This is a genomic window from Megasphaera sp. ASD88 (assembly GCF_002287425.1).
Taxonomy (GTDB): Bacteria; Bacillota; Negativicutes; order Veillonellales; family Megasphaeraceae; genus Megasphaera; species Megasphaera stantonii.
Window position 1 is genome coordinate 1 of sequence record NZ_NQXW01000020.1, and the last position, 44,277, is coordinate 44,277.

The 44,277-nt window shown below is 54.2% G+C and carries 36 protein-coding genes, 1 tRNA gene and 2 pseudogenes; 14 read left to right on the forward strand and 25 right to left on the reverse strand.

Annotated features, from left to right (window positions below; translation table 11 throughout):
- Window positions 1-476: 476 nt before the first annotated feature.
- The 10 genes from CJ260_RS09645 to CJ260_RS09690 all read right to left on the reverse strand — a co-directional run bounded on the left by CJ260_RS09645 (window position 477) and on the right by CJ260_RS09690 (window position 11,385).
- Window positions 477-552, reverse strand: a tRNA-Ala gene (locus CJ260_RS09645).
- Between the two features lie 146 nt (window positions 553-698).
- Window positions 699-3,335 (reverse strand): autotransporter outer membrane beta-barrel domain-containing protein, encoded by a 2,637-nt coding sequence (locus CJ260_RS09650; protein ID WP_095630032.1) that lies wholly within the window; start codon window positions 3,333-3,335, stop codon window positions 699-701.
- A gap of 410 nt (window positions 3,336-3,745) precedes the next feature.
- Window positions 3,746-5,008, reverse strand: coding sequence for a HAMP domain-containing sensor histidine kinase (locus CJ260_RS09655; protein ID WP_095630033.1), 1,263 nt, complete (start codon window positions 5,006-5,008; stop codon window positions 3,746-3,748).
- Between the two features lie 25 nt (window positions 5,009-5,033).
- The gene (locus tag CJ260_RS09660) at window positions 5,034-5,717 is read right to left on the reverse strand and encodes a response regulator transcription factor (RefSeq protein WP_095630034.1); all 684 of its coding nucleotides are present in this window, start codon (window positions 5,715-5,717) and stop codon (window positions 5,034-5,036) included.
- 15 nt (window positions 5,718-5,732) lie between these two features.
- Complete coding sequence (locus tag CJ260_RS09665) at window positions 5,733-6,356, reverse strand: GTP pyrophosphokinase family protein (protein WP_095630035.1); 624 nt, start codon at window positions 6,354-6,356, stop codon at window positions 5,733-5,735.
- A gap of 150 nt (window positions 6,357-6,506) precedes the next feature.
- Window positions 6,507-7,445, reverse strand: coding sequence for a sugar kinase (locus CJ260_RS09670; RefSeq protein WP_233127950.1), 939 nt, complete (start codon window positions 7,443-7,445; stop codon window positions 6,507-6,509).
- A gap of 378 nt (window positions 7,446-7,823) precedes the next feature.
- Window positions 7,824-8,390 (reverse strand): GDSL-type esterase/lipase family protein, encoded by a 567-nt coding sequence (locus tag CJ260_RS09675; RefSeq protein ID WP_095630036.1) that lies wholly within the window; start codon window positions 8,388-8,390, stop codon window positions 7,824-7,826.
- A gap of 14 nt (window positions 8,391-8,404) precedes the next feature.
- Entirely contained in the window at window positions 8,405-9,877 is a 1,473-nt protein-coding gene (locus tag CJ260_RS09680) for a tryptophan transporter (RefSeq protein ID WP_095630037.1), read from the reverse strand.
- 12 nt (window positions 9,878-9,889) lie between these two features.
- Window positions 9,890-10,573 carry an energy-coupling factor transporter transmembrane protein EcfT gene (locus tag CJ260_RS09685; RefSeq protein WP_162860325.1) on the reverse strand — a complete coding sequence of 228 codons (684 nt, stop codon included), beginning with the start codon at window positions 10,571-10,573 and terminating at the stop codon, window positions 9,890-9,892.
- Window positions 10,573-11,385: an energy-coupling factor ABC transporter ATP-binding protein gene (locus CJ260_RS09690; RefSeq protein WP_095630038.1), complete on the reverse strand. Its 813-nt coding sequence runs from the start codon at window positions 11,383-11,385 to the stop codon at window positions 10,573-10,575. The genes CJ260_RS09685 and CJ260_RS09690 overlap by 1 nt, the downstream gene beginning before the upstream one ends.
- Before the next feature lie 473 nt (window positions 11,386-11,858).
- Between CJ260_RS09690 and CJ260_RS09695 the strand changes: the two genes are divergently transcribed.
- The 4 genes from CJ260_RS09695 (at window position 11,859) to CJ260_RS09710 (ending at window position 14,677) form a co-directional block, all read left to right on the forward strand.
- Complete coding sequence (locus CJ260_RS09695) at window positions 11,859-12,554, forward strand: AzlC family ABC transporter permease (protein WP_087477568.1); 696 nt, start codon at window positions 11,859-11,861, stop codon at window positions 12,552-12,554.
- Window positions 12,551-12,880, forward strand: coding sequence for a branched-chain amino acid transporter permease (locus CJ260_RS09700; RefSeq protein ID WP_198643558.1), 330 nt, complete (start codon window positions 12,551-12,553; stop codon window positions 12,878-12,880). Before CJ260_RS09695 ends, CJ260_RS09700 begins: the two co-directional genes overlap by 4 nt.
- A gap of 124 nt (window positions 12,881-13,004) precedes the next feature.
- Entirely contained in the window at window positions 13,005-13,673 is a 669-nt protein-coding gene (locus tag CJ260_RS09705; RefSeq protein WP_087477569.1) for a 3'-5' exonuclease, read from the forward strand.
- Between the two features lie 26 nt (window positions 13,674-13,699).
- Entirely contained in the window at window positions 13,700-14,677 is a 978-nt protein-coding gene (locus CJ260_RS09710) for an AEC family transporter (protein ID WP_087477570.1), read from the forward strand.
- Window positions 14,678-14,743: 66 nt separating this feature from the next.
- Here CJ260_RS09710 and CJ260_RS13375 read toward each other — a convergent pair whose 3' ends face one another.
- The 5 genes and pseudogenes from CJ260_RS13375 to CJ260_RS09730 all read right to left on the reverse strand — a co-directional run bounded on the left by CJ260_RS13375 (window position 14,744) and on the right by CJ260_RS09730 (window position 20,971).
- A complete protein-coding gene (locus tag CJ260_RS13375) occupies window positions 14,744-15,241 on the reverse strand; it encodes an acyl-CoA dehydrogenase family protein (RefSeq protein ID WP_304442057.1) in 498 nt (165 codons plus the stop codon).
- A gap of 9 nt (window positions 15,242-15,250) precedes the next feature.
- A pseudogene (locus CJ260_RS13380) lies at window positions 15,251-15,808 on the reverse strand (acyl-CoA dehydrogenase family protein); the annotation flags it as partial.
- Window positions 15,809-16,063: 255 nt separating this feature from the next.
- Window positions 16,064-17,419 carry an acetyl-CoA hydrolase/transferase family protein gene (locus CJ260_RS09720; RefSeq protein WP_233127951.1) on the reverse strand — a complete coding sequence of 452 codons (1,356 nt, stop codon included), beginning with the start codon at window positions 17,417-17,419 and terminating at the stop codon, window positions 16,064-16,066.
- 176 nt (window positions 17,420-17,595) lie between these two features.
- Window positions 17,596-19,671 carry an elongation factor G gene (gene fusA / locus CJ260_RS09725; protein ID WP_087477573.1) on the reverse strand — a complete coding sequence of 692 codons (2,076 nt, stop codon included), beginning with the start codon at window positions 19,669-19,671 and terminating at the stop codon, window positions 17,596-17,598.
- Between the two features lie 109 nt (window positions 19,672-19,780).
- Window positions 19,781-20,971 carry a M20 family metallopeptidase gene (locus CJ260_RS09730; RefSeq protein ID WP_095630040.1) on the reverse strand — a complete coding sequence of 397 codons (1,191 nt, stop codon included), beginning with the start codon at window positions 20,969-20,971 and terminating at the stop codon, window positions 19,781-19,783.
- Window positions 20,972-21,191: 220 nt separating this feature from the next.
- On the opposite strand from CJ260_RS09730, the gene CJ260_RS09735 reads away from it, so the two are divergent.
- The 3 genes from CJ260_RS09735 (at window position 21,192) to CJ260_RS09745 (ending at window position 23,939) form a co-directional block, all read left to right on the forward strand.
- Entirely contained in the window at window positions 21,192-22,559 is a 1,368-nt protein-coding gene (locus tag CJ260_RS09735; protein WP_095630041.1) for an aminopeptidase, read from the forward strand.
- 246 nt (window positions 22,560-22,805) lie between these two features.
- Window positions 22,806-23,186 (forward strand): hypothetical protein, encoded by a 381-nt coding sequence (locus CJ260_RS09740; protein WP_095630042.1) that lies wholly within the window; start codon window positions 22,806-22,808, stop codon window positions 23,184-23,186.
- Between the two features lie 342 nt (window positions 23,187-23,528).
- On the forward strand, window positions 23,529-23,939 hold the full coding sequence (locus CJ260_RS09745; RefSeq protein ID WP_233127954.1) for a manganese efflux pump MntP family protein: 411 nt from the start codon (window positions 23,529-23,531) through the stop codon (window positions 23,937-23,939).
- 110 nt (window positions 23,940-24,049) lie between these two features.
- On the opposite strand, the pseudogene pth reads toward CJ260_RS09745, so the two are convergent.
- The 5 genes and pseudogenes from pth to CJ260_RS09770 all read right to left on the reverse strand — a co-directional run.
- Window positions 24,050-24,613, reverse strand: a pseudogene (gene pth / locus CJ260_RS09750) (aminoacyl-tRNA hydrolase); the annotation flags it as partial.
- 16 nt (window positions 24,614-24,629) lie between these two features.
- Window positions 24,630-25,595: a ribose-phosphate pyrophosphokinase gene (locus CJ260_RS09755; RefSeq protein ID WP_095630043.1), complete on the reverse strand. Its 966-nt coding sequence runs from the start codon at window positions 25,593-25,595 to the stop codon at window positions 24,630-24,632.
- Between the two features lie 56 nt (window positions 25,596-25,651).
- On the reverse strand, window positions 25,652-27,025 hold the full coding sequence (gene glmU / locus CJ260_RS09760; RefSeq protein ID WP_087477580.1) for a bifunctional UDP-N-acetylglucosamine diphosphorylase/glucosamine-1-phosphate N-acetyltransferase GlmU: 1,374 nt from the start codon (window positions 27,023-27,025) through the stop codon (window positions 25,652-25,654).
- 180 nt (window positions 27,026-27,205) lie between these two features.
- The gene (locus tag CJ260_RS09765) at window positions 27,206-27,790 is read right to left on the reverse strand and encodes a peptidoglycan-binding protein (protein ID WP_232818806.1); all 585 of its coding nucleotides are present in this window, start codon (window positions 27,788-27,790) and stop codon (window positions 27,206-27,208) included.
- A gap of 217 nt (window positions 27,791-28,007) precedes the next feature.
- Window positions 28,008-29,579, reverse strand: a complete 1,572-nt coding sequence (locus CJ260_RS09770; RefSeq protein ID WP_095630044.1) for a ClC family H(+)/Cl(-) exchange transporter — start codon at window positions 29,577-29,579, stop codon at window positions 28,008-28,010.
- Window positions 29,580-29,825: 246 nt separating this feature from the next.
- On the opposite strand from CJ260_RS09770, the gene CJ260_RS09775 reads away from it, so the two are divergent.
- The 6 genes from CJ260_RS09775 (at window position 29,826) to CJ260_RS09800 (ending at window position 38,670) form a co-directional block, all read left to right on the forward strand.
- Window positions 29,826-31,082, forward strand: a complete 1,257-nt coding sequence (locus CJ260_RS09775; RefSeq protein WP_095630045.1) for an efflux RND transporter periplasmic adaptor subunit — start codon at window positions 29,826-29,828, stop codon at window positions 31,080-31,082.
- Entirely contained in the window at window positions 31,063-34,191 is a 3,129-nt protein-coding gene (locus CJ260_RS09780) for an efflux RND transporter permease subunit (RefSeq protein WP_233127952.1), read from the forward strand. The genes CJ260_RS09775 and CJ260_RS09780 overlap by 20 nt, the downstream gene beginning before the upstream one ends.
- Before the next feature lie 103 nt (window positions 34,192-34,294).
- On the forward strand, window positions 34,295-35,488 hold the full coding sequence (locus CJ260_RS09785) for a M20 family metallopeptidase (RefSeq protein ID WP_087477585.1): 1,194 nt from the start codon (window positions 34,295-34,297) through the stop codon (window positions 35,486-35,488).
- A gap of 143 nt (window positions 35,489-35,631) precedes the next feature.
- Window positions 35,632-36,606, forward strand: a complete 975-nt coding sequence (locus CJ260_RS09790) for an AEC family transporter (RefSeq protein WP_095630047.1) — start codon at window positions 35,632-35,634, stop codon at window positions 36,604-36,606.
- Window positions 36,607-36,894: 288 nt separating this feature from the next.
- The gene (locus CJ260_RS09795) at window positions 36,895-38,295 is read left to right on the forward strand and encodes an ammonium transporter (protein ID WP_095630048.1); all 1,401 of its coding nucleotides are present in this window, start codon (window positions 36,895-36,897) and stop codon (window positions 38,293-38,295) included.
- Window positions 38,296-38,307: 12 nt separating this feature from the next.
- Entirely contained in the window at window positions 38,308-38,670 is a 363-nt protein-coding gene (locus tag CJ260_RS09800; RefSeq protein WP_087477588.1) for a P-II family nitrogen regulator, read from the forward strand.
- Window positions 38,671-38,768: 98 nt separating this feature from the next.
- Here CJ260_RS09800 and CJ260_RS09805 read toward each other — a convergent pair whose 3' ends face one another.
- The 3 genes from CJ260_RS09805 to CJ260_RS09815 form a co-directional block, all read right to left on the reverse strand.
- Complete coding sequence (locus tag CJ260_RS09805; RefSeq protein ID WP_198643513.1) at window positions 38,769-39,443, reverse strand: YitT family protein; 675 nt, start codon at window positions 39,441-39,443, stop codon at window positions 38,769-38,771.
- A 97-nt stretch (window positions 39,444-39,540) separates the two neighbouring features.
- Entirely contained in the window at window positions 39,541-39,972 is a 432-nt protein-coding gene (locus tag CJ260_RS09810) for a MarR family winged helix-turn-helix transcriptional regulator (protein WP_095630049.1), read from the reverse strand.
- Window positions 39,973-40,117: 145 nt separating this feature from the next.
- On the reverse strand, window positions 40,118-40,810 hold the full coding sequence (locus tag CJ260_RS09815; RefSeq protein WP_087477590.1) for a TerC family protein: 693 nt from the start codon (window positions 40,808-40,810) through the stop codon (window positions 40,118-40,120).
- A 156-nt stretch (window positions 40,811-40,966) separates the two neighbouring features.
- Between CJ260_RS09815 and CJ260_RS09820 the strand changes: the two genes are divergently transcribed.
- Complete coding sequence (locus tag CJ260_RS09820) at window positions 40,967-41,854, forward strand: LysR family transcriptional regulator (RefSeq protein ID WP_095630050.1); 888 nt, start codon at window positions 40,967-40,969, stop codon at window positions 41,852-41,854.
- Window positions 41,855-41,921: 67 nt separating this feature from the next.
- On the opposite strand, the gene CJ260_RS09825 is transcribed toward CJ260_RS09820, so the two are convergent.
- Both CJ260_RS09825 and CJ260_RS09830 read right to left on the reverse strand, forming a co-directional pair.
- Window positions 41,922-43,157: a pyridoxal phosphate-dependent aminotransferase gene (locus CJ260_RS09825; protein WP_233127953.1), complete on the reverse strand. Its 1,236-nt coding sequence runs from the start codon at window positions 43,155-43,157 to the stop codon at window positions 41,922-41,924.
- Between the two features lie 227 nt (window positions 43,158-43,384).
- The gene (locus CJ260_RS09830) at window positions 43,385-44,119 is read right to left on the reverse strand and encodes an MgtC/SapB family protein (protein ID WP_095630051.1); all 735 of its coding nucleotides are present in this window, start codon (window positions 44,117-44,119) and stop codon (window positions 43,385-43,387) included.
- Window positions 44,120-44,277: the final 158 nt, after the last annotated feature.

Consider the following 44,277-nt stretch of genomic DNA (forward strand, 5'->3'; position numbering starts at 1 on the left):
TTGAAACAGTTGTTGAATAATGCTGCGTTTTCCTTCGGTCATAATGACCTTATGTACCGGTTTCTTTTCTCTTGCCATGATAGTAAGCCTCCTATGATTTAGATTGTATCATAGAAGACCTATACCTGGCAGTTATTTACAGAAAAAGCTTCACATAGTCAACGAAAAAGCACTTGACATTTCTTAGCAAGGCTGGATAGATACCGTTAACAGAGTAACCAGCACATAGCAAGGCACCCTGGGAAGTTGCCGCTTCCCAGGGTGTTTTTTACAGCACATTTTACTCATATCGTTGCCTATTTGTAGTATATCAGCACCAATGCAGGGAGTCAATACGTTGCCGTGAATCTTCTGTTTCATATTGATCGCTCCATACATCGAACTTCACAAAATGCCGCACATAAAACCATCCTATTCTTTCCCATATTGCAAAAGAGGTTTCACCGTTTTCAAAAACAGTGAAACCTCTTTTTTTCTGGTGGAGATAAGCGGGATCGAACCGCTGACCTCTTGAATGCCATTCAAGCGCTCTCCCAGCTGAGCTATACCCCCATGTGTTTGACAAGGAGTATTATAGCATAGTGAAACTTATTTTGCAAGGGATTTTTTCCTAATATGTTGAGTCCTTGCATACAATCAACCTGATAGCTCAGCCAGAAGTCAAAGAGGTGGGTTAGCCGCCTCAGAAATTTTTTTAATCAGACAAAGGCCCACCGCATGCCGACATTCCACTGCCACGGTGTTTCTACATCTCCGCCAAAGGTTTTCACTACGTCGGCATATAGATAGCTGCTGTCGTTCACTTTATAATTAAACCCGAGGCCAGCTTCCCACCACGTATCGCCAATATCCTGACTGTAGCTGTTGCTCAATCCCTTCAGGCTTAAATACGTGTCGGCGCTGCCGGCAAAGTCATGCAGCAAGCTGGCTTTAGCGTATACGCTGCCTTTTTTGTCAAAGGCTTTGCCCACTTCAAACCCTACGCGGCCTACAGCGCTTTCCAGGCTGTCCTGACGGACGTGAATCCCGTTATTCGTCGTAAAATCTTCTCCGCCGATGCGCATAAGGGTCATCTGAGCCTGCGGCGTAACGTACCAGCCGTCTTTGAGATCAATTTTCCGGCCATATTCGCCGCTGAGGCTCGTTCCCCACATGTCGTAGTCGCCGTGCGTATGGCCTGCTTCGGTGTAAATGTCAAAGTCGTTGCTCAGGCGTCCCTGTTTCAGCACGATATCGGCATAGTGTCCATTACGGCCCAGCCATGTGCCGTACAGGCTCAGGGAGGTGCTGCGGTTTTCGCCCGTGCCCTGGGCATACGTCGTTTCGCCGTCGTTATGGCTCACTGCCGCGCCGTAATACCAGTTTCCGCGAGCCCAGTCATATCCAAGCTGGAAGAAATTATACTGGTTTTCATACTGGCTGTCGTAGTTAAATTCGCCGCGGCTCATGCGAGCCCAGATTCCCTGTCCGCCGTCGCTCTCGCGCAGATCACCGAGACGCTGGCTCAAGGTGCTGTCTTCCTGCCGCCATGCGACGATAGCCGTTTCGGCAATGTGCTTCATGGCGTCCATGGTCTTCGTTACCCGGTTGCCGCCGGTAATGTTGGTCACGGAACCACGGTTATTGTTAGCAGTATCAAATACCAAATCAGCACTGGCTTCCGGCGTAATAAGCCCTTCTTTAATTACGACTTTACCGTTAAGGTTATCATTATCACCGTCGTAATATACTTTTCCTGCTAATACGTTCAAATTTTCCTCTGTCTTATCAATATCCAGAGTATTAATAGACTTATTAGCTATACCTACATTGATAAAAGAGCCTTTTTCTGCATCAGTAAAAATAACCGAGCTGGTATCTATATTTACTACACCTTCCTTGTCCGTATCGTCGGCTTTAAATAAAATATTCCCTGTTCCCGAATACTTGGTAATACTGACATCAGCCCAAAAAGGAGTATCCACATAAATATTACCCTGATTCATTGTAAGCTCATTGACTTCACTATATCCGGTAGCAACCCACCGAGCACCGTTTGCCAAATTTAAAGTGCCCTTTTCGTCTTCAATACTACCGGTTAAGACAGAATCAGCAGTATTAAGATTTAGATTAATTGCCCCATCTCCACCATTAATGACATCACCATTTATTACGACACTGTTCGCAGTACCCTGATTTACATTAATAACCGAATCATCATAAGCAGTAATTGCAGATACATAAGCATCATCATTATCAGCAGTCGCAGTTATGCTACCGCCAGCAAAATTGATTTTACTATTGTATACTCCATATATACCTATTGCTTTAACATTCTTACCATTTTTAGCACTACCTCCAATAGTTTGTGCCGTAACATCAGCTATTCCTACATTAATAATGCCACCATCAGCATACACACCTCTAGCTTCTAATTCATCTTTACCTTGAGCCACGGCAGTTATGTCACCACCAGCTTTATCTACTTGTCCATCAAAAGTAAAAACACCGTTAGCATATGCCGGTTGCCCTTCGTTGTTAATTGCATGCACGCTGATGTCCCCATAACCAGTATTAATTACTCCGCCCTCCTCTGCCGTAATACCATTTGCAATAATTTCAGCAATATTTTCATTACCGGTTGCCATTACTATAACAGCTACGTCACCGGTTTCAATTTCTGTATTTCCATATGCCGCAACGCCAGAAGCACTTACAAAATCTAATCCACTTAAATCTTCACTTACAGAATTTGCTGTAACCTGTATACTTCCATCGCCCATAATAATTTTATTATTAGTGCCTGTACCAAAACTATTAAGTCCATATGCCTCAACACCATATTTAGCATTTAACATTTGTACATTGATATCCGCATTACCAATATTGATTACATTATTATCAGAAGGCGAAGGTGAAGTCAGATATACACCACTTCCCATTGCATAAGCATTTAATTCTGAATCCTCTACAAGTACATTAATATTTCCTCCGGCACTTCTATCTATTTCCTTATTACCATTACCTTGCAAATATATACCATATGTTGGATTAGCATTCTCCTTATTCGTCACAGATATATCTAGTTTTTCATTGATTATTATTTTATTAGCACTGCTATTTTCAGTATAATCTAAACTTATACCACGACTTTCATCATTGATAATTAACTTTGCATCTGTACCAAAGTTATAAGTATAATTGCCATTCCCATCAGTACTTTTTATTTCAGCACCATAATTTTCATTACCACTACTAATACTTTCCGTATACTCCGCCGCCAAGGCCGTATTAGCCGACAACACGCTTCCAGCCAACAGACACAACAACACCTTATATTTCATTTCTTTTTTCATAGTCTTACCTCCTGATTACGCAAATTCGACTGTCAGATTTCATGCACCCTGCCTATTACGGAAACGCAAAAAAAGACAGCATACGGCCAGGCTGCCTTACCAGGTGTTCTATATCAGGGCATACGTATCCCGTTATCATTTGCTGTTCAGAAAGCATTACACGCTTATGTTCATACCCCCCCCCCGTAAATGGAGTTGCCCACAGGGAGCTTACTGGTTCACAGCCGTGCTGTCTCCAACGTTTGTTCACGATTCTTCACCTCCTGTTGCAGTATGATGTATTGTATATAGTTAAGCATACCATTAGTTTGGCAGCTTTACAACGGATTGCCATTGAAAATATTGCAAGAAAAAGGGGCTGAAAGGTGCAAAATATGCATACGTTTCAACCCTTTTCTTACATTTTAGTTTTATGAATTAAGCCGTACTGTAAAGGTAATTGCGCCGTCCTTGTACGCTACGCCGAGCTTTCCCTTCAAAAGCTGGGCCAGTTCCTCTGCCATGGACAGACCGATACCGTAGCCGGCTTTTTGGCTGTTGTGGGATTCGTCGCCGCGGTAAAAACGCTCGAAGAAGTGAGAGTAATCCATATTGGCTCCATCGGCGTAGGTATTGGAAATCGCCACGAGAGCGCCCTTCTGCTTTTTGGCCGTCGTCACCGAAACGGCTATGGCGCCGCCGTCGTCGCAATATTTTACGGCGTTGTCCATGAGGATATTGACGAGGGTATAGAGGCGCTTCGAGTCGGAGCGGACGACGACGCCCGGCGCTATCTCCGTGGAAATCGTCTTTCCCGCCTCCTGGGCCACCATCTGGAACGATTCGGCGACGGCCGCCGCAAGCTCCGATACGTTTACGTCTTCCATGACCAGTTCCTGCTTCTGCTCGTCCATCTTGGACAGCATGATGAGGTCGTTGATGAGCTTGGACAGGCGCTGGACCTGCTTTAAGATATTTTCCGTCCACTGGCTCTTGCCGCTGATGAGCTCCAAGGCTTCCGTATTGGCCGATATGATGGCAATAGGCGTCTTCAGCTCGTGGCCGGCGTTGGTAATAAACCGCTTTTGGTTTTCCATATTGCGGATAAAGGGCTTAATGGCCAGGTTGCACAGCGCGGCCAGGATAACGACGTACAGGATGATGCATCCCACGCCGAACCACAGGGAATAGCGCATAAAGGTCCTGACGGCGGCGACATCGCGGGTGCAGTCCATGATAACGATGAGGTAATCGCCATTAGGTTGGGGCGTAATCATGTATCCGTAGCTGGCCTTGTTCTTTTCAAAAAAGCCCTGCGGCTGGCCTTTTGCGACGGTCGTCCTGGCGTATTGTATCGCCTCTTCCTTCGTAAAGGCGGCGATGTTGGCGATATTGATGTCACGGGCATAGCCTTCGTCGTCGACTAAGATGCTGAAATACCGAAGCTGATAGGAAAAATCCGGCGTATTCTGGGACCAGTCGGTCTCGCCGAACCAGCTCGTTTCCTTCGGCGACGTATACAGGGGCACCTTGCCGCCGTTTTGCGAAATATACGACAAGATCGTCTCTACCTGCGCTTCCATGCGCATGTAGCTGATCGTATTGATAAGCCCCAGCGCGCCGGCTACGATGATGACGACGCCGACTGTCGCGACTAAAATAAACTTTCGCCGCAGCTTTTTGATCATGTCCATGAACGATGCACCGAACCTCTCCCGCTTACTCTCCTTCGTTTCTCGCAATCAGGGAAAAGGCCTTCCCCTTTTCCCCGGCAATCTGGATATCGGCCTGAATGGCTTCTAATTTTTCCCGCAGGTACGACACGTATATCCAGACGATTTCCTCCGTCACATCGTCTTCGTCCTTCCAGACGTGGGCGAAAATCGTCTCCGTCGGCAGCTCCTTGCCGGCGTTGAGCATAAAGAACTTCATGAGCCGCGTTTCCTTATTGCCCAGGCGGACGGAGCTTTTGCAGGATAATTCCTGTTCCTCTACGTCCAGCTCGACAGCGCCGGCTGAAAGGGCCGTCGGCGTAAAGGCCGAGCCGGAACGCCGCGTCATGGAGCGGATGCGGGCCAGCAGCTCGCCCATGGCGAAGGGCTTGGTCAGATAATCGTCAGCGCCGGCGTCGAGGCCCGTAATCCTGTCGTCTACTTCGGCCTTTGCCGTCAGCATGATGACCGGCGTCGTATCGCCGCTGCCGCGCAGCTCCTTCAGCGCGCTGACGCCGTCGAGCTTCGGCATCATGATGTCGAATATCATGCAGTCGTAGGCGCCGGAACGACCCTTTTCCACGGCAGACAAGCCGTCGTACACGGCGTCCACTTCATATCCCGAATGCTCCAGCACGGCGACCAGGGCCATGGACATGGCTTTTTCGTCTTCTGCCAGTAATAATTTCATTTCGTATACTCTCCTTTAATGGTCTGCGTGAATCAGATTCCGAATCGTCTGCATGGACAAGTCGCAGGCCGCCAGTTCGTCGGCGCAGCGCTTCAATTCCCGGACGATCATTTCGGGATTCTTAATATCGTGCTTGTATTTCATCTGGTGCTCCAAGCTGGCCCACGAATCCATGGCAATCGTCCGCAGCTGGATTTCGGCAAAGAAATGGCCCGGATTGTTGCCTTCCACGTCTTCATAGGGCGCTTCGATGTCGATAATCATGTGGTAGCTGCGGTAGCCGTTGGGCTTTACATTTTGGATGTAATCCTTTTCTTCTACGACGCAGACGCCCGGTATCGCCTTGATAGCTTCGATATTCCTGTAAATATCGTCGAGAAAGCAGCAGACGATGCGCAGGCCGATGGCGTCGCGAATGTCGTGCAGGGCGGAATAGGCCGTCTGCGGCAAGCCCTTGCGCAGGCATTTTTCCATCATGCTGTCCGGCGACTTGATGCGGTACAATAAATGCTCGTAAGCCGCTTCGCCGCTTTTTTCCTTGATGCCATCGCTGTAGGCCTGAATGCGTTCGACCAGCTCATCCATGACGCGCTGCAGAGACGGCCCGTAGGAACCATATATAGTCGATGTCCAATCCATGTGTTTCACCTGATTTCTATAAAAAGAATGTAGCACAGCTGTTTTTATATTATACCATAGGTCCGCCCAGTCCGTCCTGCCAAAAGAGAAAAGCGCATGGCCGCGCCGTATCGTACCGGCAGCGTCCATGCGCTCTGTATGCTGGTTGTATTATCGTTCCATAAAGGCCTTCAGCTGCTCCGGATAGGGCAGTCCTTCGTTGTCGCCGCGGCTCATGACCTGGATGGCGCCGATTGCCGTGCCTCGACGGACGGCTTCTTTCAAGGGCATGCCTTCCATGAGGGCCGTAATGACGCCGGCGGCAAAGCCGTCGCCTGCGCCGACCGTATCGACGACGGTTTCGACCTTAAAGCCAGGAACCATGTATTCCTCGTCTTTCGTCGAAACGAAGGCCCCGTCGCCGCCGCACTTTGTCACGACGGCTTTCGCGCCGTTCTGCAAATAAAATGCGTTGATTTCCTTCGGATCATCGCTGCCCATGAGGATCTTGCCTTCAGCTGTACCGGGCAGAACCATGTCGGCCTTAGCGGCCAGCCGGTTCAGCGTCTGCACCATGACGTCCTGGCTGGGCCAGAGCTGCGGGCGAAGGTTGGGGTCGAAGCTGATGAACAGTCCTGCTTCGCGGGCCTTATCGAACATGAGGTCGACAGCTTCCCGCGTCGAATCCGACAAAGCCGGCAAAATTCCCGTGACATGAAGGTGCGTATACTCGGAAAACTGAATTTTTTCCACGTCTTCGACAGACAAGGTCGACGCAGCGGAACCGGCGCGGAAATAGAAAATATCCGGGTCGCCTTCGCTGACGCGGCTTTTCAGCATAAAGCCCGTCTTTTTGTCGTCGCTCCACGTCACGAATTCGCTGCCGATGCCGTTGGCCGTCAGCACGTGAATAATGCGCTGTCCGAAGGGATCTCTCCCCAATTTCGTCATGTACGTAACGCGATGGCTCAGACGAGCCGCTCCTACGGCTACGTTGAATTCCGCTCCGGCAACGGCCAGGTCATAGCCGCTGACGCTGTCCAGAGAGCCTTCGCTCTGCGCGATGAGGAGCCCCATCGGTTCGCCCGCTAAAATTAATCCAGTCTTCATCACCTTCACACCTTTCGTCAATATAGAACAGGCCGCAACGCAATAGATATTTTATGAAAGCGCTACCGCAAACAAAGCAAAAAAATACTCTTGATTTCCTGATACGCTTCCCAGTGTGTTTCACACTAAAAAGCTGATGAACAAGCTCATTATATCTCATATTTATATCTTCTGCAATATATTTCACCATATAGTAAACGCATACATAGTACCGGTTTATTTACCCTAAGGCAACGATATTTGTGTTTTAATTGCGAAAGCGTTTACACGTGATATATTTCATCCAAAACAACACCTCAATGCCCTGCCGCATAGAATTATAAAAAAATACCGCATGTTCCCGTACATACGATTCGGAACATGCGGTATTTACATATATCAGCGGATTATCTGAATGGCCTGCCGCGCCATGACGGCGTAGCCTTCTTCATTGGGGTGAACGCCGTCGGCGTACAGGTTTGTCTGGCCTTCTTGTTCTGCCTGCAGCATTGCGCTGTAAAAGTCGACGGCAGCGAAATGGTATTGTTGGGCCAGCTGCAGCAGCCATTGGCGGTGGCTGCGCAGGGCTTCGTTGTGACGGGCTACGTCATGTCTTCCCTGCCATCCGAACAGGGCGCTTTCCTCCTTGGTCAGGATGGGCACGCCGACGTACACAGCTTTTTTCTCGCGCTGAAAGAGGCGGGCGACGGCTTCCAGGTTTTGTCTTATCTGGTCCGGCGAAATATCCATGAGGATATCGTTGGAGCCGCCCATAAAGAAGAAGGCGTCGAACGAGTCCAGCTTCATGCGCTGGGTCCGGTACAGCATGCCGCCCGTCGTATCGCCGCACAGGCCTTCGTTGCAGACGGAAATTCCCTTTTCCTTCGCCAGTCTTGTCGTCCAGCGGCAGTCGCAGGCGACGTCGTAACCGTAGGTCAGGCTGTCGCCCAAACATAACAACTTCATAGGCTCTTCCTTTCTCAGATCTTCATTTGCCGCAGCGAATCAACAGCCGCTTCCGTCGAAACCCAGGGAACGGGGAAGGTGCATCCCGCCTTTTCCAAATCGAGCTGGCAGGCGAATACCTGAGGAATGGCCGATTTATATACGTCGTGGTCGTACATATAGCGCAGCGTCGTTTCTACGTCGGCATCGCAGACGATTTTCCCTTCGTCGAGGAGCACCAGCCGGTTGGCGTACGGCAGGGCAGCTTCCAGAGAATGCTCGATGACCACGATAGTGTGGCCGTACTTGACGTTGAGTTCGTGGATGAGCTCATAAAAGGCGTGGGTGCCTTCCGGGTCGAGGGCCGACGTCGGTTCGTCGAACACGAGGATATCCGGGTTGGTCGCCAATACGCCGGCAATGACCAGCCGCTGGCGCTGGCCGCCGGACAAATTGCTGAGCGGACGATGGCGGTACGGCGTCATGCTGACCTTTTCCAGGGCTTCCGTAATGGCCGCTTCGATTTTTTCCGGCGCGACGCCTTTATTTTCCAGGCTGAAGGCGATTTCTTCTTCTACGGTCATGGCGACGAGCTGGCTGTCGTAATCGTCAAGCATCGCGCCGACGCGGCCGGCCAGATCGGAAATCGTCGTCTGGGTCGTAGCCTTGCCGTCGACGTATACCATGCCCTTCATGACGCCGCCGAAATAATGGGGAATGGCGCCGGTCATGGCCATGCACAGGGAGCTCTTGCCGCTGCCGCTCTCGCCGGTCACGACGAGGAAGTCGCCCTTGTGCAGCACCATGGAAACGTCGTCCAGGACGGGCTGCTTCCGCTTATTGTAGATGTATGTCAGATGCTCGATGGAAATGAGCCCCTCCTGAGAGGGCTTTAAGTCGTACATGCTGTGGTCTGAAGCCACTTCCTGCTCTTCCAGCGAATCGAGGATGCCCCGGGCCACGAACAGCCGCAGGGCCGGGAAATACATGACCGGCGTGACGACGGCGTTCAGCAGGCCGATAACCACGACCAGGGGCAGCATGCCGGCGAAGTAGACGCTGTTTGGCAGGCCCATGACAATCTTCAAAATGGTGACGAAGATACCGCCGCTCATACAGGTCGCGGCAAAGCCGGTCAGCACGGGAAGGCACGAGTGGCCTTTGATTTTTATAAACGACAGATTCTTTACGATAAACGTACAGGTCAGGGCGCCCATGGGCTCGCTGATGAGGTTGCCGTAGGGAAATCCCGATTTCGACGTCAGCACGTTGACTAGGGCGGCGACGAGGCCGATGCCCACGGCCTGCCGGTACGAGGGCTTGGTCAGGCAGATGGCGACGCAGTACGTGGCGATCGTCCAGTTCGGCGTAATGCCGCCGACGCTGGGCGATACGAGATGAAGTATCGTGCCGATGGCCAGCATGAGCGTCGTAATGGTAATCCAGCGGAACTGTCCGCCCTGGCGGTGGTGAAATTCCAACGCGGCAATATCTTCTACTTGTTTCATACCTGTTCCTCCTTATACCAATCCATGAAGCCGCATGTACACGACAACGCAACTGACCGCCGCCATGACGGCCATGACGGCGTAATCCCTTCCCTTAGGCCGGACGTTGCTCATAAAGCTGTGCTCGCTGCTGCCGAAGCCGCGCAGCTCCAGGCTTAAAGCCATCGTTTCCGACCGTCCCAGAGACTTGAGCATGAGCGGCTGGATGACGCTCATATAGTGGATCATCTTCTTGACGACGTTGCCCTTCGTAGATAGGCCGCGGCAGGCCTGAGCCTCCTGAACGGCCTTGCTTTCGGCGATAAAATCGGGGACAAAGCGCAGGGCCGCCGTAAACATAAAGGCGTATTCATAGGGAATTTTTACCTGCTTGACCAGAGCCGCCGTCAAATCCTGCAGCCGCGTCGTCGTCAGCAAGATGATGAATACGACGGTCATGGCCATCATGCGCAGGCCTGTGATATACGCCGATTCGAGGGAACCGCCGCCGACGAGCTGGACCAGCCCGAGAAAGACGGCGAAGACGGCCAGGCTGCATACGGCCTTGAGATTGCGGCTCAGGCTGCCGCACATCGCCAGCAGCAACAGCTCCGCCGCCACGAGGACGACGAGGGGGGCCGTCGTGTTGATGACTAAGGCCCAAAAGGAAAAGGCAAAGGTGCCAATTAATTTCGTAATCGGTACAAATCGCTTCATCATCGGTTCCCTCCTATACGCCGCAGCATTTCTTCCGTAAATTCCTTCATCGACCGGCAGTATTTCATGCCCGGCACGGCCATAGACAGGGCCACCGACTCGGGGCGGCTCAGGCCTAAATCGTACAGGTCTTCGCGCTGCGTAAACAGCTCCTGCGGCGTGCCGTCAAAGGCCTTCGTATGGTTGCCGATGACGATAACCCGCTGGCAGTATTGGGCGAATATATCCATGTCATGAGAAATGATGAGGATGGTCATGCCCTTTTTATTCAGGTCGGTCAGCAGCTCCATGAGCATTTTCTTATCGGCGCTGTCCTGCCCGCTCGTCGGTTCGTCCAAGATGATGCAGCTCGTGTGCATGGCAATGGCTGAGGCGATGGCTACGCGCTGCTTTTCGCCGCGGTTGAGGTTCGGCGGATAGGCCTTGGCCAAATGGGACAGGCCCGTCATGGTCAACGCCTCGGCGACGGCCGCTGCCGCCTCGTCCCGGCTCATGCCCAGCTGCTGCGGGCCGTAAGCTACTTCATCCTCAACGGTCGAACGGAACATCTGCCGTTCAGGCCGCTGAAATACGTAGCCGATGTAATGGCTGCGGGCCGACGCATCGTCGTCGTTGATGACCTTGCCGTCATGAAGGATTTCTCCCGATACGGGCTTTTCCAATCCCATGAGCAGGCGCGTCACCGTCGTCTTGCCGCAGCCGTTGCGGCCGCCCAGGCCGATGAACTCGCCCGGACCGATTCGTATATTAATATGTTCTAATACGGGCACGCCGTTTCCATAATTAAAACAGACATCCTTAAACTCCAGCATTCGGTCTCCTCCTATATATGCACAAAAAAAGCCTTTCATCCCCTTGTGTTCAGGGACGAAAAGCTTATGTTACTGTTTCCGCGGTGCCACCCAAATTGGCTGTCTCCAGCCCAGCTCTACATGTACGGCCTATGCGATACACGCTTCTTTGATATCGGTGGAAATACACCGGCAGGCCCTACTAGTCGCCGTTCAGGCCGCGTCTCCCGAATCCATTCCATAGGCTGATCTGGGCCGAACTCCCACTGCCATCGGCTCGCTGCTCCTGTCGCTACATATGTACTCGTTTCGTTCATAGACTTCATTTATAAAATTAATATAAGTATACCTGAAATTCGCCTCTTGTCAATACTAATACAGCTGCCGCAGAAAATCTGTCTTGGTTGACGATATAAAAAACGTTCGGTACTATATGAATAGATACCATATACATGCCCGCTCTCTGCCAGTGGTGTACTAAGGAGTTGATCTTCATGAAACGCAAGGCCTTTCAGGCTGCCCTGCCTTATACGCTGCCGATTTTCATAGGATTCCTGTTTATCGGACTCTCCTACGGCTTCCTTATGGCCAGCAAAGGCTTTTCCATCTTTTATCCAATCATCATGAGCATCGTCATCTTTGCCGGCGCGATGCAGTTTGTCGCAGTGTCGCTTCTGCTGTCAGCATTTCACCCGCTGTATGCTTTTCTGATGACTCTCATGGTCAATGCCCGCCATTTGTTTTACGGCATTTCTATGTTGGAAAAATACAAGGGCACGGGATGGAAAAAACCGTATCTTCTCTTTGGCCTCGGCGATGAAGCTTTCTCTATCAACTGCACCGTCGAACCGCCGGCCGGCGTAGACAAAAACTGGTTCCGATTCTTCGTCACCCTCCTGATTCACCTATATTGGATTGTCAGCACAGTTTTAGGGGCTGTACTGGGAGCATATATCCGCTTCGATACGACAGGCATTGATTTCGTCATGACCGCTTTATTCGTCGTCTTGTTCCTTGGACAGTGGGAACACAAAAGTGCGCGGCGCTCAGCCATAACCGGTATTGCCTGCACGCTGCTGGCGCTGGCAATATTCGGCAGCAGCCAATTCGTTATCCCGGCTATGATACTCATTACTGGAATTTTGTTGTGGAAAAAGAATGTATATCTGACTAAGGAGGACCCCTTATGATTATGACACCTTTTGAAATGCTGCTGACCATTGGCGCTATCGCCTTGGGGACAATGCTTACCAGGTTTCTTCCTTTCCTTATCTTTTCCAAAGGCAATCCGCCGGCCTTCATTTCCTATCTGGGCACGGTACTGCCTCCGGCAGCAGTTGGCCTGCTCGTCGTCTATTGCCTGAAGGACGCCGTGTTTACGTCCTATCATGCCCTGCCGGAACTCATCGCCATTGCGCTCATCGTTCTTCTTCATAAATGGCGGCACAGCATGTTTCTCAGCATCGGCGGTGGCACGGCTTTTTACATGTTCCTCGTCCAAGTCGTCTTTCGCTGACTCTATATGAATGCATAGAGACAGGCCATATTTTCTATAGGTTTTATGGCCTGTCTTGTGTTATAATGGGTGCTATGAATATTGCAGAAAGCAGTTTGAAAAGGTTAGAAAGGAGCTTTGATACATGAACGCAGTATTCGTAGACTTTGAAATGAACCCTATCGGACGGAGCCAGAAGGAAGCGCGCCGCATCTGCAAGGGAGAAATCATCGAAATAGGCGCCGTCAAGATCAACGAGGACGGCGAAGAAATAGGGTCGTATAAAGAATACGTCCGGCCGGAATACGCTACGGAAATGAACGCCACTTGTCAGGAGCTGACGGGTATCACCATGGAGATGCTCGCCGATGCGCCCCATTTCAGCCAGGCCTTCGCCCATTTCCTCAGCTGGTGCCGCGACTCGAACGGCAACGACTACGAAATGTACGCCTGGAGCGAAAACGACTGGCGGCAGCTGACCTGCGAAATGCGGCTGAAAAAGCTGGACATGGCCGACGAGGACATCCGCTGGATGCTCGACCACTGGCAGAACTTCCAGCAGATTTACTGCAACCTGCTGGGGCTGGACAACGTCATTTCCCTGGATAAGGCCGTCAGCACCCTGGGAGAAACCTTCGACGGCCAGATGCACGACGCCCTGTGGGACGCCCGCAATACGTCGAAGCTGTACGTCTTGTCCAAGAAGAAGGACGAGTTCCGCGACATCATGCAGCCGATTATCGACGCGACCAAACCGGCGGAACCGCTGACCTTCTCCCTGGCCGACGCCTTCCGCGCCGCCATCCGAAAATAATCATTGCAGAAAGAAAGGGATTTTACTTGAGCGAAGCAAGCTCCCGCATTCTCTATATTTTTCTCGACATCGTCCTGCCCCTGGCCGTGGGCTACGCCTTAAAGCAGCGGCGTCTCATGTCGCCGTCCCAGTGCAACTTTCTCATCCGCTTCAACATCATCTGCGTCATGTCCGTCCTGGCCCTGCTCAGCATGTGGGTCCTGCCGCTGAAGCCCGACCTGTTGTCGCTGCCTTTCTTCGCGTTTTTCAACGCCTTCTTTCCCCTGGCTATCATCTTCCTGCTCCACCGGCAGCGGCGGTTTACCGACAAGATAGATAAGGGCAGCTACCTCATTTCGGCGATGCCCTCCAACACGACGGCCCTGGGCGGCCTGTGCGGCTACCTGCTGTACGGCGAAGTCGCCTTTGCCTACTCGCAGATCATCGGCGCGTTCCAGGGGCTGGTCATGTTCTTCGTCCTCTTCCCCATGGGCTACTATTACCACAACAGCGGGCAGACGACGAATATCCCGGCCTTCTTTAAGGCCAACTGGAAAAACATCTTCATCAACTGGAACCAGTTGTCCATTCTCGCCATCATCGCCGGCATCGTGCTGTACGTCTCCGGCGTACCGAGGCCGGCCGTGCTGGGGCAGATCTTTCAGGGCCTGGTCCATGTCAACGCCTGGGCGGCTCTGCTTCCCATCGGCTACCTCATCGATTTTTCCCATCTCAAGGTATACTGCAAGCCGACCCTCGACCTCATCCCCATCAAGATGATCCTGACGCCGGCTGCGTCGTACGTGCTGGCCCTGCAGTTTACATCCGACCCGGTGCTGCTGGGCTCGCTGCTCATCATGATGGCCACGCCCTGCGCCATCAACGCCTTGGTGACGGCGCGGCTCTATGACTTGAACGTCAACCTGTCCATGGCCCCGTTCATCACGACGACGATTTTGTATATTCTCATCTTATACCCGGCATTTTACCTCCTCGTGTCTTTGGGGTATCTGCCATTTAAATAAAAAGCGTATCCGCGCCGATGGGCCGGATACGCTTTTTTGCTTATGACGATAACGAAATGACGCAGGTTACTTTTCTGCCAGCACGGCGCTGCCGATGACGACCCGCAGGATCTCATTAGTTCCTTCACCGATTTCCATGAGCTTATTGTCGCGCAGGAGACGTTCTACGTTGTATTCCTTGCTGTAGCCATTGCCGCCCAGGATCTGAATCGCGTCGAGGCAGATCTGCGTGGCGTGGGTAGAGGCCAGCAGCTTGGCTTCAGCCGCCAATTTCGAGCAGCGCGCTCCCGTGGCCTTTAAGGCCGCCGCGTCGTAGAGCATCAGGTTCATGGCGTCGATATACATGGACATATTCGCCAGCTTAAAAGAAACGCCCTGGAACTTGGCGATAGGCTTGCCAAAGGCCGTGCGCTGCAGGGAGTATTCCTTGGCAATCTGCATGGCGTGCTCGGCAATGCCCGTAGAAATAGCGGCGCAGCTGATGCGGCCGCCGTCCAGCCCTTCCATGGCGTAGACGAAGCCCTTGCCTTCTTCGCCGAGGAGGGCGTCGGCAGGCAGCTTCATGTCGTCAAAGGTAAGGCCGTGCGTGTCGGAGCTGCGCATGCCCATCTTGTCCTCTTCCTTATCGACGATCAACCCCGGCGTGCCGGCGTCAACTAGGAAGGCCGAGATGCCCTTGGCGCCCTTGTCCGGGTCGGTAATGGCCATGACGACATAGTAGTCGGCAATGCCGGCGTTGGTAATCCAGGCCTTGGAGCCCTTGACGACGTACGAGCCGTCGGCCTGCTTTTTAGCCCGGGTCCGCATGCCCGCCGCGTCAGAGCCCGAATCAGGTTCCGTCAGGGCAAAGGCAAATAATTTTCCGTCAGCGACGGCCGTCAGGTATTTCTCTTTCTGCTCGTCGCTGCCGTGGAGGCGAATCATATCGGCGCAGACCCAGCTGATTTCCATGGACATGGCAAATCCAGCGTCGGCCCGGGCCAATTCGTGCGTAATGACGGCGCATTCCACGTCGCCCAGTCCGGCGCCGCCATAGGCTTCGGGAACGGGCGTCGCGTGCAGTCCCGTGGCGATGTACTTCTTGTACAATTCCGGATTCCATCCCGTTTCGTCCATCTGCCGGCTCAACGGAGCGACTTCCTTTTAAGCAAAGGAGCGAACCAAATCCCGTACAGCCAATTGTTCTTCCGTAAAGTTGTATCCCATACCAAAACCTCCTTTTAGCAAATCAAGTATATATTTAATTATACCAAAATATTTCAAATAAAATCCACGATTTCCCCTTAACTTCGCGTCTGCCGTCAAAAAAAGCCCCCGCCGCGAGAGATGGAGAGTCCATAACTCGCAGCAGGAGCTTTTACGCTGTATAAAGGAGATGCTATCCTTTTACCGTTTGTTGCTGTAACGCCAAATCTTCATGTCGTCGGCTGCCTTAATCAGGTCTTCCCGGAAATCGGGATGAGCGATGCTGATCAGTTTTTCGGCACGTTCCCATGTAGACGAGCCCATGAGGTTGACCATGCCGTATTCCGTAGCTACCCAGTTAACCTGAGAGCGCGGGTCCGTGACGATTGTGCCGGGCAGGAGCGTCGGTTTGATGCGCGATTCGTCTTTGCCCGTCTTCTTATTGTGGAAGGTCGAGCGCAGGGCGATGATGCTCTTGCCGCCGCGGGAACGATATGCGCCGTCAGTGAAGTCCAGCTGTCCGCCGCTGCCGCTGATGTGATGCGTGCCCGACGATTCGGAGGAAATCTGGCCGAACAGGTCGATGTCCACGCAGTTGTTGATGGAAATGAAGTTGTCGAGCTGTGCGATGACGAAGGGATCGTTTACATAATCGACGGGATATGCGGCAAGGAACGGGTTGTCATCGATCCAGTCGTACATATCCTGCGAACCGAGGGCGAAGGCCCAGGAAGCCTTGTCGCGGTCTACGGCCTTCAATTTATTCGTCAGGCGACCTTCCTTATACATCAGGTAGAAGGCGTCGACAAGCATTTCCGTATGCATGCCCAGGTCCTTCAAGTCCGATTCAGCGATCATAGCGCCTACCGTATTCGGCAAGCCGCCGACGCCGAGCTGCAAGGTCGCGCCGTTCGGGATTTCTTTCACAATCATTTCAGCGATCTTCGTATCGATTTCGTCGCCCGTTTTAAAGGGAATGGTCGGCATGGGGATACTGCCGGCTTCGACGATGGCTGCTACGTCGGAAATATGGATTTGTTCACCGCGTCCGCCGAGCGCACGGGGCATCGCTTCGTTGACTTCTACGATGACCTTTTTTGCTTTTTTCGTAATGGCTTCGTTGGCGGAAATGTTCAGGCCGAAGTTAAAGAAGCCGTGTTTATCCATGGGAGCGACCGTAATCATCGCTACGTCTACGTCGAGGATATCGCGGTACATCGACGGTTCGTTGCGGTAGCACATGGGGATGAAGTTCATCAACCCCTGGGCACACATCTTGCGGTCATAGCCGCTCATATGCCAGTTCATAGCCGTGAAGGTTTCGCGGTTCGGGTCGACGGAAATAATTTCGCGCGGCGCAAAGGTAAAGGACATACGTACTTTGACGTCCTTCAATTCTTCCTTGCGGCCGGCCAGGGCCTTATCCAGCAAAATAGGCTGGGACGTAGCCATGCCGTAATCTACCCAATCGCCTGATTTAACGAGTTTTACTGCTTCTTCCGGCGTCGTCAGTTTCTGCCGGTACATATCTGTCCACTGGGACATTGTACTCACCATACCTTTCTAAGCGCTTGTTAATAAGTTCTGTATTTCACATAATAATTATAGAACGTTTAACGGTTTTATACAAGAAATTTTTTCAACTTTTCAATATATAAATCGCATAGCTTGGGTATCGAACTATTAGAAAGACCCTTGCGCACAGCTGCGCGCAAGGGCCCGTGAGGAGGGATTTATTCTTTTTTCGCTTCCTGCGCCTTGGCAATGATTTCGTCCATCAGCTTTTTAGGAACTTCTTCATAAGCGAAGAATTCCATGTTGAACGTACCTTTGCCCTGCGTCATGGAGCGAAGAACCGTGACGTAGCCTTTCATTTCCGACAGGGGAACCTGCGCCTTGACGACGATGATGCCCTTGCGGTTGCGGTGATGTTCCATCCCGAGGATGCGGCCGCGGCGGCTGCTGAAGTCGCCCATGATGTCGCCCATGTATTCTTCCGGAACGACGACGTCTACGTTGTAGACCGGTTCCAGCAGTACCGGATTGGCTTCGGGAACGCCTTTCTTCAGCGCCAGGGCTGCCGCTACCTTAAAGGCCATTTCCGACGAATCGACGGAGTGGTACGAGCCGTCTTTCAGAGTAACCTTGATGTTGATCATGGGATAGCCGGCGATGAGGCCCTTTTCCAGCGTTTCCTTTACGCCCTTTTCAACGGCCGGAATATATTGTTTTGGTACGGCGCCGCCGAAGATGTCGTCGACAAATTCGAAGGATTCGCCGTTCGTAAGGGGTTCGATATCCAAGATGACGTGGCCGTACTGTCCATGGCCGCCGCTCTGTTTCTTGTGCTTGCCTTCGGCCGTAGCCTTGCCCTTGATCGTTTCGCGATACGGAATATAGACATCCTGCAGCACGCCTTTAATGCCGTATTTCCGTTCCATCTTGGTCATGATATGGTCGAGGTGGACGTCGCCCATGCAGCGGACGATGAGCTGCTTGCCTTCTACGCTCTTTTCGACCTTGCAGGTCGGGTCTTCTTCACTGATGCGCAGCAGGGCGTTCATCAGCTTTTCTTCGTCGCCTTTCTTTTCCGGAACCATCGCTACCGTATGGAGCGGATTGGGGAAGCGGACTTGATCGTATACGACGGGCGATTCGGGCAGGGCGAAGGTATCGCCTGTGCGGGCGTACTGCAGCTTCGGCAATACGACGATATCGCCGGCGACGGCTTCCGTAACGGGAATCTGTTCCTTGCCGACCAGAGTAAAGAGCTTGCCTAATTTTTCATCCTTGTCCTGCGTAGCGTTGTACAGCTTGTCCCCTTCCTTGAGGGTGCCGGAGAAGACGCGGACGTAGCTCAGCTTGCCGGCGAAGGGATCGATGAGCGTCTTGAATACGAAGCCCGTAAAGGGTTTATTCGGATACACGACGACGGGTTCGCCCGTCTTCTTGTCTTCGCCCATCATGACCTTCTGCGAAGCAGCCGGCATGTAAGTAATAATGCGGCGAAGCAGTTCGGCCGTGCCGATATGGGAGTTGGCGCTGCCGCACATGACCGGGCAGACCCGGCCGGTCAGCATGCCCTGACGAAGGCCCTTGCGCAGTTCTTCCAGCGTAAGCTCTTCGCCTTCGAGGTATTTTTCCAGCAGTTCGTCGTCGCCTTCAGCGGCGGCTTCCATGCACATTTCCCGTACTTCGCGTGCTTTCGGCATATATTCGGGCGGAACCTTGATTTCTTCGCATTTCCCGTTTTTCCATTCCCAGGCTACCATCTTGCACACGTCGATGATGCCGCGGAAATCCTTGCCTTCGCCGATAGGAATCTGCAGGGGCATGATGGATTTGCCGAAGACGGCGCGCATCTTTTCCAGGCAGCCGAAGAAATCGGCGTGTTCCACGTCCATCTTATTGACATAGAACATGCGGGGCAGCTTCAATTCTACGCCGTAGTCCCAGGCCCGTTCCGTATCCATTTCTACGCCCGATTCGGCCGATACGACGAGCAAAATGCCGTCGCAGGCCCGCAGGGCGGCCCGTACTTCGCCGCAGAATTCCGAATAGCCCGGCGTGTCGATGAAGTTCATCTTGTAGCCTTCCCATTCGCAGGGAGCTATACCGAGCTGAATCGTAACGTTGCGCTTGATTTCTTCCGGTTCAAAGTCCATGATGTGCTTGTTGTCCTTGCCTACGCCGACGGCGTCGACGGCGCCGCAGGCCAGGAGCAACGATTCGACGACGGCCGTCTTGCCGGCGCCGTCATGGGAGAGCACAGCTACGTTGCGAATTTGTTCACTGGTATATTCTTTCATACATAAATCGCCTCCTATGAATCACGTTACTTATAGGATTCGTGACATAGAGGCGATTTTCCTTTTTTATATTATAATTTTTTCTAACTTATTTGCGAAATTCGCAAGACTATTTTTTCTCCATCGCCCGGCACACCAGAGACGCCATGAGTTCCGCGCCGATAGGCAGGCAGTCTTCATCTACGGCGAAATGCGAATTATGCAGGGGATATACCGTATCGCCGGCCTTCGTCGCGCCGAGCCAGAAGAAGGCGCCGTCGCAGGCCTGCAAGTAACCGGAAAAATCTTCTGCCGTCATGGCCGGCTCCTGCACGTCGGCCAGGGCATCCCGGCCAAAGCAGTCCGCCGCGACGGACGCGACGAAATCAGCCTGCTGCGGCGAATTGACGACGGCGGCGTAGCCCCGCTCATAATGCAGCTCGCTCGCCGTGCCGTACATCGTATCCAGTCCCCTCAGCATGTTGCCCAGCTGCGCTTCGACCATATCCTGCGCTTCCGTATGATAGGTCCGGCACGTCCCCTCCAGCTCCACTTCGCCGGCAACGATATTGTAGCGCGTGCCGCCGCTGATGCGGCCGAAGGTCAGCACTGCCGGATACAGCGGGTTAATCTGCCGGCTGATAATATCCTGGGCCGCCGTGATAAACTGCCCCGCCGCGACGATCGCGTCGACGCCCTTGTGAGGCATGGCCGCATGACTGGATTTCCCCCGGATGACGATGCGGATATGGTCTGAGGCGGCCATCATCGGACCGGCCTTGACGCCGATCGTTCCCGTCGGCAGCGTCGGCCATACGTGAAGGCCGTATATGGCGTCAACGCCGTCGAGCACGCCCGCTTCGACCAGCCCCTTCGCGCCGCCGCGAGGCGATTTTTCCTCTGCCGGCTGGCAGATAAACACGACTGTCCCGGCCAGCTCGTCCCTCAAGTCGCTGAGAACCTTTGCCGCCCCCAGCAAGATCGCCATATGGCCGTCATGGCCGCAGGCATGCATCTTTCCCTCGCACTGAGACGCAAAAAGCAGGCCGGTTTGTTCCGTAATGGATAAAGCGTCCATATCGGCCCGCAGGGCAATAGTCGGCCCAGGCCGCTTCCCGGTCAGCGTACCGACGACACCATGGCCGCCGGCGACGCCTTCCTGTACGTCTACGCCGAAGCTGCGCAGCGTCTTCGCCATATAGGCCGCCGTGCGTTCCTCTTCATTGGAAATTTCCGGATATGCGTGAAGCTTTCGGCGCGCGCAGCGCATATCCTCCGTATATTTTTTGACTAATTCCTTAATTCTATTCTGGTTAATCATGGCGATTCCCCCTCGCAACCTAAACTACCCCAGCCTGCATACGTCATATGTCGCGTTCAGGCATTCATAAATTGTGTTTTATTATACTATAAAATGTGTAAAAATACAAAGAAATTTTCTCCATTTCTGCAAATCTCTCTATATGCCCTGGCCGGTCTTTCCATTTATGGCGATACGGATTATAATGTAAGATGATATTTTATCTCAAAGGAGGATGCACATGAAAGCATTTGATATGGAACAAAGCGCATGGGCCCGTTTTTCCTCGGAAGAACGGCGTCGCATGGAAGAATACAGCGCGGCGTACCGCCGTTTTCTGGACACGGCCAGGACGGAACGGCTCGCCGCCAGAGAAATCATCCGCCAGGCCGAGGACGCAGGATTCAAGCCCTTGTCGGAATACACGGCCCTGAAGGCCGGCGACAAAGTATATTGGAACCAGAAAGGCAAGTCGGTCATCCTCGCCGTCGTCGGCTCCGAGCCGCTGGAACAAGGCATGAAAATCGTCGGCTCCCACATCGACTGCCCCCGCTTGGACTTGAAAGCCATGCCCGTCGTAGAAAAAAATAAAATCGTCTACTTCAAAACGCACTACTACGGCGGCGTCCTGAAATACCAGTGGGTCTGCATGCCCCTGTCCCTCGTCGGCGTCGTCTACACCGCCGACGGCCGTCAAATCGACATTTCCATCGGCGAAGACCCGGACGATCCCGTACTTTTCATCAACGACCTCCTGCCGCACCTCGGCAAGGACCAGGCCGCCAAGAAGCTGGGCGAAGCCATTACGGGCGAAATGCTCATGCCTCTCGTCGGCACGTACAGCGAAGAAGAAAAGACGAAGCCTCAGATTTTGGAATTGCTGCGGGAAAAATACGGCATTACGGAAGAAGACTTCACCAGCGCGGAACTGGAAATCATTCCGGCTCAGAAGAGCCGCGAAGTCGGCTTGGACCGGTCGCTCCTCATGTCCCACGGCCACGACGACCGCGTATGCTCCTACGGCAACCTGGCGGCGATCCTCAGCGCCGCTCCCGGAGCAAAGACTCAGGTCGCCCTCTTTGCTGATAAAGAAGAAATCGGCTCCGTCGGCAATACGGGCGTCCACTCGTCGTACTTCCTCGACTTTACGGCGGAAATGCTGGCCCTGCAGGGCCGCACGGAAGAGCTGTATCTGCGCCGGGCCCTGCGCGGCAGCGAAGTCCTGTCGGCCGACGTAGCGGCGGCCTTCGACCCGATCTTCCCCGAAGCCTACGAAGAAGCCAACTCGGCCAAATTAGGCTACGGCATCTGCCTGTGCAAATACACAGGCGCCCGCGGCAAAGCCGGCAGCAACGACGCCAACGCCGAATTTTTAGCCAAGGTGCGCCGCATCTTCAACGACGCCAACGTCCCCTGGCAGGTCGGCGAACTGGGCAAGGTCGACCAGGGCGGCGGCGGCACCATCGCCTATATCATGGCCAATTGGGGCTGCGACGTCGTCGACTGCGGCGTCGCCATGCACAGCATGCACGCGCCGCTGGAAATCGTAGCCAAAGCCGACGCCTACTGCGCCTATTTAGCCTACAAAGCCTTCTTTGAAAGCAAGTAACTCCATATAGTAAAAACGGACAAAACCTGCCGACGATCTGCAGCAGGCGTTGTCCGTTTTTTTGTTGGATGTCAGATTATGATAAAGGTCTTCCTTAATCGAATGCAATACGAGCCCGACGCGGGGATTCGGTCATATAAGTCCTTTATTCACGAGGTTGACGCCAACGGCTAGGGCTTGCAAAAATTGATGGAATCACTATACTATAAGCATGCGCAGCTGCGTTCAGAAAGAAGGATGATATATATGATTACCAAAATAAAATCGTTGGCGGCAGCCTACCTGTTCGCCGCCGTCGCCTGCACTGCACCGGTCCAGGCCTTTCCGTCCCACTCCATGCCCTATGCGGCAGGCTACAGCCTCATCGTCGGTACCTGGCAGGGCCGCTACGGCCGGGAGCTGTCCATTTCCATGGACGACGTCGACGGCGTGCCGTACAGCATACACAACGTCACGAACGACGGGTTCACTACGGTGGTCCGCATCATATTAGACGACGAACGCCATACGATGCTCACTTTTTCCTTCCCCAACGGCAACTACAACTACGTCATGATGAACAACGCGACGACAGGGCGGTTTGCCGACGCCATGGATTTTACGCGGCAAAGCAGCTTTTCTCATTGACAATCTCAATTCCATCCAGTATAATTCTGGATGTACTTTAAGGGAGTAATCAGTACATCCGGCATGTATAGTAGTATCGACATACTGGCCTCAGGGCCCGGTGCTATTTGAAATGATGAGACTTAAAGGCAGTATTTGCGCTGCCTTTAGGTCTTTTTTATTTGCCGTCATATGAAATCGCATAGGAGAGATGACCATGAATGGATTGGAATTGTTGTTACTGGCCTGGGCCTGTCCATGGACGCCTTCGCCGTGTCGGTCTGCAAGGGATTATCACTGGGGAGCATCTGCTGGAAGCACATGGCCCTTGCCGGCTTGTGGTTCGGCGGCTTTCAGGCCCTGATGCCTACGGCAGGCTATTATTTGGGAACGTTTTTTACCGATATAATTACATCGTACAATTATTGGATCGCCTTTGTGCTGCTAACCTTAATCGGAGCCAATATGATCAAGGAATCCTTCGAAGAGGAAGACTGTCCCGACGCGAACATGGCCGTGCCGGCTATGTTCGCCTTGGCCGTCGCGACGAGCATCGATGCGTTAGCCGTCGGCGTCACCTTCGCCTTCATGAACGTATCGATTATACCGGCCGCCCTGTCTATCGGCTGCGTCACCTTCGCCTGTTCCGCCGTCGGCGTAAAAGCCGGCAGCCTGTTCGGACTTAAATATAAATCCAAGGCGGAGAGAGTCGGCGGGGCCGTCCTGATTCTCATCGGCTTAAAAATCCTCCTGGAAGGACTGCAAATTTTATAAGGCTTCATATAAAAACTGCCGCTAAGTACAGCATAACTGTTGCCTAGCGCAGTTTTTATATTATGTAGTTTCTTCCGTACGCTGTTCAGCCGTTTCTTCCGGCTTAGGCGTTTTCTTCTTTTTCCGCGGTTATACCGGTTCATGCCGACGTCGACGCCGACCTTCAGGCAGCCTTCAATAGCGACGGCTGTCGCCTTCAGGCCTTCCTCGTATTCCGGCAGCATGTCTTCCGGAAACGGAGTCAGCACGTGGTCGATGACATCGCGGTGCGGCAAAGGCCGGCCGATGCCGACGCGAAAGCGGATGAAATCGCGGCAGCCGTTGGCAAAGAGGCTCTTGATGCCGTTATGGCCGCCGTCGCTGCCGTTCTTGCGGATGCGGAGACGGCCTACGGGCAAATCCATGTCATCGTAGACGACGTAGACGTCGACCTGCTCCAGCTTATACCAGCGCATGAGGGGCCCTACGGCCTGGCCGCTGTTGTTCATATAAGTCTGCGGCTTGACGAGGATGACCTTTTCCCCGTCAACGTCAGCCTGGGCGACCTGGGCGTCCATCCGGTTCTGCCATAGCGTCACGTTCCAGCGCTTCGCCAGCTCGTCGACGACGCGGAAACCCGTATTGTGTTTTGACGTTTCGTATTCTCGGCCAGGATTTCCCAGGCCAACAATCATATGCACGTGACTACCCTTATTTGTCGAAGAGCTTGCTTACCGATACTTCATGGAAAATGCGCATGATGGCTTCCCCTAAGAGCGGCGCGACGGATAAGACCTTGATCTTGTCGATTTTCTTTTCGTCGGGCAGAGGAATCGTATTGGTAATGATCAGCTCGGAAATAACGGAATCCTGAATGCGCTGTACAGCCGGGTCGGTCAGTACGGCATGGGCACAGGCCGCATATACGCGGGCCGCTCCCATATCTTTCAGGGCTTTGGCGCCACCGCACAGGGAGCCTGCCGTATCGACGATGTCGTCGATGAGGATACAGGTTTTGCCTTTAATATCGCCGATGATGTTCATGACTTCGGCTACGCCGGGACGGGGACGGCGTTTTTCAATAATAGCGATAGGAGCGTTGATGCGGTCGGCTAAATCGCGGGCCCGCGTAACGCCGCCGAGGTCGGGAGATACGACGACGATGTCGCCCAAATCGATTTCAGCTTTCTTCTGATTCAGGTATTTGGCAATAATCGACGCCGAGCCGAGGTGGTCTACAGGGATATCGAAGAAGCCCTGAATCTGGCCGGCATGCAGGTCCATCGTAACGACGCGGGTAATGCCGGCGACGGACATGAGGTCGGCGACCAGCTTGGACGTAATCGGTTCGCGGCCCCGGGTCTTGCGGTCCTGACGAGCGTAACCATAATAAGGAACGACGGCTGTAATGTGTTTTGCCGAAGCGCGCTTGAAGGCATCGGCCATGATGAGCAGTTCCATAATCGTGTCGTTGGCCGGCTGGCACGTCGGCTGGACGATAAATACGTCTTTGCCGCGGACGCTTTCATCGATCATGATTTGGATTTCGCCGTTGTTGAACTTGCCGACGAAGGCCTTGCCAAGTTCCAGGCCTAAATAATCGGCGATTTCCTTAGCCAACTTCGGATTGGCGTTGCCAGTAAAAATTTTCAGCTTTTTCCCGTCTTCGTAACTCATTTGTTGAGCCTCCTAAAATAAATTTATGATTTCTATACTAGGTAAATGGGTATATGCTATTTCTTATACGTATCGTCCTTGACCCAGCCTTCGATGTTGCGCTGCTTAGCCCGGGCAACGGACAAGGACTTCGGCGGTACGTTCTTCGTAATCGTCGAGCCTGCGCCGACATAGGCGTACTCGCCGACGGTGACAGGCGATACGAGATTGCTGTTGCAGCCTACGAAGGCGTGGTCGCAAATCGTCGTGCGGTGCTTTTCCTTGCCGTCGTAGTTGACCGTGATAGTACCACAGCCGATATTGACGCCGCATCCTACGTCGCTGTCGCCGATGTAGCTCAAGTGGGGCAGCTTCGTGCCGTCGCCGACGGTGGAGTTCTTGACTTCCATGTAGTTGCCGACCTTGACGTCGTTGCCGATGACCGTATTGGGACGGAAATGGACGAAGGGGCCGATTTCGCAGCCGTTTTTGATTTCGCAGTCGTGGGCATATGTAAACTGAAGGTGGTCTCCGCTGCCCATGACGACGTTCGTCATGCGGACGTACGGGCCGACCTGGCAGTTTTCGCCGATGACGGTGCTGCCTTCCAGGATCGTTCCCGGATACAGGACCGTATCGCGGCCTACGGAAACGGTCGTATCGACGTAGGTGTTATTGGGGTCGATGACCGTCACGCCGTCCGTCATGAGCTGTTCCAGCTTGCGGCGGCGCAGCACCTGCTCGGCTTCGGCCATCTGCAGGCGCGAGTTGACGCCCAGCGTTTCTTTATAATCCGGCGCGGCGAAGGCGCTGACAACCTTGCCGGCATCGACGAGCATGCCGATGATATCGGTCAGGTAATACTCGCCCTGGGCGTTGTTGTTCGTCACGTTATGAAGCATCTGCCACAGGAGCTCCATGTCGAAGCAGTAAATACCGGCGTTGACTTCGCGCACGGCTAATTCCTCCGGCGAGCCGTCCTTCTGCTCGACAATCTTGACGACCTGTCCCTTTTCATTGCGGATAACCCGGCCGTAGCCTGTCGGGTCGGGCATGACCGCCGTCAGTACCGTAGCGGCCGCCTGTGTGGCTTCATGATGGGCCAGCAGGCTGCGGAAGGTGTCTTCCGTTACCAAAGGCGTATCGCCGCACGTCACGAGCAGCGTGCCCGAAAGGCCGGACAACAGCGGTTCTGCCTGCATGACGGCATGGCCCGTTCCCAGCTGCTGTTCCTGTACGACAGTTTCCGCCCTGTCGCCCAGATATTCCTGCACGGCTTCGCCGCCGAAGCCGACGACGACGACCTGCCGCTGCGTTCCCGCCGCTTTGACGGCCCGCAGCACCTGTTCCACCATCGGCACGCCGCCGACCTTATGCAGAACTTTAGGCATGCTGGATTTCATCCTCGTTCCTTTTCCGGCAGCTAAAATAAGTGCAATAATGTCTTTCATTCAGTATTAGCCTCCCTGAAACAAATAACTGTCATGTCCTTTTCAGAATAACACAAATAGCACGGAAAATACATACTTTTTTACAAAAAACAGGGGGAATTTCGACGATTTCCGCCGTGAAAACAAAAGGGAGAGGCCGAAACCTCTCCGCTTTTCTTTTTTACTCAGTTAATCTGCCGCTTACAGCACGTATACGACGACTTCTCTTCTGCCGAAATTCAGGGCCTCCGTAATGGAGTCCATGGCCAAATCGATGCGGTTGCCCACGATAGAGCCGCCCGTATCTTCAGCCGTCGCGTAGCCGTACCCTTCGATGTACAGCTGCGAGCCTAACGGAATGACATCCGGGTCTACGGACACCATGCCGCGGCGCAGGCGCAGGCCCGTCGCCGTAAAACCGCTGTTGCCGGGATCGTCGGCCGTGTAAGCCGATGCGTCCATCACGATACGCCGCTGGTAGGAGCCAACCCCTTCTTCGGCAGGGGCTTCGCGTCCACTGGCTTCTGAAAGAGCCGCCATGGTCTGCGAACCGACAATGCCATCTACATCTAACCCGTAGTCGGCCTGAAAACGCTTTACGGCGTCTTCCGTCGCGCTGCCGAAAATTCCGTCGGCGCCGCCGGCCAAATACCCGGTATCCATGAGCATGTATTGTACGCTCTGTACAGCAGAGCCGTTCATTCCCATTTCGACTTTTGCACAAACCAGTGAGGAACATGCAAAAACAAATATGAGCGTCAATAGAATCAGTATACGGTTCTTCAAACAACCACCTCTTTGAAATATCCATACCTAAACATCAACTTTCAGAAAAAATTATACCAAAGATTGAAGGATAAGTCAAAAAAGCAAATCTTTATGCGTTATTTTTCACAACTTTATACGCGATGCTATCCGCATTTGTTTTCTCTTAGCTCAATAAATTCATACTTTCTGCTTATATTTTTAAGACCTGGTATTATTTTTTATAATTTATGCAAAACTACACTGTTTCCACTTCTACAAGACAGCGGACGGCTTCCGCACTTTCTACCGAGTCGGTAAGGACGTATAAATAGTCGCCGGCCTGCAGGCGGATGTCCATGCCGGGAAGTACGTCGCCGCTGCTGCGCTTAATATCGACGAGGACGACGTGGCTGGGCCAGGCAATACGCCCCACGTATTTGCCGTCTACGGCGCTGCCGCTGGCCACGGTCAGCTCCAGCAGATGGCGCCGCTCCGACGCCAGGATCTCCGGCCGGTGAGCCGCCAAAATCCGCTGCAGCAGCGCTTCGTAAATCGGCTGGCCGCCGCAGACCTGGGCGACGACGAGGGCTACGAGGGATGCCGTGCACAAGACGAGCAGATGCTCGTACGAAGCCGTCATTTCCATGATGAGGATTGTGCCCGTAACGGGAGACTGGACGGAGGCCGAGAAAAACGCCGCCATCGACAGGATGACGATATTCGACAAATATTCCGGGCCGACGATGCCCAGCTGTATCAGGACGATGCCGACGACGCTGCCCGTAAGAGCACCCAGTACGAGCATGGGCAGGAAAAATCCGCCCGGCGCGCCGCAGCCGTAGCTGACCAGGGTAAACAAAAACTTTCCGATGAGCAGGGCCGCAAAGAGGGACAAGGACAGAGGCAGCGTATGAAGGCTGTTGATCAATTCGTTGCCGCCGCCCAGCACTTGCGGGAACACATATCCCAATACGCCGGCCGCCGCGAGGGCAAAGGCAAACTTTCCATACCCGCGAAAGCAGGGCAGGCTGTAAAAGCGCGGAATATTCAGCAGCCCCTTGTTGAAGACAATGCCGGCGAGTCCGGCGGCTATGCCGACGACGACGGCGATCCAGATATACTGCAGCGGCAGGACCGGTACCGTCCCGAACTCAAAAATCGGCGCGCGGCCAAAGGCAAGACGGCTGACCATCGTCGCCAGCAGGGCCGCGGCCATGGCCGGCGCCAGGACGACGCCGGAAAAATTGCGGTGCAGCTCTTCCAGGGCAAACATGACGCCGGCTAAGGGCGCGTTAAAGGCAGCAGCCAAACCGGCGCTGGCCCCTGCCGTCAGGAGGTATCGCTCTTCAATGCGGAACCGGCCGAGATTCCGGCTGATGCCCTGGGCCGTTACGGCCCCAATCTGGATAGACGGCCCTTCCCGTCCCAGGGATAATCCCAAGCCGATGCCGACAATGCCGCCGACGAGCTTTACCCATAAGATGCGCAGCCAGCGCAGGCGGATAACGCCTAAAATGACGCCTTTGACCTGGGGAATGCCGCTGCCGCCGGCATTGGGCTCATAGGCGCTGAACCGCCACAGCATGTAGGCCGCACCGAAGAGCAGCGCGAACCAAAGGCCGTTTTCCAGCCATCCACCCGGCAGGAGCACCGCCTCGTACATGTATTCCCGCACGCGCGTCCCCGCATCCAGCGCCCATCGGAAAAAGCTGATAATGACGCCGGACACGACGCCGACCAGCGCCCCTTCGGCAAAAAGGCGCAGGCGAAACCGCGGCCAATGGCTCAGCGCATCCAAGGCCGACGCGACTTGTCTGTTAATATGCATATCCTGTCACTCCCCGCATGTTTTGACGATATTATACCATAGGAAGTCAAATTGCGACACACGGCAGCGTCGGCCTATTGTCACCGCATGGACGGCTATTGTTACAGTTCTTTAAATTTTACGATTTTCATATTGCCTTTTAAGCGCCGACTCTTTATATTTATAGTAAAGATTTATCTGACTAAAGTACCGAATCATATATATTATTTATGTATTATATAGAGAAACGATAGCGAGGTTCTGACTATGGCACATTTTCCCTTTCCTTCCCACAACCTGCTCCACAGCAGCCGCAATAAGCTCGTCGCCTTCGGCCTGGTCTTTCTCCTGGCCTGCGCCGGCATCTACGTCATCAGCCACTCAGACCGGGCGGCGAAAAGCAGCTCGGCCCTGACCAACGCGTCCGTCCAGTCCTACCGGGCCGAACGGCGCGATATGATGCGCACCATTTCCTTATCGGGCCAGACCGTCCCCTTAGCCCAGGTGGACTTATCGACGAAATACGCTGGCAATATTACGGCCGTGTACGTCGACTTAGGCGATACGGTAGAGCCAGGCCAGATCCTTTTAGAACAGGACCCCGTCGACACGAGCCTCCAGCTGTCCCAGAACCGTGCGGCCTGGGCTCAGGCTGCCGCCGAGACAAAATCGGCCCAATCCCAATTCTATTCGGACTTGCAGAAAGCCCAGGTCGAATACGCCACGGCGAAGATGAACTACAACCGCTACGTCATCTTAAAGGATGAAGGCGCCGTATCGCAGAAGGATCTGGACACGATGTACCAGGCCCTCATCGTCGCCAAGGCCGCCCTGGATAACTTGCAGCTTCAGAACGTCGGCGACACGCCGGCCCTCATCGCCGGCAAGCAGGCCGCCCAGGCCAAGGCCAAATACACCGTCGACAGCTTGTCCAAGCAGCTGGAAGACCTGACCATCCGCGCGCCGCGGCACGGCGTCATTTCCTACCGCAACGCCGAAGCCGGCGCTATGGCCGCCGCCAATACGAAGGTACTGACCATTACGGACACCAGCGGCATCTACATCGACTGCCCCGTCGCCGAAGCCGACGTCGCCGCCATCCAGCCCGGCATGACCGTATCTGTATCCGTCGAATCGCTGGCCAACACGTACGACGGCACGATTACCTATGTCAGCCCGGCCATGGACCCGACGAACAAGACCTATATCGTCCGCATCACCTTGTCCAACCCGGACAATCTCCTGCGCGGCGGCATGTTCGCCCAGTCGTCGCTGGAAGTACTGCAGCGCAGGAATACCCTCTTCGTACCGAAGGACGCCTTAGTCGAACAAAACGGCGTCAGCCAGCTCTACGTCATTAACCCGGACAACACCATCGCCATCCGCACGGTTAAAACAGGCCTCCGCAACGACAACTACGTAGAAATCCTCGAAGGCCTGTCCGACGGCGAGCAGATTGCCACGACGAACCTGGCCCGCCTCCGCGACGGCGTATCCGTAACCATTGAAAAAGAAATCAGGTGACGTCATGAATCTTACGAAATTTTCCATCGACAGGCCCATCGGCATCTGCATGGCCGTCGCCTTCTTCGTCGTCCTCGGCCTGTTCAGTTTCTACCGTATCGGCGTCGAACTGCTGCCGGCCCTCAACACGCCGTACGTCACGGTCACGGTCAACTACGACGGGGCCAATGCCGACTCGGTCGAACAGCAGGTCGTAAAGCCCATCGAAGACGCCCTGTCGTCGGTCTCCAACCTGAAGCATATCACGTCGACGGCCTCCTACGGCCAGGCCCGCATCACCCTGGAGCTTGACTTCTCCGCCGACGCCGACGCGGCGGCCATCGACGCCACGAAAAAGATAAACGCCATCCGCGGCCAGCTTCCCGATGAAATCGACGAGCCCGTCGTCATCAAGCGCGACGTCAACGCCACGCCGATCATGTTTATCGCCGTCCAATCCAATCAGTCCCTGGACGACATCTACTCGAAAGCGGAAAACGACTTTCAGGACGTCCTCCAGCAGGCCGACGGCGTGTCGGAAATCGAGCTGAACGGCGGCCGCGACAAGGAAATCGCCGTCGAAGTCGACAAGGCTAAGCTCATCCACTACGACATGACCCTGAGCGAAGTCGTCTCGGCCCTGCGCGAAGAAAACGTCCTCATGCCCTCCGGCACGATTTACTCCGACGCCACGACGACGGACGTGCGGGTCAAGGCGCAGTTCGCCGACGAAAATGAAATCGAAAAGATACAAGTCACGAATGCCAAGGGCGTGCAGATTCCCATTACAGCCGTGGCGGACATCAAGCGCAAGGACCAGCGCGTCAGCCGCTACGCCCGCGTCAACGGCGAAGACGCCGTCGTCATGGTCATTTACAAAAACAGCGACGCCAACGTCGTCTCTACGGTCGACAACGTGACGGAAAAGCTGGAAACGCTGCGCCGCGACAACCCGGACTATACCTTTACCGTAACGAACGAATCAGCGTCGTATGTCCGCAACTCCCTGCACAACACCTTGCAGACCCTCATCGAAGGGCTCATCACGACGGGGACGGTCTTGTTCTTCTTCCTGCGGGGCTGGCGCTCGACCCTGGCCGTCATGATCGCCATCCCGACGTCCCTCATTTCGACGTTTTTCGCCATGTACATCGCCGGCTTCACCTTCAACATGATGTCCCTCATGGGCATGGCCCTGTGCGTCGGCATCCTCGTCGACGACTCCATCGTCGTGCTGGAAAATATCCACCGTCATCTCATGAACGGCGAAGAGCCGAAAAAAGCGGCCCTGAACGGGCGGACGGAAATCGGCATGGCCGCCATCGCCATTACGCTGTGCGACATCGTCGTCTTCCTGCCCATTGCCTTCATGACCGGCATGGTAGGCCAGTATTTCAAGCAGTTCGGCCTTACTATCGTCTTCGCCACCTTCTTTTCTCTCTTCGTCTCCTTCACCCTGACGCCGATGCTGGCGTCGCGGCTGTTCCGCTTAGGGCTGAAAATTCCCGACACGCCCTTATGGCGGCGCATGGACGCCATTGAAGACTGGGCCCGCAGCCATTATGGCCGCATGCTGACCTGGAGCCTGGACCATGCCAAGCGCCTCGTCCTCCCGGTTCTCCTGTGCTTTACCCTGTCCGTAGCCCTCATCCCGACAGGCCTCGTCGGCTCGGAATTCATGCCCCAGACCGATGAAAGCGGCTTCCGCATCACCCTCCAGCTGCCTACGAACGCCAACCTGGAACGGACCGACAAGGCAGCCCGCCAGATAGAAGAATATCTGGCGACGGTGCCGGAAGTCGTCTATTCGACGGCCATGGTCGGCGGCCGCAACCTCAATGAAGCAAATATACAGGTCACCCTTCAGGACCGGCAGGACCGCTCCCGCTCGATCTGGCAGATTACCAACGACGTCCGCAATTTCGCCGCTAAGAATATTCTGGACGGCGACGTCCGGGTCAAGGAAGACCAAGCCTCCGTATCAGGCACGTCAGGCGGCTTCGGCGGCGGCTCGGGCAACCTGCGCCTCGAGCTGCGCGGCAAAAACATGGACGAGCTCATCGCCAAGTCGCGGGAAGTACAGCAGATGATGAAGGAAGAAATCCCCGGCGTCCGCGACGTCAGCAGCTCCTATGAAGACGGCATGCCCGAATACCAGCTCGACGTAGACCGCAATAAGCTCAAGCAGTACGGCACGTCCTTAGGCGAACTGACCAAGACCTTCTCCAACGCCATCAGCGGCCAAAAGGCCGGCGTCCTGGCAAACGACGTCAAAAACGACAACAACGACACGGATATTTATGTCCGCTTTAAAGGCGCCGACGGCTTCCGCATTTCCGACTTGGAAACGATTCCGCTGAACGCCGACGGCCGCATCATCTACATTGCCGACGTCGCTCACATCAAGGCCGCCACCGGCCCGGTCACGATCCGCCGCACCGACAAGGAACGGGCCATTACTCTCGGCGGCACTCTCCAGGGCCGCCCCCTGAACGAGGTCATGGAAGAAATCTCGGCTAAGCTCGACGCGACGGATATGGGCGGCATCACGTACCGCTTTACGGGCCAGGCCGACCAGATGGCCACGACGTTCCGCGACCTGGGCGAAGCCCTCGTCCTGTCTCTCATCCTGATCTACATGATCCTGGCTATCCTGTACGAATCGGTGAAAACGCCCTTTATCCGCATGTTCTCCCTGCCCCTGGGGCTCATCGGCTCGCTGTTCCTCTTATTCCTGACGAACAACACGATCAACCTGTATTCCCTCATCGGCATCCTCGTCATGGACGGCCTGGTCGCCAAAAACGGCACCCTCCTCCTAGACTATACGCTGACCCTGATGGAACGGGGCCTCGACCCGCGCAGCGCCATTATCGAGGCCGGCAAGGTCCGCCTGCGGCCGATCTTCATGACGACGCTGACCATGGTCGTCGGCATGCTGCCTACGGCCCTGTCCATGACAGCCGGCTCGGAAACGAGAGCCAGCATGGCCGTCGTCGTCATCGGCGGCCTCCTGACGTCGACGGTCTTCACCCTGTTTATCATCCCCATCATCTTCGTATGGATTGAAAAACACCGCCTCCGCTTTTCCTTCCGCAAAAAAGAAGGGGCCGCCTCTTCTGTAAAATAATCGGAAAAACTTCGCCGGCCGGCAGGATTTTTCCCGCGCCGTATAGAAGTAATATAGACACGATGAAAGCAGCGTCAGGCTCAACAAAGGAGGCATAAGGCATATGAGCAGCCAATTTACACCAACATTCAACATCCACGAAGCCGTACGCAAGACACTGCCTTATATGATGGAAATGCGTGAATATTTCCATGCCCATCCCGAACTGAGCGAAAAAGAATTTGATACGTGCAAAACCATTTTCCAAGAGCTCTCCCTCATGGGCATTGAAGACGTAAAAATCATAGCCGGCACCGGCGTCACCGGCCTCATCCGCGGCGCCCATCCCGGCCCGGTCATCTTGCTCCGCGCCGACATCGACGCCCTGCCGCTGACGGAAAAGTACGACTGTCCGTACGCATCCCTCGTCCCCGGCGTCATGCACGCCTGCGGCCACGACGGCCATGCGGCCAACCTGCTGGGCGTCGCTAAAATCCTGAACAAGCACCGCGACTGCCTGCGCGGCACGGTCCGCCTGGCATTTCAGCCTGCCGAGGAAGGCAACGGCGGCGCAGCCCGCATGATAGACGCAGGCATCCTCAATAACCCGCCCGTCGAATACGCCCTCGGGCTCCACGTAGCCGGCGCCCTTCCCAAGGGCTATGTCAGCATCCGCAGCGGCGAAATCTCCGCCTCGTGCGACGACTTCACCATTACCCTCCACGGCAAGGGCGGCCACGGCTCCCAGCCGTCGGAATGCATCAGCCCGATTCAGATGGGCGTAGACGTCATCCAGATGATTCAAAGCTACGTATACAACTGCCGCGCCGACGGCGACGGCGTCGTCCTGACCTTCGGCCAGTTCCAGGCAGGGCGCAATCCCAACGTTATCCCTGATACGGCGGAATTAAAAGGAACGCTGCGGACGTATAACGAAGCCAAACGCCGCGACATCCTCGACAAGCTCCGCCACGTCCTCGGCGCCGTCACCCTGACCTACGGCGGCTCCTACGATCTGGACGTCGTCCCCTTCTCGCCGGTCTGCGTCAACGACGAAGCCGTCACGGCCCGCGTAGCGGCGATCCTGACGGAACAATGCGCCGACTGCGTCGACGTCGTGCCCATGCAGCGCGGCTCCGGCTCGGAGGACTTCGCTTATTTCAGCGCCGCCGTCCCCAGCGCCTTTTACTACGTCGGCGTCTGCGGCGACGAACCTGTCGTCGGCCATTCGCCCGATTTCCACTGGGACAGCAACGCCTTGAAATATATGTGCGAAACCTTGCTGAACGTCGTATATTATTTCGCAAGCTACAAATAGCGCGCTCATCCCCCTCAGGCGGCAGGCGCAGGATAGGAAAACCTTACCGTATTTCCTATTCTGCCCTGCCGTCTTTTTTTATTTGCTATATTTTTTATTTGCTATATAATAAAACCTATCTTTGATGAAAAGAGGTTTTGACAATGGTGTTCCTATTTATTATCGAGCATACGATGCTGCCTATCTTCGGGCTCGTCCTCATCGGCTTCCTGTTAGACCGGAAATTTCACATAGACGTAAAAACCCTGTCCAAGTTCATGTTTTACCTGGTCATTCCCAGCTTCATTTTCACCAACGTATACGAAACGGAATTTCCCCCGGCCAGCGTGACGATGATCGCCGCCATGACCGTCTTCATGGTCTTTTGTTTTTTCCTGGCCAATCTCGTCAGCCACTGGCGCCGCTATGACGAAGGCATGATACAGTCGTGCCGCAACGCCCTCATGTTCAATAACACAGGCAACTTGGGCGTAGCCCTCATCATCCTCGTCTTTTCCCATGCCCCCTTCGTCGTCGACGGCCAGACGCCCTACCTTGCCGAAGCCATGGTCGTCCAAATCATCATCTTCATCGTCCAAAGCGTATCGCTCAATACCCTCGGCCTCTATCAGGCCGGCCGCGGGCGGCTGTCAGCTGCCGATACGCTGCGTGTCATGTTCCGCATGCCCATGATTTACTTCCTCGCCGCGGCCCTCCTCGTCCGCTCGACAGGCTGGAACGCCGAAGAATTCTTCTTCTGGCCCATCATGGAAATGGCCGGCAAATCGCTGCTGCCCGTCGCCATGGTCAGCATTGGAGCGCAGCTGTCCCAGACGAAGATACACTGGTTTGACAAGGACGTGTGGATCATCAGCCTGCTGAAGATGACCGTCCTGCCCCTCTTCGGCCTGGTCATGATATACGCGGCCAACGCCCTGATGCCCGGTACCTTTACGGCTGTCAGCGCCATGGTCTTCCTCATCTACTGCGCCATTCCGACGGCGGTCAACACGGCCCTCTTTGCTATCGAATTCGGCAACAACGCCGATTACGCCACGCAGATCGTCATGAACACGACGGCCCTCAGCGCCATCTCCCTGACGTTCTATATCTTCATCGGCCACATCCTGTTCGTTTGATAATAAAATAAAGTAAATTTCTATTTTATAAATATAAACTGTTAATTTTATTATTTTTTACTTAAAAACATTTGACAATCTGCCGGAAACGCCGTATAATAAGGCACATCAATAGAATACGAGTTGAGCAATGAGGCTCTGGCATATCGAGGTACCCGATGATGCCGGAGCCTTTCTGTTTTTCTATTGATAAAACAATATATGTACAGACAACGGCGTCTATGGGAAAGTACGAGGGGGTAGTTTCCGCATAGACGCCTTTTTTCTTACGATAGGGGGATGATTTTAATGACAAAAGGGTGGTCCATTTTGCGCCTGGCTCTGGCCTGCACGGCCTTGTCCGCGCCGACGGCATTTGCCGCCGATCCGGCATCGGCCATCGACACAGGCGATACAGCCTGGGTCCTCATCAGCGCGGCGCTCGTATTTATTATGACGCCTGGTTTAGGTTTCTTCTATGGCGGCATGGTCCGCAATAAAAACGTACTGACCACAATCATGCAGAGTTTTTTCATCGTCGCCATGATTTCTGTCGAATGGATTTTAATCGGCTACGCTATGACGTTTGGTTCGGATATTAACGGATTTATTGGTTCCTTAGACAAAGTAGGCCTGACGGGCGTCGGCATGTCCGTCCTGGCTAACGGCACGATTCCCGAACTGGCTTTCGTCGCCTTCCAGTGCATGTTCGCCGTCATTACGCCGGCCTTGATTACCGGCGCGTTTGCCGAACGGATGAAATTCCATGCGTTTACAGTGTTCATCCTGCTCTGGGCCATTTTCATTTACAATCCCATGGCCCACTGGGTATGGGGCGGCGGCTTCCTGGCCCAGCTCGGCGCTCTCGACTTTGCCGGCGGCTTGGTTATTCATATCCTGTCCGGCGTTTCGGGTCTTACGCTTTGCATTCTTCTCGGCAAACGCCAGGGCTACGGCCGTATTCCCATGCTGCCCCATAACCTGCCTATGACGGTTCTCGGCGCGGCTCTCCTGTGGTTCGGCTGGTTCGGCTTCAACGCCGGCAGCGCCCTCGGCGCCAACGGCCTAGCTGCCAACGCCTTCATCGCATCCCAGGGCGCAGCCGCTGCGGCGACCGTGGCATGGGTCGTTATCGAATGGGCTGTCAATGGTAAACCGACCATTCTCGGCGCAGCTTCCGGCTGCATCGCCGGCCTCGTAGCCATTACGCCGGCAGCCGGCTTTGTCGCTCCGCTTCCCGCCGTCATCATCGGCGCTATCGGCGGCGCAGTTTGTTACTTTGCCGTCGCCGTCGTCAAAGCCAAATTCGGCTACGACGATTCTCTCGACGCCTTCGGCATCCACGGCATCGGCGGGACCTGGGGCTCTATCGCCACAGGCCTCTGGGCTACGACGGAAGTCAACCCGGCCGGCGCCAACGGCTTATTCTATGGCGAAACGCATCTGCTCTTCGCTCAGGTCGTCTCGACAGTCGTCGCCTACGTCTTCGCCATCGTCGGCACGATTATCCTGTATAAGATCATCAGCTCTATCATGAAAGTCCGCGCCGACAAGGAAGAAGAAATCTCCGGCCTGGACATTACCGAACACGGCGAACGGGGCTACAACTACGCCATTACAGCCGGCAGCCCCTTCGGCGAAAGCCTGAATACACCCGTCGTCTCGCCGTCTACGATCAGCGACATCGGCGTCAGCGGTCATCAGTTATAGGGAGTGATATGCATGGACAGAAAAATTACTAAGATAGACATCGTAACCCGGCCCAGCAAGCTGGAAGAACTGAAGGATGCCCTCAACGCCATCGGCGTCATGGGCATGACCGTCAGCCAGGTCTACGGCTGCGGCCTCCAGAAAGGCCACGTGGAAGTATACCGGGGCCAGAAATACGCCATCAACCTGCTGCCGCACATCAAGGTCGAAACAGTCGTATGCGAGGTGCCTGTAGAAAAAGTCATCGAAACGGCCCAGCGCGTCTGCAAGACCGGCAAGGTCGGTGACGGCAAGATCTTCGTCTTCGACGTCGAAGACGCCGTCCGCATCCGCACCGGCGACAGGGGGCCGGAAGCCATTATGGACGAAAAATAATACAGCTATCGGGGGAATTTCATCATACAAAAACGAGGAGCCGCGGACATAACGTCCAGGCTCCTCGTTTTTGCGCGGCAGAAAACCTCCCTTCATGGTCAGCAGGCAGCATACCGGCTGCGCCGCAGCTGCTTGAGCTGATTCAGCTTTTTCCAGCGAAACATCTTTTCATATACTCCGATAATTCGTCCTATACACAGGGCCGATAAGACGGTCCCGGCGCCAATGCCGTACAGCTCGGTATCATTAAATACACAAAGAAGCGTACTGATAACGACTAAGGATACATCAAATGTATTTTTTACAGCGGAAAAGGCAATATGAAATACTTCAGAAATCGTCTGCACAATGCCTTCTGTCGGCGTCAGTACAAAATTGGTCTTTACGCACAAAAATACGCCTAAGGCTGTAACAAACATAGTCAGTAAAAATAAGGTCATGCTGATATAGGCCGGGAAGTGAAATTCCGGTATCAGCCAGTCATATACATCCGTCACGACACCAAAAGCCAGCGACAAGGGAATCTCCAGCAAATACACCGCTTTAATTTTCCGCGACAACACGCACTGTATCAATACAAACAGCAGATAACAAAGGATAGACGCCGTCCCCAACGAAATATGATAAATCTGCGATATGGCATACATGACGGAGCTAAATGCCGCGACGCCCATGACGTAGCGGATATTCAGCACGACGGCGACGGCAATCAGATTCAGTCCCAATACGTACCAGATAAAACGTTCTATTGTTTCCTTACGAAATCCCAACATGATACATCTCTCTTTCTTTTTATGTATGCCTGCCTCTATGAGCAGCAGCCACAGCGCAAGTATGAAGCATGCTGTATATTAGGATAGACGTAATCGCTCACGGCTGCGTCGTTATATTTTGCAGCGCCTTGGTTAACAGAGAAAAAAACTGCTTTTTTTCATCCTCACTCATGCCCTGCAATAACGTCCGGCCTGTATACGTGCCGTTCTCAGCCATCGCAGCGCATAACGCACGGCCCTCTTCCGTAAGCGCGACGGTCTTATAGCGGCCGTCCCGTTCGGAAACATGGGTCGTCACCAGCCCCTTGGCCGCCATCCGCTCCACAATGCCGCGGGCAGTCTGATGGGCAACGCCCAGATAGGCTTTCAAATCCACGGCCGACGCGCCGGCATGCTGAGAAAAAAATATAAGGCTGTCCGCCTGCTCCGCTGTCAAGCCGAGTTCTTTAATTTCTCTGTTTCGTATGGTCATGATGACATTGGCCAGTTTGATAACGTTGCGCGCCAAAATATATTCTGCTTCAACCATGAATCCCTATCTCCTATACAAAAATATACAGCATAGTGTGTATTATACAAGCTGCCGCCGCGTTTGTCAAATATACGGAAAAAAGACTGCACGCCAGTGCTATAACACTTCGCGTACAGTCTTTTCAGTTTTATAGAATATGCAGTTATGCCACGCTTTCTTTTTTCCAGCAGCCGCCGTACTTCCAGATGGCACCGCCGGCCAGCGTCGCAGCTAACAAGCCGACCTTCATCGCCGTCGCGTTGGCCGCCACGAAGGGGACGTATTCGGCCAGGTACGTATCCGTCACGATCATGCCGCCGGCCGCCCAGCCTAAAATGGCGCCGCCGACGTAGATGAGGATGGGGAACTTGTTCATGATCTTAATGACCATGGTGCTGCCCAGGATGATGATCGGCACGGAAATCAGCATACCGAAGATGAGCAGGCCCCAGTGGTTGTTCGTCACGCCGACGATACCGAGGACGTTGTCGAGGCTCATGAGCACGTCGGCCAAGATAATCGTCTTAATCGCCGCGCCTAAGGAATCCTTCGCCTCGATGTGGTGCGTCTCTTCCTTGCCCTGGGCGCCGATGAGCTTGATGCCGATGCCGACGAGCAGCACGCCGCCGACGGTCTTCAGGAACGGGATGAACAACAGCCACGACACGATGAACGCCAGCAGGAACCGCAGGAGAATCGCCCCGGCCGTGCCGTATAAAATAGCCTTCTTCTGCAAGCGAGGCGGCAGATTTTTCGCCGCCATGCCGATGACGATGGAGTTGTCGCCACCAAGGGCCAGGTCAATCAAAATAATCTGCACGATAATGCCAATGTCCAATAATAAGGTATCTGTCAACGTAGGTCCTCCTTTTGAATATACGCAGTCAAACAAGCATCTGCTTGTCTTTGTATCTTTACCGTACCTCTATTGTACAGGCAGTCAAATATAATGTAAAATATGAATATATCAGCTTAAATAGCAGCTTTTTGCATATTTTAAAAGGAGCATGCCATGAACTTTCACGATATACAGGCCTTTTTGGCCATCGTCAAATACGGAACCATCAGCAAGGCCGCCGATGAATTATATATTTCCCAAACGGCCGTCACGCGGCGGCTGAAAACGCTGGAAGACGAGCTGGGCATTCCCCTGCTGGATCGGGGACGGGGCATCAAGGAAGCGACGCTGACGCCGTCGGGACGCGATTTCCTGTCCATCGCCCAGCGCTGGAACGCCGTGTGGGAAGAAACGCAGCGCTTCAAAAGCCTGGGGGAACGGCTGTCCTTATCAATCGGGTCGGTACAGATCCTAAACGATTACGTCTTTCCCGCCCTCTATTCCCGCCTGCTGACCCATTCGCCCGGCATAAACCTCTACATCCATACGGAGCACGCCATCGAATTTCCCCCGCTGGTCGAGCAGCGCGTCATCGACGTGGCCATCGGCTGGCGCGATTCGGCGTCGCCGGAACTTTCCTGCCAGCCATGGGGGCAGTCTCCCCTGGTCTGCGTCATGCCCGGCGACCCGCAGGAGTCGGCCCAGGCTCCCGTCGATCCCCGCCGGCTGGACTGCACGAAAGAGCTGTACATCAACTGGCCGCCGTCCTTTACGCAGTGGCATGAAACGTACTGGCCTGCCGACCAATTTCATCCCAGCTATGTCGCCAGCGCCCAGCTGGCCCTGCAAATCATGGCCCACAGCGGCAGCTGGGCCGTCATGCCCCTGTTCTTCGCCAAGTACGCCTGCCAAAAAGGCACGTTTGCCTACCAATACCTGACAGACCCGCCGGAACCACTGACGGCCTATATCCTTACCCATAAGACGCCGCGGCCGAACGTCCAAAAAAGCCTGTCCATTTTCTTCGAGTACCTGAAACAATTAGACGACGATATTTTTTAATGATAAACCCCTGCAGATTCTTAGCTAATCCGCAGGGGTTGCATCGTATATATGCCATTCGTATTTTTTATTTATCGACGGCTTTCTTTATCTTGGCCGCCAAGCCTTTGATTTTCGGCAGCGGCACGGAGCATACGCCCAATCGTACACCCAGGGCCAAGGGCGCGGCGAAGACCAGTTCGTCCTGCAGTGCTTCGCAGACCGCCTGGGGGTTGGCCGTAGGAATGGAAATGAAGAAGCCCGCATGGTAGGGAATGACGCGCAGGCCGCACTGCGCCGCTTCTTCCGTAAACAGCGACGCCCGCTGTTGAATAATGCGGAAAAATTCCATCCGTTCCTCGTCGAGACGCTTCGTCAAGGCGGCGTCGCCCCGGATCGTCGTGAGGAGCGTCATGGCTGCGCGGTTGACGTTGGACCAGGACGTACGGGCCGAATAGCGGCCTAATTCTGTAAATTCCTTGATGACGTCCTCGCTGGACGACACGCCGACGAGGGCGCCGGCCCGCTGTCCGTACAGCGTATAGCCTTTGGACATGCTGAACGCCGCCATAATGAATAAATGGGGCGGCAAGTTGCTGAACTGCTTCATAAAGGTACGGACTTCGTTCTTTTCGCCGGCATAGGCAATGTAGGCGATATCGACGAGAATCGAAATGCGCTTGCCCTGCTTTTCATGGAAGCGGCAGACCTGCAGCACCTCCGCCCAATCCTGATCGGACAAGGCGAACCCCGTCGGGTTATTAGCCGGAGTATTCAAGATAATCAGCAGGGAATCCTGCTTGCGCAGCACATCGGCTACGGCCGAGGAAAACGACTCGATATTGAATGCGCCGCTTTCATCGAGCAAGGCAAACGTCGTAAGCCTGCGGCCGATTTCCTGGCACAAGCTGCCGTATATGCCCCAGCGCCAGTCGGATGCCAGGACGTCGTCGCCGACTTCCGAATAGTTGGCAATGGCGATATGAACGGCTCCGGTGCCGCCGGCCGTCGCTACGGCATCTATATATCCTTCGGGACGATATGCCTCGAACGTTTCGTCTATCGCCGCCTTGCGGTAGTCCGCCAGGCCGACAGGCGGCGCGTACGTAATAAAATCAGCCATCGGCAGGGACCGATAGATTTCTTCTACGACGGGAAGACACCCCAATACTTCATCTTCGCCGGCATAGCAGCCTACCGTGGCGTTGACGACGCGCTCCCGGCCGTATGCCGCCATCGCCGCCTGAGCAGCCTGGCCGAATTGAAACACGGCGTCGTGTAATTGTTTTCCTTCTCTGCTGGACGCAGCCATAAACGTAGACATATAATCCCTCCTTGAGTTGCATGCTTTTTTATTATACTATATGCTGCCCAAAATGAATATACGAAAAGCGCAAAAAATCTATGTATTCTTTATACACAATCAGTCTTCCCTTTAAACACTATCTATAAAACCATAAAAAGCTTTAATGTATGCTTTTCACCGTCAACATAAAACGACAGCGGATCCGTTTCCGCTGCCGTTTTGCATGTTTCTGTTATATTAATGATTTATGTTTCTGTACTTTGTCCCGAGTTCCGGCCTTCTGCATCGCCAGGGCGCTCCAGCTCCGCCAGCGTCACTCCTTTTACCGTTAAGAGCCGCCGTATGATTTCATCGCTCTCTATGCTGTCGTTGGCGATGAGCGTGACGGCTAGTTCCGCCTGCTCGCTGTCCTCGTCGGACAGGATGCGGAAGGCTTTGACGTTCATCTGTCTGTTTTCCAAGTATTCGGCCAAACGCCGCGATTGCCCAATCGTATTCTTCATGATAATATGTACCGTGTATTCCCGGCGGTGCTGGCTGCTGAGGCGCTTGTCCAAGCGGATGAAGACGGTCAGCACGACGAAGATGAGGACTGTCGCCGCGACGGCTACGGCCAGATATCCCGCGCCTACGACGAGTCCGATAGCCGCGACGGCCCACAGTCCGGCCGCCGTCGTAAGGCCGCGGACATTGCGCGCCTTCTGGTTTGCCAGTATCGTACCGGCGCCTAAAAAGCCGACGCCGGAAATAACCTGAGCGGCGATGCGCTCGGGGTCGGCGTTGCGGTATCCGTACAGCAGGAAATGGTCCATGGCGATGTTGATCGATATGATCATGCACAGGCAGGAGCCTACGCAGACCAGTGTGTGCGTCCGAAGGCCTGCCGCCTTATTCTGCGCCTGCCGTTCATACCCGATGATCGCGCCCAAAAGCAGGGCCACGCACAGGCGGATAATGCTGTCAGTCGTACTGATTACCATATGCCTCGTCTCCTTTTTATGATTTTTTTCTGGCGAATTTACAATACAAGTGCAACACCTATAAAAAATGACACATAGGTTTCTGATATAATAATGCTACCAAACAAAATCTATATCTCGGAGGAAACCTATGTGCCACTATCATCATCTTACTCTAT

Bases quoted from the DNA above. Each gene is read 5' to 3' on its own strand.
- CJ260_RS09650 (WP_095630032.1), bottom strand. From the start codon at position 3,335: ATGAAAAAAGAAATGAAATATAAGGTGTTGTTGTGTCTGTTGGCTGGA.
- CJ260_RS09655 (WP_095630033.1), bottom strand. From the start codon at position 5,008: ATGGACATGATCAAAAAGCTGCGGCGAAAGTTTATTTTAGTCGCGACA.
- CJ260_RS09660 (WP_095630034.1), bottom strand. From the start codon at position 5,717: ATGAAATTATTACTGGCAGAAGACGAAAAAGCCATGTCCATGGCCCTG.
- CJ260_RS09665 (WP_095630035.1), bottom strand. From the start codon at position 6,356: ATGGATTGGACATCGACTATATATGGTTCCTACGGGCCGTCTCTGCAG.
- CJ260_RS09670 (WP_233127950.1), bottom strand. From the start codon at position 7,445: ATGAAGACTGGATTAATTTTAGCGGGCGAACCGATGGGGCTCCTCATC.
- CJ260_RS09675 (WP_095630036.1), bottom strand. From the start codon at position 8,390: ATGAAGTTGTTATGTTTGGGCGACAGCCTGACCTACGGTTACGACGTC.
- CJ260_RS09680 (WP_095630037.1), bottom strand. From the start codon at position 9,877: ATGAAACAAGTAGAAGATATTGCCGCGTTGGAATTTCACCACCGCCAG.
- CJ260_RS09685 (WP_162860325.1), bottom strand. From the start codon at position 10,573: ATGAAGCGATTTGTACCGATTACGAAATTAATTGGCACCTTTGCCTTT.
- CJ260_RS09690 (WP_095630038.1), bottom strand. From the start codon at position 11,385: ATGCTGGAGTTTAAGGATGTCTGTTTTAATTATGGAAACGGCGTGCCC.
- CJ260_RS09695 (WP_087477568.1), top strand. From the start codon at position 11,859: ATGAAACGCAAGGCCTTTCAGGCTGCCCTGCCTTATACGCTGCCGATT.
- CJ260_RS09700 (WP_198643558.1), top strand. From the start codon at position 12,551: ATGATTATGACACCTTTTGAAATGCTGCTGACCATTGGCGCTATCGCC.
- CJ260_RS09705 (WP_087477569.1), top strand. From the start codon at position 13,005: ATGAACGCAGTATTCGTAGACTTTGAAATGAACCCTATCGGACGGAGC.
- CJ260_RS13375 (WP_304442057.1), bottom strand. From the start codon at position 15,241: ATGAAGCTGCCTGCCGACGCCCTCCTCGGCGAAGAAGGCAAGGGCTTC.
- CJ260_RS09720 (WP_233127951.1), bottom strand. From the start codon at position 17,419: ATGGTGAGTACAATGTCCCAGTGGACAGATATGTACCGGCAGAAACTG.
- fusA (WP_087477573.1), bottom strand. From the start codon at position 19,671: ATGAAAGAATATACCAGTGAACAAATTCGCAACGTAGCTGTGCTCTCC.
- CJ260_RS09730 (WP_095630040.1), bottom strand. From the start codon at position 20,971: ATGATTAACCAGAATAGAATTAAGGAATTAGTCAAAAAATATACGGAG.
- CJ260_RS09735 (WP_095630041.1), top strand. From the start codon at position 21,192: ATGAAAGCATTTGATATGGAACAAAGCGCATGGGCCCGTTTTTCCTCG.
- CJ260_RS09740 (WP_095630042.1), top strand. From the start codon at position 22,806: ATGATTACCAAAATAAAATCGTTGGCGGCAGCCTACCTGTTCGCCGCC.
- CJ260_RS09745 (WP_233127954.1), top strand. From the start codon at position 23,529: ATGCCTACGGCAGGCTATTATTTGGGAACGTTTTTTACCGATATAATT.
- CJ260_RS09755 (WP_095630043.1), bottom strand. From the start codon at position 25,595: ATGAGTTACGAAGACGGGAAAAAGCTGAAAATTTTTACTGGCAACGCC.
- glmU (WP_087477580.1), bottom strand. From the start codon at position 27,025: ATGAAAGACATTATTGCACTTATTTTAGCTGCCGGAAAAGGAACGAGG.
- CJ260_RS09770 (WP_095630044.1), bottom strand. From the start codon at position 29,579: ATGCATATTAACAGACAAGTCGCGTCGGCCTTGGATGCGCTGAGCCAT.
- CJ260_RS09775 (WP_095630045.1), top strand. From the start codon at position 29,826: ATGGCACATTTTCCCTTTCCTTCCCACAACCTGCTCCACAGCAGCCGC.
- CJ260_RS09785 (WP_087477585.1), top strand. From the start codon at position 34,295: ATGAGCAGCCAATTTACACCAACATTCAACATCCACGAAGCCGTACGC.
- CJ260_RS09790 (WP_095630047.1), top strand. From the start codon at position 35,632: ATGGTGTTCCTATTTATTATCGAGCATACGATGCTGCCTATCTTCGGG.
- CJ260_RS09795 (WP_095630048.1), top strand. From the start codon at position 36,895: ATGACAAAAGGGTGGTCCATTTTGCGCCTGGCTCTGGCCTGCACGGCC.
- CJ260_RS09800 (WP_087477588.1), top strand. From the start codon at position 38,308: ATGGACAGAAAAATTACTAAGATAGACATCGTAACCCGGCCCAGCAAG.
- CJ260_RS09805 (WP_198643513.1), bottom strand. From the start codon at position 39,443: ATGTTGGGATTTCGTAAGGAAACAATAGAACGTTTTATCTGGTACGTA.
- CJ260_RS09810 (WP_095630049.1), bottom strand. From the start codon at position 39,972: ATGGTTGAAGCAGAATATATTTTGGCGCGCAACGTTATCAAACTGGCC.
- CJ260_RS09820 (WP_095630050.1), top strand. From the start codon at position 40,967: ATGAACTTTCACGATATACAGGCCTTTTTGGCCATCGTCAAATACGGA.
- CJ260_RS09825 (WP_233127953.1), bottom strand. From the start codon at position 43,157: ATGTCTACGTTTATGGCTGCGTCCAGCAGAGAAGGAAAACAATTACAC.
- CJ260_RS09830 (WP_095630051.1), bottom strand. From the start codon at position 44,119: ATGGTAATCAGTACGACTGACAGCATTATCCGCCTGTGCGTGGCCCTG.